The organism is Corallococcus terminator (assembly GCF_049194865.1).
GTDB classification, from domain to species: Bacteria; Myxococcota; Myxococcia; order Myxococcales; family Myxococcaceae; genus Myxococcus; species Myxococcus terminator_A.
Map to the genome: position 1 here is coordinate 1 of NZ_JBLZWL010000001.1, position 57,671 is coordinate 57,671.

General features: G+C 69.5%; 48 protein-coding genes. 17 read left to right on the forward strand and 31 right to left on the reverse strand.

Annotated features, from left to right (window positions below; genetic code table 11):
- Window positions 1-364 (forward strand): aldehyde dehydrogenase family protein (locus ACN469_RS00005; protein WP_498762892.1); only part of this gene is annotated, 364 nt, incomplete at its 5' end.
- Between the two features lie 37 nt (window positions 365-401).
- Here ACN469_RS00005 and ACN469_RS00010 read toward each other — a convergent pair.
- Both ACN469_RS00010 and ACN469_RS00015 read right to left on the reverse strand, forming a co-directional pair.
- The gene (locus ACN469_RS00010) at window positions 402-2,024 is read right to left on the reverse strand and encodes an ABC-F family ATP-binding cassette domain-containing protein (protein WP_498762894.1); all 1,623 of its coding nucleotides are present in this window, start codon (window positions 2,022-2,024) and stop codon (window positions 402-404) included.
- A gap of 241 nt (window positions 2,025-2,265) precedes the next feature.
- Window positions 2,266-3,321 carry a zinc-binding dehydrogenase gene (locus ACN469_RS00015; RefSeq protein WP_498762896.1) on the reverse strand — a complete coding sequence of 352 codons (1,056 nt, stop codon included), beginning with the start codon at window positions 3,319-3,321 and terminating at the stop codon, window positions 2,266-2,268.
- 338 nt (window positions 3,322-3,659) lie between these two features.
- Here ACN469_RS00015 and ACN469_RS00020 point away from each other — a divergent pair, with 338 nt between their 5' ends.
- Together ACN469_RS00020 and ACN469_RS00025 are read left to right on the forward strand one after the other, a co-directional pair.
- Window positions 3,660-4,286 carry a phenylalanine--tRNA ligase beta subunit-related protein gene (locus tag ACN469_RS00020; protein ID WP_498762898.1) on the forward strand — a complete coding sequence of 209 codons (627 nt, stop codon included), beginning with the start codon at window positions 3,660-3,662 and terminating at the stop codon, window positions 4,284-4,286.
- A complete protein-coding gene (locus tag ACN469_RS00025) occupies window positions 4,232-5,389 on the forward strand; it encodes a phosphotransferase (protein ID WP_498762900.1) in 1,158 nt (385 codons plus the stop codon). The genes ACN469_RS00020 and ACN469_RS00025 overlap by 55 nt, the downstream gene beginning before the upstream one ends.
- Before the next feature lie 25 nt (window positions 5,390-5,414).
- On the opposite strand, the gene ACN469_RS00030 is transcribed toward ACN469_RS00025, so the two are convergent.
- The gene (locus ACN469_RS00030; RefSeq protein WP_498762902.1) at window positions 5,415-7,760 is read right to left on the reverse strand and encodes a M12 family metallopeptidase; all 2,346 of its coding nucleotides are present in this window, start codon (window positions 7,758-7,760) and stop codon (window positions 5,415-5,417) included.
- Window positions 7,761-8,070: 310 nt separating this feature from the next.
- Between ACN469_RS00030 and ACN469_RS00035 the strand changes: the two genes are divergently transcribed.
- Complete coding sequence (locus tag ACN469_RS00035) at window positions 8,071-8,619, forward strand: hypothetical protein (protein WP_498762904.1); 549 nt, start codon at window positions 8,071-8,073, stop codon at window positions 8,617-8,619.
- 36 nt (window positions 8,620-8,655) lie between these two features.
- On the opposite strand, the gene ACN469_RS00040 is transcribed toward ACN469_RS00035, so the two are convergent.
- The 5 genes from ACN469_RS00040 to ACN469_RS00060 form a co-directional block, all read right to left on the reverse strand.
- Window positions 8,656-9,141, reverse strand: coding sequence for a gluconokinase (locus ACN469_RS00040; RefSeq protein WP_498762906.1), 486 nt, complete (start codon window positions 9,139-9,141; stop codon window positions 8,656-8,658).
- A gap of 284 nt (window positions 9,142-9,425) precedes the next feature.
- Window positions 9,426-10,514, reverse strand: a complete 1,089-nt coding sequence (locus ACN469_RS00045) for a hypothetical protein (RefSeq protein WP_498762907.1) — start codon at window positions 10,512-10,514, stop codon at window positions 9,426-9,428.
- A 2-nt stretch (window positions 10,515-10,516) separates the two neighbouring features.
- Window positions 10,517-11,599 (reverse strand): DUF2169 family type VI secretion system accessory protein, encoded by a 1,083-nt coding sequence (locus ACN469_RS00050; RefSeq protein WP_498762909.1) that lies wholly within the window; start codon window positions 11,597-11,599, stop codon window positions 10,517-10,519.
- Window positions 11,600-11,601: 2 nt separating this feature from the next.
- Window positions 11,602-12,099, reverse strand: a complete 498-nt coding sequence (locus ACN469_RS00055; RefSeq protein WP_498762911.1) for a hypothetical protein — start codon at window positions 12,097-12,099, stop codon at window positions 11,602-11,604.
- A gap of 446 nt (window positions 12,100-12,545) precedes the next feature.
- Complete coding sequence (locus tag ACN469_RS00060) at window positions 12,546-13,346, reverse strand: DUF4150 domain-containing protein (protein WP_498762913.1); 801 nt, start codon at window positions 13,344-13,346, stop codon at window positions 12,546-12,548.
- A gap of 155 nt (window positions 13,347-13,501) precedes the next feature.
- Here ACN469_RS00060 and ACN469_RS00065 point away from each other — a divergent pair, with 155 nt between their 5' ends.
- Complete coding sequence (locus tag ACN469_RS00065) at window positions 13,502-14,806, forward strand: TIGR02270 family protein (protein ID WP_498762915.1); 1,305 nt, start codon at window positions 13,502-13,504, stop codon at window positions 14,804-14,806.
- Here the strand turns inward: ACN469_RS00065 and ACN469_RS00070 are convergent.
- On the reverse strand, window positions 14,769-15,317 hold the full coding sequence (locus ACN469_RS00070) for a hypothetical protein (protein ID WP_498762917.1): 549 nt from the start codon (window positions 15,315-15,317) through the stop codon (window positions 14,769-14,771). The two genes, ACN469_RS00065 and ACN469_RS00070, sit on opposite strands and share 38 nt — an antisense overlap.
- Window positions 15,318-15,437: 120 nt before the next feature.
- Here ACN469_RS00070 and ACN469_RS00075 point away from each other — a divergent pair, with 120 nt between their 5' ends.
- Window positions 15,438-16,502, forward strand: coding sequence for a DNA ligase (locus ACN469_RS00075; protein ID WP_498762919.1), 1,065 nt, complete (start codon window positions 15,438-15,440; stop codon window positions 16,500-16,502).
- 234 nt (window positions 16,503-16,736) lie between these two features.
- The gene (locus ACN469_RS00080) at window positions 16,737-17,174 is read left to right on the forward strand and encodes a PilZ domain-containing protein (RefSeq protein ID WP_498762921.1); all 438 of its coding nucleotides are present in this window, start codon (window positions 16,737-16,739) and stop codon (window positions 17,172-17,174) included.
- On the opposite strand, the gene ACN469_RS00085 is transcribed toward ACN469_RS00080, so the two are convergent.
- Entirely contained in the window at window positions 17,161-19,200 is a 2,040-nt protein-coding gene (locus ACN469_RS00085; RefSeq protein ID WP_498762923.1) for a neutral/alkaline ceramidase, read from the reverse strand. The two genes, ACN469_RS00080 and ACN469_RS00085, sit on opposite strands and share 14 nt — an antisense overlap.
- Window positions 19,201-19,705: 505 nt before the next feature.
- Here ACN469_RS00085 and ACN469_RS00090 point away from each other — a divergent pair.
- The 5 genes from ACN469_RS00090 (at window position 19,706) to ACN469_RS00110 (ending at window position 25,823) form a co-directional block, all read left to right on the forward strand.
- The gene (locus tag ACN469_RS00090) at window positions 19,706-20,542 is read left to right on the forward strand and encodes a Hint domain-containing protein (RefSeq protein WP_498762925.1); all 837 of its coding nucleotides are present in this window, start codon (window positions 19,706-19,708) and stop codon (window positions 20,540-20,542) included.
- Between the two features lie 133 nt (window positions 20,543-20,675).
- Window positions 20,676-22,379 carry a M1 family aminopeptidase gene (locus ACN469_RS00095; RefSeq protein ID WP_498762927.1) on the forward strand — a complete coding sequence of 568 codons (1,704 nt, stop codon included), beginning with the start codon at window positions 20,676-20,678 and terminating at the stop codon, window positions 22,377-22,379.
- A 45-nt stretch (window positions 22,380-22,424) separates the two neighbouring features.
- On the forward strand, window positions 22,425-23,225 hold the full coding sequence (locus tag ACN469_RS00100) for a hypothetical protein (protein WP_498762929.1): 801 nt from the start codon (window positions 22,425-22,427) through the stop codon (window positions 23,223-23,225).
- Between the two features lie 203 nt (window positions 23,226-23,428).
- Complete coding sequence (locus ACN469_RS00105) at window positions 23,429-24,943, forward strand: M4 family metallopeptidase (protein WP_498763581.1); 1,515 nt, start codon at window positions 23,429-23,431, stop codon at window positions 24,941-24,943.
- A gap of 43 nt (window positions 24,944-24,986) precedes the next feature.
- Entirely contained in the window at window positions 24,987-25,823 is an 837-nt protein-coding gene (locus ACN469_RS00110; RefSeq protein WP_498762930.1) for a hypothetical protein, read from the forward strand.
- A 67-nt stretch (window positions 25,824-25,890) separates the two neighbouring features.
- On the opposite strand, the gene ACN469_RS00115 is transcribed toward ACN469_RS00110, so the two are convergent.
- From ACN469_RS00115 to ACN469_RS00130, 4 genes are all read right to left on the reverse strand, one after another.
- Window positions 25,891-26,640 (reverse strand): hypothetical protein, encoded by a 750-nt coding sequence (locus ACN469_RS00115; RefSeq protein WP_498762932.1) that lies wholly within the window; start codon window positions 26,638-26,640, stop codon window positions 25,891-25,893.
- Entirely contained in the window at window positions 26,637-27,065 is a 429-nt protein-coding gene (locus tag ACN469_RS00120; protein WP_498762933.1) for a hypothetical protein, read from the reverse strand. The genes ACN469_RS00115 and ACN469_RS00120 overlap by 4 nt, the downstream gene beginning before the upstream one ends.
- 66 nt (window positions 27,066-27,131) lie before the next feature.
- The gene (locus tag ACN469_RS00125; protein ID WP_498762935.1) at window positions 27,132-28,307 is read right to left on the reverse strand and encodes an FG-GAP repeat domain-containing protein; all 1,176 of its coding nucleotides are present in this window, start codon (window positions 28,305-28,307) and stop codon (window positions 27,132-27,134) included.
- Window positions 28,304-28,783, reverse strand: coding sequence for a hypothetical protein (locus ACN469_RS00130; protein WP_498762937.1), 480 nt, complete (start codon window positions 28,781-28,783; stop codon window positions 28,304-28,306). The genes ACN469_RS00125 and ACN469_RS00130 overlap by 4 nt, the downstream gene beginning before the upstream one ends.
- A gap of 119 nt (window positions 28,784-28,902) precedes the next feature.
- Here ACN469_RS00130 and ACN469_RS00135 point away from each other — a divergent pair, with 119 nt between their 5' ends.
- Both ACN469_RS00135 and ACN469_RS00140 read left to right on the forward strand, forming a co-directional pair.
- Window positions 28,903-30,897 carry a HEAT repeat domain-containing protein gene (locus ACN469_RS00135; protein ID WP_498762939.1) on the forward strand — a complete coding sequence of 665 codons (1,995 nt, stop codon included), beginning with the start codon at window positions 28,903-28,905 and terminating at the stop codon, window positions 30,895-30,897.
- Between the two features lie 131 nt (window positions 30,898-31,028).
- Entirely contained in the window at window positions 31,029-32,183 is a 1,155-nt protein-coding gene (locus ACN469_RS00140) for a hypothetical protein (protein ID WP_498762941.1), read from the forward strand.
- A gap of 70 nt (window positions 32,184-32,253) precedes the next feature.
- Here the strand turns inward: ACN469_RS00140 and ACN469_RS00145 are convergent, their stop codons facing one another.
- The 12 genes from ACN469_RS00145 to ACN469_RS00200 all read right to left on the reverse strand — a co-directional run bounded on the left by ACN469_RS00145 (window position 32,254) and on the right by ACN469_RS00200 (window position 46,229).
- The gene (locus ACN469_RS00145; protein ID WP_498762943.1) at window positions 32,254-34,290 is read right to left on the reverse strand and encodes an ATP-binding protein; all 2,037 of its coding nucleotides are present in this window, start codon (window positions 34,288-34,290) and stop codon (window positions 32,254-32,256) included.
- 270 nt (window positions 34,291-34,560) lie between these two features.
- A complete protein-coding gene (locus ACN469_RS00150) occupies window positions 34,561-35,220 on the reverse strand; it encodes an acyltransferase (RefSeq protein ID WP_498762945.1) in 660 nt (219 codons plus the stop codon).
- Window positions 35,221-35,285: 65 nt separating this feature from the next.
- Entirely contained in the window at window positions 35,286-37,034 is a 1,749-nt protein-coding gene (locus tag ACN469_RS00155; RefSeq protein ID WP_498762947.1) for a histone deacetylase family protein, read from the reverse strand.
- 205 nt (window positions 37,035-37,239) lie between these two features.
- Entirely contained in the window at window positions 37,240-37,668 is a 429-nt protein-coding gene (locus ACN469_RS00160) for a hypothetical protein (protein ID WP_498762948.1), read from the reverse strand.
- Window positions 37,669-37,711: 43 nt separating this feature from the next.
- A complete protein-coding gene (locus tag ACN469_RS00165) occupies window positions 37,712-38,416 on the reverse strand; it encodes a phosphatase PAP2 family protein (protein WP_498762950.1) in 705 nt (234 codons plus the stop codon).
- A 125-nt stretch (window positions 38,417-38,541) separates the two neighbouring features.
- Complete coding sequence (locus ACN469_RS00170) at window positions 38,542-38,994, reverse strand: ExbD/TolR family protein (protein WP_498762952.1); 453 nt, start codon at window positions 38,992-38,994, stop codon at window positions 38,542-38,544.
- 116 nt (window positions 38,995-39,110) lie between these two features.
- A complete protein-coding gene (locus ACN469_RS00175) occupies window positions 39,111-39,353 on the reverse strand; it encodes a hypothetical protein (protein WP_498762954.1) in 243 nt (80 codons plus the stop codon).
- 62 nt (window positions 39,354-39,415) lie between these two features.
- Entirely contained in the window at window positions 39,416-40,141 is a 726-nt protein-coding gene (locus tag ACN469_RS00180) for a hypothetical protein (RefSeq protein ID WP_498763582.1), read from the reverse strand.
- Window positions 40,141-42,342 carry a protein kinase domain-containing protein gene (locus ACN469_RS00185; RefSeq protein WP_498762956.1) on the reverse strand — a complete coding sequence of 734 codons (2,202 nt, stop codon included), beginning with the start codon at window positions 42,340-42,342 and terminating at the stop codon, window positions 40,141-40,143. Before ACN469_RS00185 ends, ACN469_RS00180 begins: the two co-directional genes overlap by 1 nt.
- Window positions 42,343-42,389: 47 nt before the next feature.
- Window positions 42,390-43,436, reverse strand: a complete 1,047-nt coding sequence (locus tag ACN469_RS00190) for a hypothetical protein (RefSeq protein ID WP_498762957.1) — start codon at window positions 43,434-43,436, stop codon at window positions 42,390-42,392.
- Between the two features lie 105 nt (window positions 43,437-43,541).
- Window positions 43,542-44,273, reverse strand: a complete 732-nt coding sequence (locus tag ACN469_RS00195; protein WP_498762959.1) for a Dickkopf N-terminal cysteine-rich domain-containing protein — start codon at window positions 44,271-44,273, stop codon at window positions 43,542-43,544.
- A gap of 213 nt (window positions 44,274-44,486) precedes the next feature.
- Window positions 44,487-46,229, reverse strand: a complete 1,743-nt coding sequence (locus ACN469_RS00200; RefSeq protein WP_498762960.1) for a sigma 54-interacting transcriptional regulator — start codon at window positions 46,227-46,229, stop codon at window positions 44,487-44,489.
- Window positions 46,230-46,362: 133 nt separating this feature from the next.
- On the opposite strand from ACN469_RS00200, the gene ACN469_RS00205 reads away from it, so the two are divergent.
- Window positions 46,363-47,775: an NAD-dependent succinate-semialdehyde dehydrogenase gene (locus tag ACN469_RS00205; RefSeq protein WP_498762962.1), complete on the forward strand. Its 1,413-nt coding sequence runs from the start codon at window positions 46,363-46,365 to the stop codon at window positions 47,773-47,775.
- A gap of 6 nt (window positions 47,776-47,781) precedes the next feature.
- Here ACN469_RS00205 and ACN469_RS00210 read toward each other — a convergent pair whose 3' ends face one another.
- Complete coding sequence (locus ACN469_RS00210) at window positions 47,782-48,726, reverse strand: hypothetical protein (RefSeq protein WP_498762964.1); 945 nt, start codon at window positions 48,724-48,726, stop codon at window positions 47,782-47,784.
- A 251-nt stretch (window positions 48,727-48,977) separates the two neighbouring features.
- Between ACN469_RS00210 and ACN469_RS00215 the strand changes: the two genes are divergently transcribed.
- Together ACN469_RS00215 and ACN469_RS00220 are read left to right on the forward strand one after the other, a co-directional pair.
- A complete protein-coding gene (locus ACN469_RS00215; protein WP_498762966.1) occupies window positions 48,978-51,932 on the forward strand; it encodes a sigma 54-interacting transcriptional regulator in 2,955 nt (984 codons plus the stop codon).
- Between the two features lie 528 nt (window positions 51,933-52,460).
- On the forward strand, window positions 52,461-53,435 hold the full coding sequence (locus ACN469_RS00220) for a COX15/CtaA family protein (RefSeq protein ID WP_498762968.1): 975 nt from the start codon (window positions 52,461-52,463) through the stop codon (window positions 53,433-53,435).
- Between the two features lie 2 nt (window positions 53,436-53,437).
- On the opposite strand, the gene ACN469_RS00225 is transcribed toward ACN469_RS00220, so the two are convergent.
- The 4 genes from ACN469_RS00225 to ACN469_RS00240 form a co-directional block, all read right to left on the reverse strand.
- A complete protein-coding gene (locus ACN469_RS00225; protein WP_498763584.1) occupies window positions 53,438-54,931 on the reverse strand; it encodes an ABC transporter permease/substrate-binding protein in 1,494 nt (497 codons plus the stop codon).
- A 38-nt stretch (window positions 54,932-54,969) separates the two neighbouring features.
- The gene (locus tag ACN469_RS00230) at window positions 54,970-55,722 is read right to left on the reverse strand and encodes an ATP-binding cassette domain-containing protein (protein ID WP_498762970.1); all 753 of its coding nucleotides are present in this window, start codon (window positions 55,720-55,722) and stop codon (window positions 54,970-54,972) included.
- A gap of 30 nt (window positions 55,723-55,752) precedes the next feature.
- Entirely contained in the window at window positions 55,753-56,733 is a 981-nt protein-coding gene (locus ACN469_RS00235) for a hypothetical protein (protein WP_498762972.1), read from the reverse strand.
- A 146-nt stretch (window positions 56,734-56,879) separates the two neighbouring features.
- Window positions 56,880-57,557, reverse strand: coding sequence for a DUF4142 domain-containing protein (locus ACN469_RS00240; protein WP_498762974.1), 678 nt, complete (start codon window positions 57,555-57,557; stop codon window positions 56,880-56,882).
- Window positions 57,558-57,671: the final 114 nt, after the last annotated feature.

Below are 57,671 nucleotides of genomic sequence, written 5' to 3' on the forward strand. Positions count from 1 at the left end.
GCCGGTGCTGCGCTACGAGTCGCTCGATGAGGTGGTGACGCACGTGCGCGCGGGCGGCAAGCCGCTGGCGCTCTACGTCTTCAGCCACGACGACGCGGTGGTGGAGCGGCTGCTCCAGGAGACGAGCGCGGGCGGCACGTGCATCAACACGGTGGTGTTGCACAACGTGAACCCGCACCTGCCCTTCGGCGGCGTGGGCGCGAGCGGACTGGGCGCGTACCACGGGGAGACAGGCTTCAAGACGTTCAGCCACGAGCGCGCGGTGCTTCGCCAGGGCCGTACGACGCTGGCGAACCTGTTCTTCCCGCCGTACACCGGCAAGGCACGGAAGCTGGCGCGACTGGCCAGCCGCCTGTTCGAGTAGCCGCGCATCCCGAAGGAGCGCGGCCTCTCGCCGTCGCTCAGATGCGCAGACCCGGCGCCTCGTGGCCGGTGCGGGCCACGTACTCGGTGTAGCCACCGCCGTACTGGTGGATGCCGTCCGGCGTCAGCTCCAGCACGCGGTTGGACAGCGCGCCCAGGAAGTGACGGTCGTGCGAGACGAACAGCATGGTCCCCTCGTAGCGGGCCAGCGCCGTAATCAGCATCTCCTTCGTCGCCATGTCCAGGTGGTTGGTGGGCTCGTCCAGCACCAGGAAGTTGGGCGGGTCGAAGAGCATCTTCGCCATGACGAGGCGCGCCTTCTCACCACCCGACAGCACGCGGCACTTCTTCTCCACCTCGTCACCCGAGAAGCCGAAGCACCCGGCCAGCGCGCGCAGCGAGCCCTGCCCCGCGCGGGGGAAGGCGTCCTCCAGCGACTCGAACACCGTGCGCTCACCGTTCAGCAGGTCCATGGCGTGCTGGGCGAAGTACCCCAGCTTCACGCTGCCACCCACCGTCACCGCGCCCGTGTCAGCAGTCGTCGAGCCCACCACCAGCTTCAGCAGCGTGGACTTGCCCGCGCCGTTGACGCCCATGACACACCAGCGCTCGCCACGGCGCACGAGGAAGTCCATGCCCTCGTAGATGGTCCTCTTGCCGTAGGCCTTGTGCACCGCCTTCAGGCTCACCACGTCGTCACCCGAGCGCGGCGCCGGCTGGAACTCGAACAGCACCGTCGTGCGGCGCTTGGGCGGCTCCACCTTCTCAATCTTCTCCAGCTTCTTCACGCGGCTCTGCACCTGCGCGGCGTGCGAGGCGCGGGCCTTGAAGCGCTCGATGAACTTCAGCTCCTTGGCGAGCATGGCCTGCTGGCGCTCGTACTGCGCCTGCTGCTGCTTCTCGTTCTGCGCGCGCTGCTGCTCGTAGAAGTCGTAGTTGCCCGCGTATGTCGTCAGCGAGCCACCGTCGATCTCCACCATCTTGGTGACGATGCGGTTCAAGAACTCGCGGTCGTGCGACGTCATCAGGAGCGCGCCCTCGTACCCCTTGAGGAAGCCCTCCAGCCAGATGAGGCTCTCCAGGTCCAGATGGTTGCTCGGCTCGTCGAGCAGCATCGCGTCCGGCCGCATGAGCAGGATGCGCGCCAGCGCCACGCGCATCTTCCAACCGCCGGACAGCGCGCCGACGTCGCCGTCCATCATCTCCTCGCTGAAGCCCAGGCCCGCGAGAATCTCCCGCGCGCGGCCCTCCAGCGCGTAGCCACCCAGCTCCTCGAAGCGCGCCTGCACCAGGCCGTAGCGCTCGACGAGCTTCTCCATGTCGTCGGCCTTGTCCGGGTCCGCCATGTCCGCTTCGAGCGACTTCATCTCCGCGGCCACCGAGCTCACCGGACCCGCGCCGTCCATGACCTCGGACACGGCGCTGCGGCCGGACATCTCGCCGACGTCCTGGTTGAAGTAGCCGATGGTGACGCCACGGTCGACGGCCACCTGGCCCTCGTCCGGGTGCTCCTGGTCGGTGATCATCCGGAACAGCGTCGTCTTGCCAGCCCCGTTGGGACCGACGAGGCCGACCTTCTCTCCTTTGTGGAGAGCGGCCGAAGCCTCGATGAAGAGAATCTGCTGACCGTGCTGCTTGCTGATGTTGTCGAGACGAATCATGTGCGTAGGGGGTGCCCGGAAGGCGGGCGCGGCGCCCTTATGCCATGGGGGACGCCGAAGGAGGATTGTTCCGAACCCTCGACCTCCCCTTCCCATGCCCGAAGGCTGCCCACCAGGGGGGCGGTCACCTCGGAGCTGGCAGGGGGACCTACATTGGTCGCCCCTCATTCCGCCGTGAGCGGATCCACACGAGGGCCGGACACCGTCCTGGGTGCCCGGCCGCCCGCTCTCCCGCCTTGCATCAGGGCGTGATGACGAGGCGAATGGGGTTGCCGTCCTTCTTCACCAGCCGCTCCACGCCCTTCGCCACGTCCTCCAGCGGCATCGTCGCCGTCACGGAGCGCGAGACATCCAGGCGCTTGGTGCTCACCAGCGTCACGAGCTGGTCCAGGTGCTTCTTCTCGTAGCCCAGGTGTCCCTGCAGCGTCTGGGAGCGCAGGCCGAAGTTGACCCCGGCGCCCAGCTGGATGGGCTCCGGTGACAAGCCCACCATCACCGCGCGCCCGTAGCGTCCGAGGCACAGCGCCGCCTGCGCCAGCACCGAGTTCGCGCCCACCAGGTCCACCGCCACATCCAGGCCCAGTCCGTGCGTGTGCTGGAGCACCTGCGCGCGCACGTCCGGTGAGCGCGGGTCCAGCGCCACGTCCGCGCCGAACTCCAGCGCGCGATTGCGGGCGGCCTCGTTCGTGTCGAACGCGATGATGGGCGTCGCCCCCATCATCCGGGCAATCTGCACCGCGTGGACGCCGAGCCCACCGATGCCCCACAGGCCCACCGATTGCGCGGGCCGCAACTTCGCGCTCTCCAGCAGGCCCGCGTACGGCGTGGCCACCGCGTCCGCGAGGATGGCCGCCTGTTCGAACGGCAGGTGGTCCGGAATCGACGACAACACGAAGTAGGGCACCACGACGTACTCGGCCCACGCGCCGTCGTAGTGGAAACCCATGATCTGGAAGTCGAGGCAGTCCGCCGGCTGGCCGTTGGAGCACTTCGCGCAGCGGCCACAGGGCTTGCCACCCGCCATCGCGACACGCTGCCCCACCTGCCAGCGCGGCACGCCCACGCCCACCTCGTCGATGACGCCCGAGGACTCATGTCCCGGCGTCACCATCGGCAGCGGGGAGCGCAGCGAGCCGTCGAGCAGATGCGCATCCGAGAGACAGATGCCGCACGCCTTCACTCGCACCCGCACCTCGCCCGGACGCGGCTGGGGGACGGGGACCTCGGTCACCGTCAACGTCCGCGCGGCCGTATCGAAGCGCGCCGCCCGCATCATCCGCTGGTTCGCGTCTGCCATCGATTGCTCCTCTTCGCACGCGTCGTGGGGCACGAGCGGGCGCCAAAGCTCGGAAGGCGCGACCGTACCACGCACGCCCGGGGCGCTCGTCGTGACGAAGCGCGCCTTTCACTCTGGCGCGAGGACAACACTCCCACCGCACCGACTCGGGCTCGGGTGGTCTGGAACGACTCGCACCGCGAAACTGGCGCGGCCCCCGTCAGCAGCTCCGAGCGGTTCGCCACCGCTCCCGTGCACCGTGTCCAGCACGGGCTCCGCATGTGGCCCAGGCGGCATCACCGCCGTTTGCGCGCACCACCGCCAGCACGGGCGCGCCGTGTGGCGTAGAGTGCCCGGCCGTGCTCACCGTCGAACCGCATCCGTCCCTGGACACCCTCGCCTTCACCACCACCTTCCCCGCACCGCTGGGCTCGCTGCCCTCGCCGGAGTGGCTGGTGGCGCTGCTGAAATCGGATGCCTCCGCGCCGTTCTCCAGCGACGACGCCGTGCGCGGCGCGGTGCGCGACATGCTCCGCCACGGCGGCTACAAGCCCACCGGCCGAGGCAAGCCCGCCTCCGAGTATCTGGTGCGTGCCGCGGGCGACGGCTCGCTCGGCACCATCAACACCGCGGTGGACCTGTGCAACGCGGTGTCCTTGCACAGCGGCCTGCCCATCAGCGTCGTCGACCTGGAGCGCGCCACTCCTCCCTTCCGCGTGGCCATCGCCCCCGAGGGCGCCCAGTACGTCTTCAATGCCTCCGGACAGAGCATCGACCTGGCGGGCCTGCTGTGCCTCTTCGACGCCGAGGGCCCCTGCTCCAATGCCGTGAAGGACGCGCAGCGCACCAAGACGAACGCCGACACGCGCCGCACCCTCACCATCCTCTGGGGCGCCAAGAGCCTGGGTGACCGCACCGCGCGCGCCTTCGCGTGGTACCGCGAGCTGTTGGAACGTTCGGGCGCCACCGTGGAGCGGCTCCCCTGAGCGCCCTGGACCTGGAGCAGCTGCTCGCCGACGGCGCTCGCTCGCTCTCCGCCGCCTGGGGCCGCCCCGTGCTCCTCGCGGAGCCCCAGGTCCTCCGCACCCAGTCCCGCTGCCACGTCGTGCGCGCCCGCGTGCGCGGCGGCGACGTGCCCACCGTCATCCTCAAGCACTTCCACGAAGACACCGTGCTCGGCCTGGACGAGTGGGCCGGCCTGGAGCTGCTCGGCCGCCACAACCTCACCACGGCCCCAGGCCTCATCGCCGGAGACATCCACTCCCACCTGCTCGTCCTTCAGGACCTGGGTACCGGCCCCAGCCTGGAGGACCTCTTCAACGCCGACGACGCGAGCGCCGCCACCGGAGGACTGCTCGCCGTGGCCCGCCTCACCGGCCAGCTCCACGCGCGCACCCGGGGCCTGCAAGGTGACTTCGACCTGCTCCGCCACTCGCTGAACCCGCGCCCGCTGCGCGTCCGCATCGACAACGCGCGCTATCTGATGGAGCACGCGGACCGACTGCGACGCTGGACGGAGGCCGTCGGCACGCCCTTCGTCACCGGCACGCAGGAGGACGTGGAGCAGCTCGCGCGAGAGCTGGCCGAGCCCGGCCCCTTCCTCGCGCTCACCCACGGGGATATGGCCCCGAGCAACACCCTCTTCACCCCCAGCGGTCCGCGCCTGCTCGACTTCGAGTACTGCGGCATGCGCCACGCGCTGTACGACGCGCTCATGTGGCTGCTCGTGGTGCCTTTGCCCGACGAGCTCGTCACCCGCGCGGACCTCACCTACCGCATCACCCTGGCCCCGGTCTGCGAGGCGGCCCAGACAGACGCCACCTATACGCACGCGCGCGCCCTGGTCGCCACGGCGCGCACGGTGAACATGTTCCAGTGGCTGTCGCCCAAGGCGCTGGAGAGAGACAGGGACTGGGCGCCCGGCTACACCGAGCGCGCCGCCCTGCTGCGCCACCTCGCGCGCTCCCGCGTCCTGCGCGAGCCCACGACGCTGGTCCCCGCCCTCTCCCGCACCCTCGCGGCGATGGAAGAGCGACTGGTGGAGCGCTGGGCGGGGACGCCGACCTTCACCTGGCCCGCGTTCCGGTAGGCGCCCCGCCGCCGCGCAAGAAGACCTAGAGTCCCCCGCCGAAGCGGTCTCCCATCTCCACCGAGTCCGTCTGCTCCGCCGGTGCCTGGGACCAGCGCTGCTCACCCGCGCGCGACAACCCCGCGACTCCCGCGCTGTACAGGACCTGCACCGCGCCCGAGTCCGTCGCGCTCCCTACGTCCTCGTAGGGCACGCCCACCGCAAGGTCCACGTAGCCATTCCCGTCGTAGTCGCCCGCCGACAGCCGGAAGCCGAACCCATCCTGGTGCTCCGCGCCTTCATCCACCAGGGAGCCCACCTGGGACCAGTGCTGCTCGCGCGCGCTGGACAGTCCCCCCGGCGCGCCGTGCAACACATGGACGATGCCCGCGCCCAGGACGTTTCCCACGCTCTCCGAGGCCACGCCGATGGCGAGGTCCACATGGCCGTCTCCATCGAAGTCCTCGGCCACCAGCGCGGCGCCCAGGCCGTCTGCCTCCTCTGCCACGTCCGAGATGCCCGCCGAGTCCTGACTCCAGGCGATGGCCCCCGTGGAATGAAGTCCCGAGGCTCCACCGCGCAGCACCGTCACCGCGCCGGCCCCCGCCATGAAGCCCACCATCTGTCCCGGCGCGCCGATGGCCAGCTCACTCCGGCCATCCCCGTTGAAGTCTCCCGCCGCCAGCGCGGAGCCGAAGCGCAGCTCCGTGCTCGCGACACCGGGCACCCCATCGCTGCCCGGAAGCCAGAGCTGGTTGCCCGTGCTCGTCAGACCATCGAGCGAACCGAAGAGGACGTTCACCGCGCCCACATTCTCCACGGTGTCCTCGTCCTCCGAGGGCACGCCCACGGCCAGCTCGTCGAAGCCATCGCCGTTGAAGTCACCCGTCGCCAGCGCGGAGCCGAAGCCGTCTCCCGTCTCCGTGACTTCGAGCACCTGCGCTGACGCCTGACTCCAGCTCTGCGCGCCCGTCCCGGTGAGTCCGGAGGAGGAGCCGTACAACACCGTCACCAATCCAGAGTCGAGCGCCGACGACCCATAGTCCTCCGAGGGCACGCCCACGGCCAGGTCGTCATATCCATCTCCATTGAAGTCCCCCACCGTCAGCGTGGTGCCAAAGCCATCGAACGCCTCGGCGCTGTCGGGGACGCCCGTGCTGTTCTGGTGAAGCACCTTGTCGGTGTTTGAATCCACACCCTGCGCCGACCCCAGGAAGATGTGGACCGAGCCCGCGTCGACAATCCCATTCACGTCGTCTCCGGGCACGCCCACCGCCACATCCGCGAAGCAATCTCCGTTGAAGTCTCCCACGGCCACCGCCGCGCCGAAGTGGTCACCGGGCCCCGTCTTGTCCTCCACGCCCGACACATCGCGATGCAGCCACAGCCCCGCCGCTCCCAACCCCGTGGCCGAACCCAGCACGATGGACACGGCCCCCTGGTCCAGTCCCGTGCCCACGTCCTCGTCCGGTGCGCCAACCACAAGGTCCGCGAAGCCATCTCCATTCACGTCGGAGTGGCGTCCGTAGCCATGCAGGCGCTTCACCGCGCAGGCATCCGCGAGCGTCGGGGACGTGCGGTTCGCGGTGAAGTACGAACCATCCAGCCGGGTGATGGTGGGCGAGTCATTCGCGGAGAACGCCTCCGGCGCGTAGTGCATCACGGAATCCAACCCATACGGTCCCAGGTTGCGGCCCGCCGCGCCCTCCTGCGCGAAGGTCTCGAAGGCATGGGCGTACCCCGCCTCGATGTTCTCGAAGTGGATGACGACGTTCCTGTCCCTGTCCGTGCGCGCCTGCTCATGCCAGAGCCCCAGCACGTGCCCTACCTCATGCAACGTGCTGCCGGTGGTGCAGCCCGGCGCGAGCGTCACGAACTGCTGCCCTCCGATGCGACCGACATGGGCCGAGCAGCCCGTGCCCGGTCGGAACGTGACGTAGTCCGCCTGCGTGGTGCGTGGCACGAAGCGGATGGGCGTGAGCATCTCCCACCGCGCCAGGGCCGCCGCGACACGTCCGGTGTTCGGCAACGCCGCATCCACCGTGTACGGCACCACGCCGCCCGGCCAGCGCGTCATCGCTCGCGTGGACACCGCGCCCAGCGCTTCCACCGACTGCGCGGAGAGTCCTCTCGCCGGAGCCTCGGGCGGCAGGAGGATGTCTCCTTGGAAGACGCGCTCACCCTCGATGCGCTCGTAGGCGAGCGCACGCAGCCCTCCGCCCACCAGGAAGTCCGCGCGATGCACTTCCCCCAGGCGGTCCGGGAAGGCTCGCTCCTGTCGAATCCCACCGCTCGAATCATCGGCGGCGTCACCGCCACAACCCGTCGCGCTCCCGGCCAGTACGCCCAGCGCCACACCCAGCCCCGCCCAGTCTCGTGAAACATGTTTCACTCCAGGAAGTCTCGACATCAGAATGTGTCCCCCAGAAGTCGGGCACGGCGTCTCCGCCAGATGCGGAGACGCTCACGTGCAATCCGATGTACATGTGCAGCTGGGATATCATTTAGACGACCGGTCTGACATGCCGCCGCGCCCCACCCCGTTCTCGTCACCGGGCGCAAGAGCACGGGCTGCTCCTGGGCGACCCCGGGGACCTCTCCATTGGACCAATGTCCCATGGCAAAGACAGACAGACCTGAGGAGGATGCACCGCATGCCGGCCGCTCTCCGGTCGGCTCAACCCCATACATTGGAGCACTCCATGCCGCAGCCCATCCGCTTGCTGACGACGGTTCTCTGCCTGGGTGTCACCCTCCTCCTCGGAGGGACCGCGCGGGCTCAAGGGGGTGTCGGGGCGGGCCACTGCGTCCTCGCCCTCGGCACGCTCAGCTACTCGCCCGCACTCACCCTTGCCACCCAGAACACCACCGTGACGGTGCGGGGTGTCGGCACCGGCTGTGTCGACGTCAACGTCGCCAGCGGAGAGGAAGTCCTCGAGGTCTCCTGGGTGGAGATCGACGGCTCCCTGACCGGCACCGGCAGCACGCTGCTCTCCAGCTACTACGGCACCGTCACCACCACCTTCCACTTCGGCGACGGGTCCTCGGAGACCAGCGTCGTCGAGGGGACCTGTATTCTCGGCGTCGTCGGCATCTGCCCCATCCTCGGCACCGTCATCAGTGGCGTGGACCAGGGCACCCTCGCCGAGTTCACCTTCAAGGTCCTCAACCTCAACATCCTCGGCCCCGTCCACTCCCTCAACTTCGTCGACCTCGCCACCACCATGATCAAACTCACGAAGAAACCCTGATGAGCGGTAGCGCGCTTCAAAGAGGCCCCTCGCGCCTCAGAGCTTCAGGCCCTCGCGGATGCGCGCCACCACCTCCGGCGGCGGTGGCGAGACATCCACCTCCAGCGCCTGCGTGGGCACCTCCAGCGTGGCGAGCTGGCTGTCCAGCAACGACGGCGGCATGAAGTGGCCGTGTCGCTTCGCGAGCCTGCTGGCCAGCACCGCGTGCGGCGCATTCAGGTACACCCACCGCGTCCGCGTCGGGTCCACCTCCAGCTGGTCGCGATAGGAGCGCTTGAGCGCGGACGAGGCCAACACCAGGTCCTCGCCTCGCGCCATCGCAGCCTGGAGCTCGCCGCGCAACAGGGCGAGCCAGGGCCCTCGGTCCTCGTCCGTCAGGGGCACCCCGGCCGCCATCTTCGCCACGTTGGAGCGGGGGTGCAGGTCATCCGCGTCCAGGAAGCGCCAGCCCAGGCTCTCCGCCAGGGCGCGCCCCACCGTCGTCTTCCCGGCGCCCGACACTCCCATGATGATGACGACCATCCCGTGCGGCCTCCTCGAACCGTGGACCTCCGGACAGGGTGCGACGCCCTCCGACGGAGCGCCACTCCCTTCCTCGGCAAATGCCCACCGCTCCACGTCCTCACGAGGGCGCCCACCACACCCTGTCCCTCGGACACGGCGCCAGACGGGTTGCTACACCGAGCAAGCAGGCTCGGCGCGCCCAGGCAGCGGGTCCGCTCGGGCCCGATGTCACATGGCGATGACCGGCAGAAGGGCTTGAGCTTCGCAACCCCGAGGCCTCTCCTCATCGGTTCTTTCGCGGGTCACTTCTGCCTGGCGAGCCGCCGCTGGCCAGGCGCCGAAAACGGAGAGGGCTCCGGTGATGGCCCCACGACACAGGCTCCTCGGAGTGACTCCTCGGAGCGACACTCGCAGATGGCGGTCGATCCTGGCGCATACCCCCTCGCGACCGCCACGCCCGCGAGGATGACCGACAAAGCGGCCGCTGCCGTACCCACATCCCCCATCGAGGTCGCGGGATACATCACGGGCAAACGCTCGCGGCGGGTCCGATAGATACGCGCATGCGAGAACGTCGTCTCCCAGGCCGCGTAGCGCTCTCCATTGTGATTCGAGATGACGAACGAGACCTCTGCTTCGCGAATACTCGCGTCATCGAGCGCCAGGCGAACCGCTTTTCCGAGCCCCTCACCCACGGAATACTGTTGGCCGCTCACGGTCTGCGGCTCGTGAGCCGAGCCAGACCCACGAAGCTCGGCGATCGGAACATAGGGACTCTCTCGGCCCGAGAGCGAGACACAGAGGAAAGCAGCCGCCTCTCCCGGAATGAGCCCCTGAGGGTTCCCGTCCTCATGAAGTCGGTGGACCTTTCTCAGTCGCTCGATATCCATATCGTTGAGGAGCGAATCAACCCCTCCAATGAAGGCGCGTGCAACGACGTTCCGTGCAAGGAGTTCGCGTGCGGCGGCGAGCGCTTCGAAGCTGGAGGCCGCGCCTCCGTCCAACACCCGCGAGCCTTGATGGAGAACCAATCCATGACGCGCCGCCAGCATTGAAACGAAGTCCTGACGCGGGAGGCCCTCGAGCCCGGGGTGTTGCCGGAATGGCTCTGGGGGACAGACGAACAACGCCACGGGCCGGGTTGAGGCACGTAGCGAGCCAACACACTCCTCAAGAGCTCTGCTCGCGAGATTCAGGAGCCACTCCCGAGGGGTGCGCCGGAGCGCACGTCCCGCCTTCACGCGAGCGGCCTTGAGCGGCTCTCCGGGCGGCGGAACGGGAATGGAATGCGAGACCCGGTTGATTCCAGCACGGATGGCCGCGCACGTGGAGAAGCTATCGAGCCCGACGGGGGTCACCGCACCGCAGCTCTCCAGGTAGAGCGTGCTCATGTTCATACCCGGTACGTCGGTCTGGACGGGTCGACACCTTGGGTGTTTCGACGGTCGATGTACAGCTTCCCGCTGTGCCGTGCACGGGTCCATGCCTCTCGCATGTGGCCGAGTACAATCTCCCGCAAGCGCGCAGGACCGCGAACGGTTTCATGACTCACGCGAGCCGTGAGGCGAACGCGACGGGAATCGGGTTCGAGTTGGACGGTGTCCAGCTTCAGCGCGGCGCGCTTCACGCCACGGTCATAGAGGAGGTGAACGGGGACATCGAGCGCGGGAAGGCGGAACGTCCAGAGCCCATCTGGAGTCAGGTTCAGGAGCCGAACGGACTCCCCGCCGACGAGGGTGCGACTCTGCTGGTCGACAGGCGCCACCTGATTGTGCTTCGAGTCAAAGTCCGTTGGAAGCAGTGGCCACCTCGTTTCGAGCCAGCGCTGGTCATATGTGCCTGCCAGTGAGCGGCGAGGTTCCCAAGAAGGAGCAATGGGAGACAAGCCCGCGGGTGGCGGCGCGTCGGAACGACGTCGGATGAGCGCTGTCTGATATTCGAGGTTCGGGAGCTCTCCAGGCAAGCCCTCGATGGACCTGGCGCCATCGAACCCCAGACCCATCGGGTTGCGATCGAACGCAGCCCCGGTTCGAGGACTCACCCCTCCGAACGCACGCTCCCAGAGCAATGGCATCTTCGTGAACGGGAGCGGGCGCGTCAGCGAGCCGGCCGCCCAGACACGATGACCGAGGGCCCAGAGTGCTTTCTGGACGTCCCCTACAAGGACCTCGACGGGAACACGCTCCGCTGGCCTGCCGCCGGGTGCGTAAACGGACCCGTTGATGATGATATCGACGAAGGGCTTGAAGAGCGCCAGTTCATGCGTGAACCGAATGCTCGATTGGCCCGGGACGCCGACATGGGAATCCGTGAGGCGGATGCCTGCCTGTTCGTCCGACAGATGGAGTGCCGCGCGGGAGGCCTCGAACGTCGCGGCGAGCACCACGAGAGTCGCCTCCTGCCCCTGCGCGCTGACGAGGACGAACTTCTCCGCGGCGAAAGGAGTGTGGTTGCTCAACAGCGTCTTGAAGGACATGGCTACACCCAGTGGCCATCCGCGTCGATCCCCATGGGCCAGTAGGTCATCGCGGTGAGGACCTGGACCCAATCGTCTTGGCCCGCCTGCATGACCCAACCGAACAGGAGGACCTGTGGAGGGACACGCTCGTCAGGCGGGACGGTCCGGTTGAGCGCAACACATTTTAGCCAGTACGTCCGCAATACCCAGACGAGCTGCGGGCAGGCGGCGGGCCCCGCGAAGAAGGTACTGTAGGCATCATTCAGCGCGGCATCAGGGTCAAGCCCCCGTTCCACGCGGACCTGAATCCTGCCCTCCCACAGGTCGAAGGCGATCAACATCGCAGCTTCGAGGAACTCCTCATATTCCTTGAAGAGCGCGCGATGGCCGACTGAAGCAGCCTCCAGGGTCAACATCGGCTCGCGCCAGGGAACGGGGTCCTTGACGGGGACATCCTGCGGCGCCATGAGAAGCCTATGGACGCCGCGCTGCAGATTGTGAGTCGTCCGCAATGCCATATCGTGCCTACGAGGTCCTTCCATTGACATCCAACCCTATCGGCGAAAACACCAAGGCCTCCATGAAGTCGCCCAACTCTGGATCCGCAGGCTCAATGTCATCAATCAGGAGACGGACGGGGGGGACAAATGTGGGGACATCATCACCATCATCATCTTCCTCTCCCCATCCCGCCGATGGTCGGCTGGACGACCCGCGCGCGGCTTCGTGCTCCTCATTCAGTACGGCACAGGCCAGGTAGTATTTCCGATAGACGGCGATGATGAGTGGGTATGACGTAGGACCCGCGGGCCAACGGAGCCGCACCTGGGTGTACGCACTCTCTGGGTCTGTTCCCGCGGATTGAATGAGCGAGTTCCACCACCGCACCGCTTCGTCGCGTGCCGGACGGAGCTCTTCGAGGTAATCGAGAAACAGGGAATCGTATGGATTCATCTACGCGCCCCTAAGTCCAACCGCGAATGTCGGACACCTTGACATGCTTGATGATGCCTCCTTGGGTGTTTGAGCATTTTCTGCAATGGGGTTTTACCGACGCCGTGCTTTTCGCCCACTGCTTGAACTGGACAGGGTCGTGACATCCCCCCATATACCATGCCGTCTTCTGGGGAGGCTGGTGGTCGGGAGTGAACCGCTCGTCCTTCTCGAAGTCCGGGATATGCCGCGCCGTGGATTTCCGAGCAGCATGGCCGGACTTGGATTCGGGACATTGCCAGCATGGACCGCCACGGCAAGCATCCTGCTGTTCTTCGTCAGGCTTGGTGTTTCCCGGATAGGAGTCCGGGGGGCAGGGCGTCACCGTGTTGACCCAAGCCAGCACCTTGAACGCGGTCACGGCGGACGCATCGACACACCCCGGAGGGGTCGATGCACTGTTCTGCCCCATCATGTCGCCATGACGGCAAACACCCTTGCCCTCAATCTTGACGGTGAAGGACCAGAGCGTGAAGTACCCCTTGCCCTTCGTCTTGTGCGTCACGACGTTGCCGCCCTGGGTCCCTGCCTCATCGCCCGTGCTCGTGGACACATAGGACGAGTCCTCGAGGGCGGTCGGCTGTCCTTCGACTTTCACCGTCTTGCTGCCATTCGCGAGGTCAGCGGAGGAGAGGACATTGACATACGGGACCGGAACCGGGCCCGCGGGAGGCGGAGGCGGCGTGAGGCACACATCCGCCGGGGCAATGCCCTTGCCACCGCTTCCCTTGTGGAAGAGGCCCATGTTCTCCGCGAAGACGAGCACCCCCATCTTGTCCTCCTAACTCGCAGCGGTTCCATTCCGCGCCAGCACTTCACTCCAGGTGAATCGTGACAGGCTTTCCTGGCATTGACCACTCAAGCATGGCGAAGGCCTCGGGATGCCCTGGCATTGTCATGCCTGCTGATTGGACTACGCTCCGGCGAATGCGCGACGTACTGACGGACGTGCTTGAGCAGCATCTGAGCGAGGCCGCCTTCCTTTGGAGTCAGCGGGAGCGCGGCCTCTTCGCCCCCAACCTCGTGCTGGTCGACGTAGCAGAGACAGAAGAGCGATTGCTGGCCCACATGGATGGGCTCGCGGTTGCTGGCCCACCCGCAGTCGAAAAGCTGCTCATTCCAGCCCTGGAGGAGATGGAGGCCGAGCAGGTCGCCGCCGCCACCTACACCCTGCTCAATATCCAGGAGCCCCCGGGAATCGACCTCGTGCGCACAGCCCTTGAAATGGCGGGCCCGGAGGTTCTCCCCGCCTTCTACAGGGCACTCGAGCTGTGGGACTCCGCCGCGCTGCGTTCATGGGTTCCCTTCCTGCTGAAGCAGGAGGACCCCGCACGGCTCGCACTGTCACTGGAGCTGCTCGCCTCCCACGAGGTCGATCCGGGCCCGCCACTTCCCGAGCTGCTCCGACACGAGGACTCCAGGGTCGTCGCGGCGGCGCTCCGAGTCGCCGCACGCCTTCACCACCCCGTGGACCGGCACCTGTTCCACACCTCCCTGAGTTCGACCGTACCCGCCCTCCGGGATGCCGCCCTCGAGACGGGCTTGAGGGGAGGACGCCGCTCCGCGTGGGCCGCTTGCCAGTCCGCGGTCGAAAGCACGGCTCCCGACTTGAGCTTCCCGGCGCTGCTGGTGGCTTTGGGCGGGGAAGCCAGGGATGTGGAACGACTGCGGCAGCTCCTTCATGAGCCGCGACACCGTCCGGCGACCTTGTGGGCACTGGGCTTCAGCGGCCGACGGTCCGCCGCCGAGACCTGCCTTGAATGGATGGAGGACCCGGCCGTGTCTCACCTCGCACTCGAGGCCTTCCGCTCCATCACGGGCCTTCCCCAGGAGGAGCGCTTCGCCGCGCCTCCAATCGAGGAGGACCCGCTGCCTCCGTTGGACGAAGACCTCGCTGCCGACCTCACGCACGGACCCGAAGACGACCTGCCCCGACCGGCGACAATGGAGGTACTCGCATGGTGGAAGATGGAACGGCAGCGCTTCGACCTGGAGCGACGATATCTGCACGGAGAGCCCTTCGGCATGGAGGCCCTGCGCGCGGCCTTGCTGACGGGGCCGATGCGTCGGCGCCACGTGCTGGCGCTGGAGCTGGAGCTGCGCAGCCGAGGAAGCCTGAACGTGCCGACACGCGCATGGACCGCTGTTCAGCGAAAGGCCGTGGCGAAACTCAGCGCTGCCGCTCCGTCCCTCTTCAGGAGTTCCTGGACGGCAGGGCTCCGTGAGCCGTGACGCGGACGACGTCTCCTGAGTCGAGCCTCGCTGCCTCCCACGAACTCCCGGAACGCTCGGAACCTCGTGCCTGGACAAAGGGGAACAGTTGAAACTGCCCGCAGACGGCCCGCGCGCTACTTGCGAGCTCCGCGAGCGCCTCGGCCAGCCGCCGCTCGGCATCCTCGCGACGCTGGGTCTCCTCCTCGCGCAGGAGCACCTCTTCCGCGAGCTGGTTTTCCAGCTCGAGTCGGCTGGCCTCCACTCGCTCGACCATGCGCTCAAGGCGGGCAATCAGCTCATGGGCTTCGGGCAGGGGAGCGCCACCGAAGTAGAAGCGCAGGCGCTCGTCTTCTATCTGGAGGTCCAGGCCGAGCACCTCGGAGCGATAGACGCCGTGCTGAGGAAGAATGGGCGTGTAGGCGCGACGTCCTGCCTCGAGCCGCCAGCCGTTGAGCCGCAGGCGGCCCCGGATGAGCGCCGCGCCGGAGGAGGCACCTGCTGCCGTGGGTCCGCGCCACGCTCCCGTCACCGCTTGCCCTCCCTCAATCTGCGTGCACCCCCAAGGCTCCGCGCGCCTTGGGGATGTCGGACCTCGGAGGTACTCTTCTCTTCTTCGCCGCGACGGACGCGGCACGGAGGGGACGGAACTTTGGCGGACATCGCGGACGGCGAGCAGGTGGAAGTCCAGGGCTCGGGTTCCAAGCCCTACATCCTCAAGAACACGGGAGGCGTCTACTCGTGCTCCTGCCCCGCGTGGCGCAACCAGTCCTTCGCCATCGAGCGGCGCACCTGCAAGCACCTGCGCCGCGTGCGCGGTGACGCCGCCGAGGACGCCCGCGTCGGTGGCTCCTCCCCGCCTCCCGCCAAGGCCACGCGCGTGAAGGCCACCTCGGAAGGAGCGGAGGGCGAGGCGGACGACGAGAAGGCTCCGCCGCTGCTCTTGGCCCACCCGTGGGAGAACGACGTGGACCTCACGGACTGGTGGATGAGCGAGAAGCTCGACGGCGTGCGCGCATACTGGGACGGCAAGCGCTTCTGGTCGCGCCTGGGCAACGAGTTCTTCGCGCCGGACTGGTTCACCGCGGGGCTGCCGGACTTCCCGTTGGACGGGGAGCTGTTTGGTGGGCGCAAGCGCTTCCAGCGCACGGTGAGCGTCGTGCGCCGGCAGGACAAGAGCAAGGACTGGAAGGAGCTGCTCTTCGTCGTGTTCGACGCACCGAGCTTCGACGCCGCGTTCGAGCAGCGACTGGAGCACTGTCGCAAGTGGCTGGACGACGCGAAGCCCACGTATGCGCAGTGGCACTCGCACGAGCGCTGTCAGGGGACTCCGCATCTGCGCTCGGAGCTGGAGCGCGTGGAGGGGCTGGGCGGCGAGGGGCTGATGCTGCGCAAGCCGGGCTCCCGCTACGAGGTCGGCCGCTCGCACACGCTGCTGAAGGTGAAGAGCTTCAAGGACGACGAGGCGGTCGTCATCGGCCACGTCGCGGGCGCGGGCCGGCACAAGGGACGGCTGGGCGCGCTGGAAGTCGAGCTGCGCAACGGCAAGCGCTTCAGCGTGGGCACCGGCCTGTCGGACGCCGAGCGCGAGGCGCCTCCCGCCATCGGCACCCTCATCACCTTCCGCTACCAGGAGCTGTCCAACGACGGCGTGCCGCGCTTCCCCTCTTACATCGGCGTGCGCATCGACGCGGCCCCGTTCAAGGCGAAGGGCTGAGAGACTGCGCGCCCCTGGGCTCAGCGGCGGTTGCCCGAGCCCAGGGAGCGCATGGGCGCCCGTGCGGGCCCGCCGACGCACCGTGTCTGTGCGCCAGCCGTCATCGCAAGCGCCTGGACCCCCGTGACGCGCCGGGAGCCGTCGGCACGTGGACTCCCGCACGGTCTATAGAGCAACGGGTGAGCCCTCCGCCCCCGCGGAGTCAGCACCACCTGGTGTCTGCTCGAGGCGACCATGCACTGCTCGCGCTGCCTGTCGAAGCACTCCGCGGATTCGCCGTGCACCCCCGCCCCCCGGGCACGCCACGGCACCTCACTGCTCAGTGAATCCCAGGCGCCCTGGTCCTGGGACGTGCGGATTCGCCACCCCGAGGGCGTGGACGTGCACGGCCTGGAGCTGGGCAAGGGCGGCCTCTTCTTGAGCTGCGCGGAGCCCTTCCCTCCCCTCTTCACCCGACTGGAGCTGACGCTGCGGCTGGCCGGCGAGGAGTTCGCCTGCCACGGCGAGGTGGTGCGGCACGTCGACAATGCGCACGCCCGCACGTGGGGCGTCTCAGCGGGCATCGGCGTGCAGCTCCTGCCTCCCTCTCCCCAGCTGCGCGACTTCCTCTCGCGTGCACGCACCTCGCGTCACGAGGAGGGCCCCACGCCCGAGCCGCTCACTTCACGGTGAAGGCGCGCGACGCGCCGTAGTAGGGCCGCACGCGGCCATCCCAGCCGGACTTCCACTCGCCTTCGTGAAGGATGCGATAGGTGCCCGGCGGGGCATCACGCGGGATGTGCCACTCCACGACGACGTGCGAGCACCCCAGCGTGGGCAGACAGTTCTCCCGCTCCCACCGGTAGCGCGTCTCCCAATCACTGTCGTCCGCCACGTCCACCCACGCGCCGATGGAGCCCTTGCGCTGCACGCGCAGGTACGTGTCCTCCAGGCGCAGGTCGTTCTTCGGATGCGCGCCCCAGAACGTGACGCGCACCGTGTCGCCGCGTGAGTAGGCCACGCGCGCGTCCGAGAGCACCTCACCGAACTTCACCCAGAGCAGCTTGTCGTCGAACACCACGCCGGGCTGGAGGCTCGTCTGGTGATTTCGCAGGTCTGGAGGCGTGGGGCCGGGCGACACCGGCTGGCCATCCCTCAGCGCGACGGCCAGCCCATCGAAGCCCTGTTGGAGCGCGGCGAGCGTCCAGGGCCCGAAGTGCGTGGACGCGCCTTCATAGGCCTGACGGGCGTACTCCTCGCGCGTGGTGACATAGCCCGCGTAGTCGTTGGCGAGCCCCGCGATGACCACCTCGGTGACACCCACGGGCGCCAGTCGCTCCAGCACCGTCTGACGCAGCCGACGTCCGGCCATCGTCGTCACCTCGAAGGGCACGGCCACCAGCGCGAGCGAGCCCACGGTGACGAGCTGGAGCGGCAGCACGTCGGGCGTCCACGGGTGCGGCAGCATGCTGCCCATCTCCAGGACGATGGGCTTCTCCGCCTGACACGGCGTGGTGGTGAGCGCGCAGGTGAACTGGCTCCAGAGGTCATGGATGACGGCGCACGTCGCCCCCTCCACGCCATAGCCAGGCCCATCCTCGGCGCCCGCGAGCATCGACACGCCGATGGCGGCGGGACAGGTGCGGCGCGGCGGGCCATCCGTGTACGCGGGCGCCACGTCCACCGCGTCCAGCTTCACGAAGGTGTGTCGGTGGTCCACGCCCCCGGTGAGCGGCGTCGCGGCGAGCGTCCACAGGCGCGCTGCGATGTCGTACTGGCGCCGGGCGGACAGCTCGGTGGACTCGAAGTCGTCGGCGCCGCCGCCATTCGTCCCGCCGAGCACGTTGGGCGTGACGTCCCCCGCGTTGGACTGGGCGAACGCGGCGACAAAGGTGTCGCCCGCGTCATGCGCCCGCTCGAAGAGGTACGAGGCGAGGCCCTTGTTGTCACCGCTGATGAGGTGGTTGTCATTCCCCATGGACGTGGCGTGGACGGCGAACCAGTTGATGAGCCCCACGTCACGTCCATCCGTCCGGGTCAGCCGCACCAGCGTCATCCGCGTGTCCACGTCGTGGGCGTAGCGGGCGCGCTCGGCGGAGGGGTTGAGCCGGTAGGCCTCCGGCGAGCGATTGCGGCTGGCGCCGAGCAGCTCTCCAGCGGACAGCCGCAGCGAGCCCTCTCCCAGCCTCGCGTGCGCGCGGGCGATGGAGGTGACGATGCCGGAGACGATGGCGTCGAAGCTCCTCGGCACGAAGCCGAACGTGCTCAGGTTGTAGAAGGTGTGGTGCGAGAAGCCGCCCGGCCCCGAGTGCGTGTGCGTGGCGCTGATGAGGACGTTCTCCTCGGAGTACACGTCGCCGAAGCGGGCGCGCAGCTTCTCCACCACCTGCGTCTTCACCGCCTGGAAGACCATGCCCAAATCCGCGCTGACGAAGGCGACGCGCCGCCCGTTGCACGGCGAGACGATGACGAAGGCGCGTGAGCGCAGGCGCTGGTGGATGCCCGCCGTCTGCTGCGAGAGCTGGCCGTAGCCCATCATCCCCACCTCGGCGGCGGGGCCGGTGATGTCCCCCATGCCCGCACCGATGAGGAAGCGCGGGTTGCCCGCACAGGAATCTCCGGCCACACCCCGCATCGGTGTCGCGGCGCTGGTGGCCTGGGCCCCCGTCCCCAGGACGAAGCACAGCGCCACGACGAACCGGACCTGATGTGCGCGCATGCCTTCCTCCAAGGCGCGGGGGCGCCGCTCCAGGGCGAGCCCCTCATAAAGGCTCTCCGGTTCCCTCGCACACCTGCCGTCATGGCCCGTCCGCCGCCACACACTCCGCTCCAGCCCCGCGACCTCTCACCAGACGTCCAGAATCAACACCGGGAGTGCGCCCTCCCTGGAACATCACGAACCCCAGGTCGAAGCCCGGTGTACGCAGCCGCCGCCCACTCGGGCCGTCAATTCCTGACGCGATGGGCTGTCGCCGTGCACCACGAAAACGAGCAGGACCTCTCATCCAACCCACTGAGTTCTCAGTAGTTTTAGAGCCGACACCCGCTCCAACCCACGCGACTCACGGCTGGAATTCTCCGTGTTCACAGCAAATCAATTACACCCAAAATTTCAGTCAGGGATTCCCACGATATGTCGATTTACACTTTACGGGGAGTGAACCCGGGTATATCCCCTTTCCTCGCAAAACAAAGCCCCTCCATCAGCCTTCAGGAGCAAGCCCATGAAGCGACTGTCGTATCTGGTTGTCCTTGCGTGCGCGGCGCTTTCCACGACGGCGTCGGCGCAGCTGTCCACGCGTTGCTTCACGGATGATCAACTCACCACGTTCACGCTGTCGCAGGGCCGCAACAACTGGGCGCACAACTGCGGCTACATCACCGCGGCGAAGCGCGACTTCCTGAACTCCGAAGGCGAGTACCAGGTGTTCTCCGGCGGCTGTTACTCGTTCGCCACGACGGGGCCCTCCGCGAGCTGCACCTTCTTCATCCCCGCGGACGTCAACGCGGCCTGCATCCCCGGCCTGGTCAAGCTCGGCACCTGCGTGACGGGCTGCTACACGGCGAAGGAGAAGGTCTCCTTTGGTGGTGAGTACTGGCCCATCTCGGACGCCTACGCCGCGGGCGTGCGCACGGTGACGGCGCTCACCAAGGACGCTTCGCTCGTCGCGCCGACGACGGGAGAGCAGACCATCCGCGCCTTCGTGGCGGGAGACACCGTGGAGGACGTGTTCGCGATTGAGACGGTGGACGGCCGCCGCGTCGAGGTGACGTCCGAGCATCCCATGGTCACCGCCACCGGTGAGATGGTGAAGGCCAAGACGCTCCAGAAGGGCGACCTGCTGCTCGGCACCACGGGCGCGAAGGTGGAGATTCGCGACGTCACCGTGTTCCGGTACGAGGGGAAGACCTGGAACGTGCAGCCCGTCAGCCACGAGAAGATTGAGAACGTGCTCGACGTGGAGGGCCTCTTGACGGGCTCGGTGCGCTTCCAGAACGAGTGGGCGGACGACCACTACCGCCTGTCGCTGCGTGACGAGGCCAGCGTCGACGGCCTGTAGGTCTGAGCAGCACCCTGCTTGAAGCCGACGCGAGAGCCCCTCGGGGGACATGGGCTCTCGCGTCGTCCCACCGCGCTCGTCACTTCACGACAAGGACGCCATGCGAAGCATCCCAGGATGGTTTGCGAACCAGGTGGCACGCAGTCTCGCGGTGGTGGCACTGAGCGCGCTCACGGGGTGTGGCCCGACAGAGGGCGCGGCCCCGCCAGAAGAGGCCCTCGTCGGCACGCGGGAGAACTCCTTCGAGTTCGAGCCGCTGGTGCCCGAGGGCGACTTCACGGTCAACGTGACGCGCTACGAATACGAGTTCGCGACACAGACAGGCGCGGCGAAGTCCACGCTGCTCCTGAACGTCTATCCTCCCGGCGGCGACTGCTTCGTGGTGAGGGCGCCCGAGGGACTCACCGACGTCCGCTGGAATGGGAGCGTCCCGCTGCGAGCCGAGTCCGTCGAGGACGGCATCCGCGTCTGCGGGCCGGGAATCTTCGCGGGCCAGGTGAAGCTGGAGGCGCGCTTCACCGTGCCCCTCCAGACGTACGACTTCACGCAGGTCGGCTTCTCCCGTCGTCAGGACAAGGCGGGCAACACGTTCTCCTACCTGCTCAACTGGGTGGAGGCGTGTGACAGGTTCGGCCCCTGCGACGACCGCACGGACCTGCTCGCGCAATACGTCTTCACCGTGAAGCACGCGAACGGTGAGCGCGTGTTGTGCCCGGGCCAGCGCACGCGGCAGGACGACACCACGACGAAGTGCACGCTGACGGGGCTCACCCGGGCGCCCACGTACTCGTCCTTCGCCGTGGCCTCCAACCCCGCCTGGGTCTCCAAGACCTTCACGGAGGTGTCGGGCAAGTTCAAGCTGGTGTTCTACGAGGTGCCCGGCGGCAAGCTGGCGTCCTCGCTCAACGGCGGGGACGTGACGGCGTACCTGCACTGGATTATCGACGAGCTGGGGCCGCTGCCCTATGGCACGGAGCTGCGGGTCGCGGGCGCGCCCACCGACTGGCTCGGCGTGGAGCACCCCGCCAACCTCATCCTCCGCGAGGACCTGCCGGACCTGCGGCGCGACTACGCGAACATGACCATGCACACGCTGATGCACGAGGTCGTGCACCAGTGGGCGGGCAATCGCACCACGCTGTCGCGGCCCTTCGACTTCGTGTGGAAGGAGGCCATCGCGGAGTACCTCACGTACCTGTACGAAGCGCGCGCGCGCCCGACGGGCGAGGCGGAGCAGACGCGCGCGTACTGGGACAGGCTGGCGCGCACCGCCGCGTACTACCCGCAGCCCCAGGATGCCCCGCCGCCCGTCTTCCTCTCGCTCGCGTCGGACGTCTACGGCACCGGGCCCATGATTCTGTTCCTCCAGCTGGAGCCGCTGCTCGGCCAGGACGCCGTGCTCCGAGGCATCAAGAGCTTCCTGTCCCAGCCTGGGGACAGGAGCGTGGAGGACCTGCGCGCCGCGCTGGAGCAGTCCTCCGGCAAGAACCTGGGCCCGTACTTCGACGCGTGGGTCCACGGCGCGGGAGACCCGGACTGGCCCTACTTCGAGGTGAGCACCGAGGAGGACGACGGTGAAGTCACCGTCACCGCCCTCCAGCGCACCTTCTCCGGAAAGCGCTACCCCGTCTCGGTGGACGTGCTGCTCGAGGGCGCCACGCAGCGCAAGCTCGTCACGCTCGACTACGGCCTGGAGCCCGATTCCGACACGCTCCAGGTGACGGTGCCCTTCCCCGAGCCCGTGCTGCAGGTGACGGTGGACCCCGAGAACCGGGTGGTCAACCGCAGGTTCCTCGGCCTCTCCGACGAGCCGCCTCCGCCGCGCTGGCTGTTCTAACCCCTCTCATCGAATCGCGTCGTCATCGACAAGGAGCCAGGCCCCATGAACGGACATCCTCCCGAGAGCGCCAAGCCAGAGCCTCCACGACGCTGGCGGATGATGGGACCCGGGCTCGCGCTGCTCGTCCTCGGAGGCACCGGCCTCTACGGGCTGCTCTCCAGGACCACCGCCGAGCCCACCGCGACGCCTCCCGGCACTCCGGTGCCCCAGGTGCGCGCCCCCTCTGCGTCGGCGCCGAAGCGACCGGGCACGCCCATCGCCGCGCCAGCCGCCACCGCGTCCGTCACCGAGCCAGTCAAGGACGAGGCCCGCGTCGCGAAGGAGCAGCGCGAGGCCGCGCGGCAGTCCGCTCGCGAGTACCGGGCCGGGCGCTTCAACGCGTTCTTCCGCAAGGAGGTCTTCGTGGAGGAGCTGACGCGCGAAGGCGGCGCGCGCATCGTCGCGCTGCGCAACGAGCTGGCGGACCCCACCGCGCTCCAGCAACTCCCGCCTGGCGCCCAGTTCCTGGAGGCCAAGCCCGAGCCCGTGCTGGAGCGCATGGCGATGATTGACCTGCTCTTCGAGCTGGCGCCCCAGGAGCCCACCGCCCGCGAGGCGATGACGTCGCTGGCGCTGACGCCCATCGACAGCGCACTGCCGGACTCGGTGAAGAAGGGGCTCGTCGGAGAGAAGTATGACTTGCTGTTCCGGCTCGCGCAGGTGGACCGGCAGCTCGCCGTCGACACGTACTCGAAGCTCGGCAACCCCCGGCTCAAGAACCTGCTGCGAGAGGCGCTGTTCGCCGGCCTGGCGGAGTCGGGGGCCAGCCCCGACGAAGTCCAGCGGATGACAGCCCACCTCTAATCCGCGGCTGTGAATGGGCCCAGGAGCCCCCTGTCCGCCGAGGGCGGAGGGGGCCTCGTGTGTCCCGCAGTGCCAGCGAGGAGGGCTCGCCCGTCCATCGGTCGCGCCCGCGCTGGAGCCGTGAAGCAACACCCACCCAAAGACAGGAGCGCGTCGTGACTCGGACTTGGAAACAGGGATTGATTGGAGCGTGCTGTGCCGTGATGGGCGTCGCGTGCGGCGACGTCCCGGCGGACCCGGCCGAGGCGCGGGACAGCACCCGGCAGGCGCGCCAGGACGCCCTCGCCGCGCTGGGCCGCGTGGAAGTGGTCGACGCGGGCAAGGACGGCACCCCCCGCTTCATCAGGGGCCGGCTGGGCACGGCCGACACGTCGCTCGTCTCGCTCAAGGCCGGTGATGCGCTGGCGCCCGCGCTGCGCGCCATCGCCCCGGTGTTCGGGCTGCGCGCGGAGGAGCTGACGGTGCGCTCCAGCCGCGTGGACGACCTGGGCTTCACGCACATCCGCTATGACCAGACGCGCCAGGGCACCCGCGTCGTGGGTGGCGAGCTGGTGGTGCACGTCGACAAGGCGGGCCTGGTGTACGCGGCCAATGGCTCGGCCCGAGGCGCCGGTGAGCCCGCGACGCTCGCGCGGCTCCCCATCGACGACGTGAAGCGCGCGGCGCTGGAGGGACTCGACACGCTCGTCGTCGAGGGCGAGCCCCGCTTCGTCTACTTCCTGGGCGCCGAGGGCACGCTGGCCTCCGCCTGGGAGGTGACGCGCGCGGGCACTCGCGAGGACGCGCCCGCCAGGGACCGCGTCTACGTGGATGCGGCGTCGGGCCGGGTGCTCGATGTGCAGCCGCTCATCCACTCCGCCATGAACCGGCGCATCCACTCGGCCAACAACCAGTGGACCACGCCCGGCACCCTGCGCCGCATCGAGCTCGGCGGGGCCACGGGCGACAACCATGTCGACGTGAACTACGACCACGTCGGCACGACGTACGCCTGCTACGAGACGATTTTCGGTCGCGACTCGTTCGATGACCGGGGCGCCACCATCACCAGCACCGTGCACTACGGCGCCTCGTACGTGAACGCCTACTGGGACGGCGTGCAAATCGTGTTCGGCGATGGTGACGGGGTGAACTCGGGACAGCTCGGCCTGGATTTGGACGTGGTGTCCCATGAAATCACCCACGCCGTGACGCAGTACGAGTCGGGGCTCGTGTACCGCAACGAGTCCGGCGCGCTCAACGAGAGCCTGTCGGATATCGCCGCCGCCATCTGCGAGAGCTGGGCTCGCGGCGGCGCCATCGACGCGGACGTCTGGAAGATTGGCGAGGACATCTGGACGCCGAACACCGGCGGGGATGCGCTGCGCTACATGGACAACCCCACGCGAGACGGCTCGTCCAAGGACTACTACCCCGAGCGCTACACGGGCACCGCGGACAACGGCGGTGTGCACTGGAACTCGGGCATCCAGAACCTGGTCTTCAAGCTGCTCGTGACGGGCGGCACGCACCCGCGCGGCAAGACGCCCATCAACGTGGCGGGCGTCGGCATGAACCGCGCGGCGCAGACCTTCTACTTCGCCGCGACGAACTACTACACGTCGACCACGACGATGTCCCAGGCCAAGGCCTACACCCTCCAGGCCGCGCAGGACCGCTACGACGCCTCCGTCGTCAACGCGGTGCGAGACGCCTGGAGCGCCGCGGGCGTGCCGTAGGCGACGTCAGCAGAGTCCACCTCAACCACCTCAAGGAGAACCCATGAAGAATGTCTTCATCGCCGTCGCTGTCTTCTCTGTCTGTTTCTCGAGCACCGCCCTGGCGCAGCTGTCCACGCGCTGCTTCCAGGATGACCAGCTCACCACGACTGAGCTCGCCAAGGGCCGCAATGCCTGGGCTCGTCGGTGCGGCCTCATCACCGCCACGCGCGAGGCGTACCTCAACGCGGAGAACGAGTACCAGGTGTTCACCAACGGCTGCAATGCGTACCCGGCCGTGCCCGCGGGCTCGTCCTGCACGTTCTTCGTCCCGGCCGAGGAGGCGGCCACGTGCATCGCCGGCCTGAACAAGCTGGGCACCTGCGTCGCCGGCTGCACCACCCCCAGCCAGAAGGTCGCCTTCGGTGGGCGGATGCTGCCGGTGCCGGAGGCCTACGCGTCCGGCATCACCACCGTGACGTCCCTGAGCCCGGACTCGGAGCCGGGATTCCTGCGCTACGGCGAGCAGACCATCCGCAGCTACGTCGCGGGTGACACGCAGGAGGACATCTTCGCCCTGGAGACCCAGGAGGGTCGCCGCCTGGAAGTGACGGCGGAGCACCCGATGGTCCTCGAGGACGGCACGATGGTGAAGGCCCGCACCCTGAAGGCCGGCGACACGCTGCTGGGCGCCGACGGCGCGAAGCTGCACCTCAACCGCGTCACCGTCTTCAACTTCAAGGGCCAGGTCTGGAACGTCCGGCCGGAGAGCAAGGTGAAGCTGGAGAACGTGATGAACGCGGAGGGCTTCCTCACCGGCTCCGTGCGCTTCCAGAACGAGTGGGCCCAGGACGACTACCGCCTGTCCCTGCGTGACGACGTGGACGTCGGCGGCCTGTAGTCCCGTGCGCTGAAGCCCTCGGGTTGGGACTCCGGCCGTGTGAAGCGCCGGAGTCCCAGCCTCTCCCTCAGGGAGCCACGTCCGGGGAGAGCTCCGGGATGGGGCACTCGGCGGGACGCAGGCACGGGGCGGAGAAGCCGCAGTCCTGGCTGCAGAGGAAGCGGTTCTCGATGCCGGTGCAGAGGCCGTCCCCACAGAAGCCGCAGTCATTCAGACAGCTGCTCCACGTCTCCGAGCCCGTGCAGAGATTGTCCCCGCAGTAGCCGCAGTCCGAGGGGCAGTAGATGACGTCCTCGCTCCCGTTGCAGGCGCCGTCTCCACACACCGAGCCGCAGTCGCTGGGGCACGTGGCGGTGGACTCGCCCGGTCCACACGTCCCGTTGCCACAGGGATTGGGGCAGCCACAGTCGACAGGGCACGAATACACCGTCTCGGCGTTGCACCAGCCGTCGCCGCAGTAGCAGTCGGAGGGACAGCTCCCCTCGTTCTCACCGACATCACAGGCGCCGTTCCCACACCAGGTGGGCGAGCCGCAGTCCCAGGAGCAGCTCCACGAGTCCTCACCCGGAGCGCAGTAGCCATCACCGCAGTAGCTCTCACACTCGTAATAGGGACACTGGGGCCGCAGCGGGTCCACCACCTCGCCCGGCCGGAGGTACTGCACCGGGCACTGGCAGGCGGGAAGCGGCTGGGAGGAGGCGCCGAGCGCTTCGCCCGGGTCCTCTGGAGTCACGGCATCGCAGGCCGTCCAGGTCAGGCAGGCCATCAGGACCACGGTGAGACGCGGGAGGAAGCGGCCGGTCGCCGCCGCGCTCATGTGGGGCCCGCCGCGTCACGCGGGGCGTGCTGGAGCCACGACGGCCACGCGGGCCCGGAGTCCTCCAGGTACGCCAGCATGGAGCCGCGCGGCGGTGACACGAGGCTCGCCACACACGAGCCGAGGTTGACGAGCCCCGTCACGCAGGGCGCGCTGGATGAGACGGGCACGAAGAACAGACAGCTGTTCGTGGAGCACGGGTACTGGAAACAGCCGTTGGCGAAGACCTGGTACTCGTTGTCCGCGTTGAGGATGGACTCCTTCGCGGCGGAGATGTACCCGCACTTGCGCGCCCACGCGTTGCGTCCCGCCACCTGCTGCGGCGTGAGGTTGTCGTCCCCGCCGCACCGGCCGCTGAGCTGCGCCCAGGCGGGGCTCGCGAAGCCGACGAAGACCAGACCGACGATGAGCCAGAGTTGCTTCATGCCAACCTCCACGGTGGGTGCATCCCAAGGTGCTGCGAAGAACCGACGTTGCGCCCGGACGCGCGCCTAGGGCTGACGGCGAACCGTGGAGCCCAGGAGGACCTCAACCGAGTCCGGCGTCGTCCACGCGAGGTCGGGGAAGCCATCCGCGTCCAGGTCCTCGGCGACCAGGGACGTGGGCGTCACGCCGGACGCCACGCGCAGCGGCGCACCGAGCTGACCGTCCGCCGCGCCGAGCAACAGGTAGACGCCGCCGGACATCCCCGCGTGGGCGATGTCGCTGCGCCCGTCCTGGTTGAAGTCGGCCACCACCACCTCGCCCGGCTCGTTGGCGAGGATGGACGCGGTGGAGGTGAAGCCGCCCCGGCCGTCACCGAGGTGCACGGAGAGGTAGCCGCTGTCCGACAGGCCATGGGTGACGACGAGGTCCAGCTTGCCGTCGCCATTCATGTCCACCGGCGCCAGTCGGAAGGGCTCGTCGTCCGCGGACCCGCTGAGCTTCAGCGGAGGCGCGGCGGTGAGCTTCGCGTCCCTCCTGCCGAGGAGGATGTCCACGGTGAAGCTGTTGGTGTTGAGCACCAGGACGTCGGGCAGCGCGTCGTCATTCACGTCCGCGACCATCAAGTCGCGGGGAAGCCCGGTGACGGAGTGGGGCACCGCCTCACCGAAGGAGCCATCCCCGCGGCCCTTGAGCGAGGTGATGTTCCAGAAGCCCGCCGAGCCCGCGTTCTTCGTTATCGCGTCGAGGTGCCCGTCCCCGTCGAGGTCCGCCACCCGCACCTGCTGCGAGTGATTGCCCAGCGAGTACGGGATTCCCTCCTGGAATGCGCCCTTCTCTCCACCCAGGCGCACTGTGAGGGCGTTGGAGAAGTGGCCAACGATGAGCAGGTCCTGCCGACCGTCGCCATTCACGTCGCTGACGGCCACGTCCATGGGCGTGGTCCCCGCGGCGAGGCACCGGGCCTGGGCGAAGCGCCCTCCCCCTTCACCCTGGAGGATGCAGACCTGCTCCTCCTGCGAGGCGACGAGGACCAGGTCCTTCTTCCCATCACCGTCCACGTCGGCGATGTGCAGCCCTCGCACCTTGGAGCCCCCCGCCGGGAGCGTCACGCTCGTCTCGGGGAAGCCGCGCCACTCGACCTCGGCCTCGACGTCCACGAAGGCCCGAGGAGAGATGGTGGGGGAGGAACATGCCAGGGCCGCGCAGCAGCAGCCCAGCAGGAGGTGGTGATGACGGCTCATGGTGCTTCCTGACGAGGGAGGGTGGGGACCGCGAACGGGTCCCCCCGGGATACGGAGCAGGAGGGGTCCGCTGGTTGGCAGTCGCCGGCAATCCTGCCGGGACACCCACAATCCACGGGACAGGTGTTCACCGTCTCCGCGGTGCAGACGCCGTCACCACACCAGCAGTCGCCCGGACACGTGGCCTCCGTCTCCGCGCCCACCTGACAGACGCCGTCACCGCAGCCCAGATGGCATGCGCCCATGCAGGAGTCCGTCAGCGAGGAGACCTGGGTGACAGGACACGTGCGGACCGCCTGGACGGTTTGAGCCTGGGTGCCGAGCACGGTGGACGACGGAGCTTCTTCCCGGGCGCCACAGGCCGCCAGCAACGCCAGCGCGAATCCCACCAGCCACCGCCACGCCCCTGGCCGTGAGGCCGTTCGAGCCTCGCGCACTCCGGGTATGAGATGACGAAAGCGGAGTCGATTCATCATGTCAGCTCCACGATAAGGGATTTCGCTATATCCTCAGCGCCCTGGCGTTCCCAGTCATTCAATGACAAGCGTGGGTTGGGACACATCCCCCTGTCAAGGAAGCGTCCCCAGGAGACTCCATGCGCCGCAAGCGACCGCACGTCGTCGGGTTGGCAGCGTTCCTCCTCCTCCTGGGGCTGGGCGCCGTGTGGTGGAAGCAAGCAGGGGAAGCATCTTCCGCTCCGGTGGAAAACGCGGCGTCGCCCGTGCGGGCCTCCGCGCCTCCGCCGCCCTCCGAGGCCCTCCCAGACGCGCGCGACGCGGCGGGAGGACGGGCCTGGGTGCCGGGCTCGCTCCACCGTCACGCGCTGAGCCTGGCGCTGACAGTGTCCTTTGGACAACAGAAGGCGCCCGCCGCGCCCACCAGCCCCGGCATGCGCTTCTCCGTCCAGGGTGAGTGGGACGTGGGCATCGTCTCCGCCGAGGCCGACGCCGTACTCGTCCGCCTCCACCTGCGCCCCACGAGCTTCGAGTTGCAGGTGGAAGGCCAGGGAGCGCTCGCACCCGAGCAGCGACAGGCGATGGTGGCGGCGCTGTCGCTGCCCTTCTTCGCGACGTTGGACCGGACGGGCGCGGTGTCGCTGACACACTTCGAGCAGGGCGTGGACGAGCTGGCGCGCGGGCTGCTGCGCTCCGTCGTGGCGTCCTCCCAGTTCGTGGTGAACGGCGCGCCCGGGACGACGTGGAGCACGGAGGAGCAGGACACCTCCGGCCAGTACGTCGCGCGGTACCAGCGCCAGGGCACCAGCCGCTTCGAGAAGCGCAAGCACGCCTATACCGCCGCGGCGACACCCCAGGGACTCCAGCCGGTGGGCGGCACGAACAGCCTGCGCCTGAGCGTCAGCGGCGGCTCCACCTTCGAGCTGGGCGAAGGCGTGTGGCTCCAGAGCCTCCAGACGCGAGAGCAGCTCACGGTGGAGCCGGGCGAGGGCCTGCCCACGGTAACGAACGCGACGGAGCTGACGCTGCGCCTGCTGGAGCGTCGACAGGACCCCTCTCTGCGGGACGCCTTCGCCGCGCGCTCGGGCTTGCTGAACACCGCGGCGCTGGCGACGTTCCAGGGACAGGCGACGGACCCGCTCGCGCACCATCGACAGGTGCTCGGCTCGCGGACGTTCGCGGACATCTACGCGGACCTGCTCGCGCTGCCCACCGACGAGAAGGCCCGGGATGACGCGAGGACGCGGGCCCTGGAGCAACTCCGCGCCCTGTTCCTGCTCCACCCCGAGGAGGCCGCGCGCATCCCCGCGCTGCTGCGCTCGAAGGACCTGTCCCCGCTCGCCGCCAGCGCGATGCTGGGCGCGCTGTCCGCGGCCAGCACGCCGGAGTCCTTGCGCGCGCTGGCGGCGGCCACCGTCGACGCCGCGCTGACGACGGACGTGCGCATGGACGCGGTCTCCGCGCTGGGCATGGCGGACAACCCCCTCCGCGAGGGCGTGGACACCCTGCGACAGCTGTCCCGGAGCGAGGACCCGCGCCTGCGGGGCACGGCGACGCTGGCGATGGGCAACGCGGCGCTCCAGATGAACGACACCGACGGGCGCGGCTCCGAGGCGCTGGTGCAGGAGCTGAAGAACGACTACCGCGCCGCGCGCGACGCGGAGCAGCGGGCCCTGCTGCTGCGCTCGCTGGGCAACACCCGCGCTCCGGGCGCGCTCGAGTCCATCGCGGACGCGCTGCGCTCCGACTCCGTGAAGGTCCGCGAGGCCGCCATGGTGGCGCTGCGGGGCATTCCCGGCCCGGAGGCGGACCGGATGGTGGTGGAGCGACTGGCCAATGACCCCGCCTCCGAGGTGCGCCGCGCCGCTGTCTTCGCCTGCGGCTTCCGTCCCCTGGAGCCGCTGCTCCTGCCCATGCTCGGACAGGCGCTGCGCGAGGACGTGTCCGACGGCGTGCGCTCCGACATCGTCCAACTCCTTGGCCAGCACCGGGGCAACACCCCCGGAGCCCTGGCCCTGCTGCGCTGGGCGAGCCAGCACGAGCGGAACCCCGATATCCGACGCATGGCCACCACGTACGTGGAAACCCCCACAACGCCTGTCACCTCTCAATCAGCACCCCTGCCCGTGCACTGACGTTGACGCAATGGACCGTGGAAAGTCAGACATACCAACGCCACCCGCGGCGTGTTTCGACGAATCAAATACATCCACGGACTTCACTCGGAGTAAATAGACGGCCTCCACCTATCCCCCGGGAGGCCCACATGAACAAGGCACTGTCGCGCGTCGTCGCGACGATGCTGGTCGTGGTTCCAGGACTCGTCGCCGCGCAGAACTATGTCGACCCGAATCCCTACGTCGTCCAGCCCTCGAAGTATCCCTTCGCCGTCTACGCCCCGGGCACGATGCTCAACAACACGGTGGCGTGGGAGTCGCAGGTAGCGCCGTTCGTCCCCGGCGCCAGCTACACGACGAACCAGGAGTACGCCATCCTCCAGGACGAGACGAACCGGACGGGAGGCCAGCTCCTGTTCGACACGTCCGACTACACCCACAACATCGACATCCAGCAGGCAGTGATTCCGGAGGCGTTCCAGCACCAGGTCCCTCCGCCGACGGAAATCATGCCGTGGACCAACCCGGCGCAGACGTTCAACAAGTCCTACGTGCGCACGGAGAAGTTCGGCAACAGCCTCTTCGGCGCGGGCTACCACCTCAACGCGGTGCTCACCGCCGAGACGGCGACCATCAACGCGGACAAGAAAGTCGTGGCGGTGGCGGAGGGCAAGCTGTTCGCCGCCGTGTTCTCCTCGGAGCACGACGTGGTGCGCGGGCGCGCGCAGGTGGTGGGACAGAACGGCGGCGACAACAGCGGCACGGCGGCGCTCTACGTGCTGGGCCAGGAGGTCTGGTCCACCAGCCTCTACGCCACGTACTCCCCGCCTCCCATCAACTGGAGCCGGACGTTCTTCTCCGCCTCGAAGACGTTCGTGGTGGGGCCCGTTCCCATCACCGTGAAGGCGTCGCTCTCCGGCGGCGTGAAGCTGGCGGTGCAGGGACTCATCGGCCCCACGGTGGCGCGGCTGTCGGCGATACCGGGCGGCTGGTCCAACGTCGCGGCCTCCGCGTCCGTGGACGTCATCATCATCGCCTTCGGCGTGGAGGGCAGCCTGGCCCTCATCAACGCCACCCTGCCCGCCTCGGGCGAGGTCTTCTGGCCCGTCTGCACGCTCGACTGGAAGCTGAAGACGGACCTGGACCTGAACACGCTCTCCGGGACCCTGAAGGCCTTCGCCCGCATCCGCATCCTCTTCTTCAAGAAGACCTGGTGGGTGACCATCGCCCAGTGGGCGGGAATCACTCACAAACGGACGCTGCTGGGTGTCGAGGGCTCACAGCCCCTGGGCATCTGTAGCTGACGCGCGTCACCAAGAGCCCCCTCGCGAGCGACTCACGCGCGCGCGAGGGGGACTCCGGCGCCGCCAGGCCTCAGAAGCCGTGACGGGAGACGGCGTCCAGCGGAGGCAAGGCGTGCAGGGCCACGCGGAAGGTGGTGCCCACGCCCACGGACGACTCCACGGAGATGTGGCCGCCCAGCGCGGTGACGATGGTGTCGCAGATGGACAGACCCAGGCCCGTGCCCAGGCCCGCGGACTTGGTGGTGAAGAACGGGTCGAAGATGCGGCGCAGGTGCTCCGGAGGGATGCCGCCGCCGGTGTCTCGCACCTCCACCAGGACGCGCTCGCCGTCGTCCGGCCGCGTGGTGATGCGAATCTCGTTCGTCTCCGACTGGCCTTCCTCAATCGCGTGCGCGGCGTTGATGACCAGGTTGAGGAACACCTGGAACAGCTTGCCCTCGTTGCCTCGCACGTGCGGCACCACGCCGTAGCTCTTTATCAGCCGCGCTCGGGGACGCACCTCGCTGGCCGCCATCTGCGCCACCGAGTCCAGCACCCGGTGCACGTCCACCGGCTCCTCGCGGTTGTCCTCCACGCGGGAGAAGACGCGGAGCTGGCGGACAATCTGCCGCATCCGCTCGGCGCCCTCGCGTGCGTCGTCCAGCACCTGGCGGCACTCCACCAGGTCATCGGGCGTCAGCGGTCGCGCGCGCGGCCCCACCGTGGCGTGCAGGAAGTCGAGGTTGGAGAGCACGTAGGCCAGCGGGTTGTTCAGCTCGTGGGCGATGCCCGCGGCGAGCAGGCCCATGGAGGCCATGCGGTCGGCGAGGATGAGCTGCGCCTGGGAGCGCTTGCGCTCGGTGAAGTCGCGCGCCATCGTCACCCACGCGGGCGTTCCGTCGAAGACGACGGCCAGCGTCACCAGGTCCGCCACCACCGTCTCACCGTCACGGCGCACCAGCGGCACCTCCACCGCGCGCGCGGACCGCTTCCCCTCCAGCGCCTGCCCCAGGTAGAGCTGCGCCGCGCTCCGGTCCTCCTCGCGCACCAGCTCCAGCACGTGCCGGCCCACCAGCTCCGACGCGTCCTGGTAGCCCAGGTACTGCACCAGCGCCGGGTTCACCGACAGCAGCACGCCGTCCCCCACGTGCACCATCACGGGGTCGGGGAAGGCCTCAATCAGGAGGTGCACGCCCGCTTCGGTGCGCCGCAGCGTCGTCTCCGTGCGCACGCGCAGCGCCTTGTCCGTGCGCTGCTCCAGCGCGAGCGACAGCGTGCCCGCGGCGCCCGACAGGAGGTTGACCTCGATGGGCCCCCAGGGCCGCGCCGCGCGGCAGTTGTCGAAGCCGATGACGCCGAAGAGCTGCCCGTGGACGTGCAGCGGCAGGAGCAGCACCGAGCGTACGCCTTGCGCCTCCAGCATCGGCTCCAGCACGGGCGTGAAGCTCCCGGGAAAGCCCTGCACCGGCTCGCCGCGCATCAGCGCGGAGGCCTGCTCGGGCAGCAGCGCCTCCAGGAGCGGCAGGCCGTGCATGTTCGGGTCCTCCAGGTTGGGAGGAATCCCCGGCAAGCACCACTCCGCGCGCTGTGAGGCGAGCGGCTCGCCTTGCGGACCGCGGTGCATCTCGAAGACGTAGACGCGGCTGGCGGCGGACACGCGGCCCAGCGGCTCCACCACGGAGGCATACAGGTCCACGGGGAGCTGGTGCGGCATCATCCGCCGCTGCACCTCCACCATCGTCTCCAGGTAGCGCTCGCGCGTGGCGACGGCCTCCTCGGCCCGACGGCGGGAGTCGATGTCGAGCAGCGTGCCCACGACTTCGCCGGGCAGGCCCGGTACGCCTCGCGCGGCGAGCACCACCCAGCGCGCGTCCTCGCCCACGGACAGGCGCAGCTCCTGGCGCGCGTCGGGCAGGCGTTGCGTGGCCACCGCCTCCAGCAGCGCTCGCGCGGCCTCGCGGTCCGGCGGGTGCACGGCCTCCACCAGCGGGTGGCCCTGGAACATCGCCCCGAGCGTCCCCGTCAGCTTCTCCCAGCCGGGGCCCAGGTAGGTGACGCGGCCGTGGGCGTCGAGCTGGAACACGACCTCGCTGAGCAGCCCCTCCAGCACCTGGAGGCGCCGCGCCATCGCGGCTCCGCTGTCCGAGGATGACGAGGGTGCGCGCGGGGAATGGCCGCCCGTGCTCGCCTCGGGAACCGGTACTGGAGCCTCGACATGCCCCACGTCCCGCCGCTCGTCTGCCACTTCGGCCTCCTGCGCCCTCGGCGGGGGTCCAGTTTCCAGGCAGCGCACATGGCTGCCGGAAGCCTGTCCAACACCCTGTGCCCCTCCCGGTGGCGACGTCTTCTCCAGCATAGAGCCGGCGAATGTCGGGAAGTCAATGAAGCCGGAGAAGGTTCACTCTTGGTCGCCCGGCTCCCACCCGCCCGGAGCCCCCGAGCGGTGGCGCTCCCGACGGTCGCCGAGCACACGGGCGGGCACCCCCCCGACGACGGCCCAGGCAGGCACGTCGCGAGTGACGACGGCGCCCATGCCCACCACGGCGTGGTCCCCCACCGTGACGCCGTCCGTCACGCCCGCGTTGGCACCTATCCACACATCCGCGCCCAGGGTGATGCCCTGGGAAGTCACGGGCTGGTCTCGCACGGGGCGGTCCGGGGCGAGGCCATGGTCGAAGGCATAGAGGGTGGCGCCGGTGGCGATGCGGGTGCCCTCGCCGATGCGGATGCCGCCCGCGCCGCCGTCCAGGCTCACGCGGGCGTTGAGACTCACCCGGGGCCCGAGGACGACGGGGCCATGGACGAAGGCCTCCGCGGCGATGCTACAGCCGGGGCCGAGGACGACGGCTCGGCCGGGCTCGGCGAAGATTCGGGCCTCTGGGGCGATGAAGCAGCCCTCGGCGATTTCGACGGTCTCCAGCTCGCGCAGGAGGTCCTGCACCTCGCGCTGCCAGGCGTCCGCCCACGCGCGGTGGCGGGGCTTGAGGGAGAAATAGAGCCACGGCATCCACGAGAGCCGGAGCTTGTGCTGCTCACGGCGGAGCGCGTCCAGGTCCACGGCCCCTGCCTACCATGAGCCCCGGGGGGTCGTGGTGGGTGCCGGGTGGACGAGCGCCTGGGGGCTCAACCGTGCCGGGGCTCCACGGTGAAGTGGCAGCGCTCGAACTCGGCGGCGATGACGTCGGTGTCGACGGGGACGGGCTCCAGGCGCAGGACGAGGTCGTCCGGCTCCCAGCGGTAGGGCTCGCCGTTGAGCGACACGCGGCCCTCGGCGACGGCGCGCGTGGCTTCGAGCAGGGGCAGGTGGGCGAGGTCTCGCATCATCGCCTCGAAGCGGCCCTGACGCGCGGGGTCCACGAAGCGGAAGCGGGCTCGGGCGACCACGGCGAGGTGGTACCACATGGGCCGTGAGGCGACGCCCGCGAGGCCGAGGCGTCTGGCCATCAGCACGAACATCTCCGTGGCCTCGCGCGCGAGGCCGAGGCCGGGGACGTCCTGGCCCGGGAGCTGGGGACGGCGCTCGCTGAAGCGCGCGCGGGGGTGACGCAGGCTCAGCCAGTTGACGAAGAAGAAGGGCTCGCCTGTGATGGTGCGTCGCTCCACCACGGCGTCGACGAGCAGGTGCTCTTGTCCGCCCGCGTGGCCGAGCACCTTGATGCGGTCTCCCACGCCGGTGGAGCCGACTTCCACGCGAGGTCGGCTGTAGCCCAGTCGCTCCACCTGCCACAGCAGGCCGTAGCGGAAGAGGGCGTACTCCAGGGACTGCGCCGTGTAGAAGCCGAGGACGCGGGGCTGCACCGCGCCGCCCAGGCCGAGCGAGCCCTCCAGGTCCTCCAGCGTCAGCGGCTCATCGAGCGGCTCGCCTTCCTGCGAGAGCAGCCGGGAGATGCGCTGGTAGCGGGCGCTGAGCGGGTCATAGCGGTCCTTGATGCGGCGCCCGCCCATGCCGGACAGCACGAGCACGGTGCCGGCGAAGACCTTCCATGATTCGGCGTGGTAGCCGCCGCCGGGGAGCCACACGCTCGGCACGCCGCGCAGCGCGCGCGCCAGGAGCTGGTCCCTGCGTCGCGCGCCTTGCACGGTGAGGCCCACGCGTCCGAAGCGGTCACCCGCGAGCACGTCGCAGCCGGCGATGACGAAGGCGAGGTCGGGCTTGGGCATGCGCGACAGCGTGGCCTCGAGCAGCGCGAGGTAACCGTCGTCGGTGACGCCCTCGGGCACGCGCGTCTCGTCGACACCTTCGGGCAGAGAACCCCAGTCGCTGCCGGACAGCGAGCCGATCCAGACCTTCGGATGTCCGGCGAGACACTCGGCGGTGCCGTCGGGTGGGTGGGCGTCGAGGTCGAGGACGACAGTCTGTCCTTCGTAGCCATCGGCGTGGAGGGAGGCGAGCGCGACGGCGATGTCATTGACGGCGCAGAAGCCACCGCCACGGCCGGGGGCGGCGTGGTGGAAGCCGCCGGACATGTTGACGACGGGGCCTCGGCGGCCGAAGGCGAGGCGCGCTGCGCCGAGGGTGCCACCGCAGACGAGCCGCACATTGGACAGGAGGGTGTCCACGGGCACTTCGGACGGGTCGACGGCGTAGATGCGCGCCAGGGTCTCCGGGAGGCTGAGTGACTCCAGGTAGGCTGCGTCGTGGATGCGGGACATCTCCGCGTAGCTCACGGGCCTGGGTCGGTACACGTCCGAGGGCCGGACGACGTGCTTCTCCAGCAGGTACCAGGTGGTGAAGTCCACGCCGCGAGGTTCGACGCCGACGGTGGACTCGATACCGGTGAGGGGGAGTCGGTAGTCCTCGTCGTAGAAGATGGGGACGTGCTCGCCGCGCAGCGAGGGGAACCACCGACCCAGCCAGCTCCACACGCTCATGCCGCGAACCTCGCGGGAGAGGGGAGCAGATGAGGTGGGGAGGGACGGGAGAGACGGCGCACGGGGTCACGACTTTCGCCCAGCAAGCGCCTCGTGGGGGCTTTTTCGTGAGGGCCGGGGTGGGGACGCGTTCGTGCCCGACGCTGGGGCTGGCGCCCTCTCGGTATCCCAGAGACCGAGCGGCCCTGTTGGGCGAGTCGTTGGCCTACTTCTGCACGGAGAGGATGAGCCACCGGCGGACATCCACGGCGTAGACGATGGGCGTGTCCGAGAGGCTGGGGCCTTGAAGGTCGCGACACGCCTCCGCGCGAACCGCGAAGCTGACGAAGACAACTCCCTCCGAACCAGGAACGGCGGTCACGTCGTAGGTCTCACGGCGCAAGGCGCAGAGTTCCGTGGGGGTCGCATCTCGCGGAGGCTTGGTTCCCAGGGGAAGAAAGTCCTCCATGGCGAAGGCGATGGCCGCCGCGATGGGCCCAGGGAGCACGTGTTGCCCTTCCGTGGGCAGGACGACGGGGAACGAGTACCGCGCTGCCTCCTCGGGGGAGACCTTCGCGGGTCGCGAGCTCGGACGAAATAGGGCGCACCCTGGAAGCAGGACCAGCCCTAGCGATACCAACAACATGCGTCCCATGATGCGGTCTCTACCAGGGAACGCCCACCGTCTCTACGCGCCGTCACTCCACCTCGCGCCGCGTCTCTTCACGCAAAGCCGGGCTGCGCCGACGCAGGCCACGCGCCATGAGCGCCATCAGCAGCGCCCACGCGAGCCCCGCCACCCAGCCGCCCAGCACATCCGTGGGGTAGTGCACCCCCAGGTACACCCGCGTCAGCCCCACCAGCAGCGGGAGCAGCAGCGCCACCATGAGGATGTATGCCTTCACGCGCCTGCTCTCCGCGAGCTGCGCCAGGAGCGCGCCCAGCGTGAGGTACACGATGGCCGACAACATCGCGTGTCCGCTCGGGAAGCTCGTCGTCATCACCTGCTTCAGGTGCGGCACCACCGAGGGCCGGGGCCGGGAGAAGAACTGCTTCAGCGCCCCGTTCAGCAGCGTCCCACCCACCGTTGCCACGAGCACCAGCAGCAACGTCCGGTAGCGCCGCACCAGCACCAGGAAGCCGCACACCGCCAGCGTCACCAGGAACAACACCGGCGCGCCACCCAGTGACGTCACGTCTTCCGCCGTGAGCCGCACCCACCACGGCCCCCTCGGCACCAACGGGTCTTCCGGACTTCGCAGCGCGCGCAGCACCCGCTCGTCGAAGTCCTGCGTCTCTCCCTCCGACACCTCGTCCGACAACGCGATGAACCCCAGACAGCACACGCCCAGCAACAGCAGCATCCCGAAGAGCCGCGTCACCGCCACGTTCTGTTGGGACATCCTCGCCCACAAGCCACGCCACATATCCGTGACACTATGCCTGGGCCCACGCACGGAGGCCCGCGTGACTTGCGGACTGTCACCTCGTGGGCTCCGGCCCCGTCACCGGAGCCCACGGACATCCATCAGGGCTCCAACGGGAACGGCGTGCCGGCGCCCGCCTCATCCTTGGGCTTCACCACCGCGAGAGACACCCGCTCCGCCCCAGAGCCCTTCGCCAGTTGCATCACCTTCTTCACGTCTCCGTACGTGAGCGACTGGTCCGCCTTGAGCAGCAGGCGCCGTCCAGGCTCCTGCCGCAGCACGGCCTTGAGCTTCGCCTGGAAGAGACGCTCGTCCGGATAGGCCTCGGACTCCACGAACAGCTTCTGGTCCGGCGTCACCGAGAGGACCAGCGGGTCAGGCTCGTCCCCCTTCTCGATGTGCTGCGCCTTCGGAAGCACCACGTCCTTGCCTCGCGTCATCTTGGGCGTCACCACCATGAAGATGATGAGGAGGACCAGCACCACATCGACCAGGGGCGTGACGTTGATGTCACTCTTCGTTCCACCCCGGCCACCACCAATGGACATGCCCATGCGCGACTGCTCCTTGCGTAGAAGGGACAGTCACAGAGGTACACGGGCCCGAAGACCCGTTGGTGGGCGGACGTCCCGCGTGGGGTCATCGTTCCGTCACGACACGGGACTCACCGCTACCTGCGAAGCCGGAGCCGGTCCTGCCCCGCGCTGCCCAGGGCCGCGCCGAACACGCAGAAGAAGTGCAGCACGATTCCAGGGAAGAAGAAGAACCAGTACCCCGCGCCGACGAAGCAGAACCACAGGATGGCTCGGAACAACTGCCCCTTGTAGAGCTGGCCCAGGCCCGGGAAGAAGAACGACAACACCCCGGCAATCAGGGGGTTGAAGCGGCGCTCACGGATGATGTCGGTGGTCATGTCGGCCTCCAGTCCTCCACTCTTAAAAGCGGGCTCCCCGAAACGAAAATCCCGCCCGTCCCTCAGGGCACCGGGCGAGCAGACGGTGCGGGTGCCAACACCATCCCATCCAGGACACCATACGCATAGGCCGCCGCGAAGGCATAGGCGCCCACCAGGTACGTCACGTTGAGCGTCCGCGCCGTCCCCGCGTCACTCGCGCTGTAGCGACCGTCCGCCCCTCGCATTGAAAGCGAGGCCCCTAGCGAGACTCCCGCAGCCGCGAGCCCCAACCCCTGCGTCACCGCCATCACCGCGCCCATTTTCGAGCGTCCGTGCTTGAAGTGCCCCACCCCCAACGGCGCCAGATACCAGGCACGCGTCGGCGTCGGCGAAGCAGGCACCTCGACCCGTTGCACGGGGTCGATGATGGGCGTCGGCGGAGGGAGCAGCCGTGGACGTCGCTCAGCGCTCAGCTCCGCGATGCGAGCCTTGTGCTGAACACGCGCGCGCTCCACGAAGGCGAGGAAGTCCGGCGGATACAGTAGCGGGTCCAGCACCGCGTCATCGTGCGCGGCCAGGCCTCGCACCGCCTCGTCCTCCGCGCGGGCGAGCTCTTCCTGCGCGTGGTAGGTGGCCGCGAGCAACAGGTGCGCTTCCGCCTCCAACGCGGCTCCGTCGAGCCGCAGCGGATAGAGCAGGGACTCCAGCTCGGCGCGAGCCTGGGACAGCTCGCCGGACTGGTAGGCACCGCGCGCGCCGTCGAGCGGGGAGGCCGCGAGCACCATCACCAACAAGGCCGCACCCATCACGGCGTCACGTCCAGCGACACTTCGAGACGACGACCGGCAACCACGTCCACCTCTCGCTGCAAGGGAGGCGCACCCGCGCGGCGCGCCGTCACCGTGTGTCGCCCATGCTCGACCGCCACCGGACCCGAGAGGGGCGCTACGCCCACCTCCCGTCCATCCACGAAGAGTCGCGCACCCACGGGAGCGAGGATGAGCACCTCCGCCTTGCGCAATGACAACACCACGTCGCGCGCCACCGTCTCACCGGGCGCGAGCGTGACCTCCTGGTCGACCTCGTCACACAGCGGGTTGACGAAGCGCAACCGGTAGGTCCCCGCTGGAAGCGAGAGTTCACGCACGCGAGGCGTGTAGCCTCGACTCTCGCCGTTCACGAACACCTCCGCCCACGGGCGCGCCGTCACCTTCAGCACGGCGGGACGCGCGGGGGCGGTGGTTCCCACGCCCGGGCTCGTCGTCGGCGCCGCGGATTGAGAGGCAGCGGAGGCGGTGACTCCCATGCCCGGACTCGTCGTCGGCACCGGGGACTGGGCGGCAGCTGAGACGGTGGCTCCCACGTGTGGGCTCGTCGTCCGCACTGGGGATTGGGCGGCATCGGAGGCGGTGGTTCCCACATTCGGGCGTGTCGTCGGCACCGGGGACTGGGAAACATCGGAGGCGGTGGTTCCCACCTTCGAGCGCGTCGTCGGCACCGGGGACTGGGAGACATCAGTGGGCTCGCCTCTCGCCGGATGGCCCTTCGGCACAGGCGATCCGACGGGCTTCGGCGAAGCCTCCTCCTTCGAACGTCCCCGTCCTCGTGAAGCATCCCGGATGTGGCGGTCTGTCTTCGGGGCCGAGGGAGCATGAGCCTGCTCGGCGTCGGTGTCGGAGCCAACAGCGGGCCCCATCTCCGAGGCCACCTGCCCTGACGGAGACTCCGCGCCACGCGACGGCGTCTCTCGTTCGACACCCTGGAGCGTCCCCACCTCGGCGGAACTCTCACCCGCCCGCTGTGCGGACTTCGCTCCCTCGACCGCCACGCCCACGCGCGAACGCACGTCGGCGCTCGCCACTTCCACTCCGGAGACCTCAGCCCCGCTCCGTCGAGCGAGCATCCATCCACCCCACCCCACCGCCGCGCAGAGCACGAGCCCCGCGCCCACGGTGCCAACCCCCAACCCTGAGCGCCTCGGCCGCTCTCGCAACAGCGCCACCACCTCGGCGGAGGTCGGCTCCAGCACCAGCGCGGCGTTGAGCACCTTCGCCGCCCGCGCGCCCTCGCCACGCGCCAGCAGTCCGCGCCCCTCCTCCAACAACCGCTCGAACCGAGCCCGACGCCACCGCGTAACACCCGCCACCGGGTTGCCCAAGAACTCCCGAGCCACCTCGGCGGGCGGTCCCACCCCACGCTGGAGCAACTCCTCCAGCGCCGCCGCGAGCACGGCCCCATCCCGAGGCCTGTCCCGGGCATCCTTCGCCAGACACCGCGCCACCAACAACGCCAGCGGCTCGGGCGTACCCGGCGCCACGTCCGTCAGCGGCGGCGCCTCCTTCGTCATCACCGACGCGGCCAGATGCGCCGCGCCCTTGCCCGCGTGCGGCGTCGTCCCCGAACACAGCTCGAACAGGATGACCCCCACCGCATACACATCCGAGGCGGGCGAGTACGCGCCCGTGTCGATGCGCTCGGGCGCCATGTATGGCAGCGAGCCCGTCACAGCCCCGGTGCTCGTGAGTCGCTCCTGGTCCTCCAGCGCGGCGAGGCCGAAGTCCGCCAGCTTCAGCGGCCCGCCCTCCGCCACCAGCACGTTGTCCGGCTTCACATCGCGGTGGACGATGCCGCACGCATGCGCAGCCGCAAGCGCCCGAGCGAGCTCCCAGCCCAGCACCATCACCGCCTCGGGCGGCACCGGTGACAGCCTCCCCGCCAGCGCGCGCAGGTCCTCGCCCCTCACCCACTCACAGACGAGAAACGGGCCATGCGCCCCGTCCTCGCCGTAGTCGTGAACCTCCAGGACGTTAGGGTGGTGGAGGGACGCCGCCAGCTCCGCTTCCCTGCGAAAGCGCTCCGCGCGACCCGCGCCGCCTCCCGGGTGCATCCGCTTCAGGGCCACAGGGCGCGACAGTCGCAGGTCCGTGGCCAGGAAGACCGTGGCCATTCCCCCACGCCCCAACTCGCGCTCGAGTCGGTAGCGGCCCGCAAGCACCTCACCCGTCATCACCCGCGCATTCTCCGGGAGCGCGCCCCCGCGAGCAACCCGTGGGATTACAGCGACAGCCGACAGGCCTTCGTGTCCCCCACCTGCTCGCAGGCCCCCACCGCGCCTCCAGGGCAATCCCGGTCCAGCCGGCAGGGCTGCCGACACCGCAAGGCCGCCCCCGACGACAGGCACACGCTACACGGCGAGCAGTCCATCGAGTTCTCGCAGACCGCCCCCACCGACGCCGGTGTGCCCGAGCACGCTCGCACGCACAGCCCGTCCGGTGAGCACTGGTAGCCCGGCTCGCAGAGGCCGCCACCAGCGTTCGGATTGCACTTCTCCTCGCACCGCATCCGCTCCCGGGGACACCCCGCGAAGGTGGGACAGTCGAGCGAGTCCGTGCACGCCTCTCCCAGCCGAGGCCCCACGACACACGCATCATTCGAGCACCGTCGCCCATCCCGACACGCGAAGTCCGACACGCACGTCAGCGTGCACTTCAAGTCCTCGCAGGCCGCGGCCGGGTCCGCGCACTCACACGCCCGCGAGCACGCTCCACCCACCGCCACCGTGCTCGAACACCCCGCGTCTGGCGTCCCGCATCCAGTGCCCGAGCAGCCCGCGTCCGGCACCGCGCACCCCGTGCCCGAACACCCCGCGTCCGGCACCTCGCACGCGGTCCCCGTGCAGCCCCCGTCCACGGGCGTCGTCACCGGCACACAGGCAGTCAGCGGCTCGGCTGCCTGGGGTACCGCGCCACAGCCGTACCCCGAGCGACCACAAGCCTCACCACACGCCCGCAGGCACTGCCCCAACTCCGTCGCGCACACCGTGCCTCGCGGGCAGTCCCGCGCCTCGGAGCACTCCAACAGGCAATACCCACCCGGAAAGCCGAGGCCACAGGACAGGCCCTCGCCACACTCCGAATCCGCGCCGCAGGACTCTCCTACCCGCTCCGCGTCCACGGGCTCGCAACCTCCCCGCACACAGACCTGTCCCTGGGAACAACCCTGGGACTCGTCGCAGCGGATGCGGATGTCGAGCGGACAGCCCGGCGCGACGAGCAACACGAGCACGGGCAACAACAACGAGAGCGGAAGAAGGCGGCGCATCACCAAGGCCCGGTCGACTCTACGCGGAGGGACGCTCGAAGCGCAGCCCCCCACATGGGAGGCCCCGTGCTCCCCGACTCGGGAACACAGGGCTACCTCCGCCCGCTACATGCAGGCGCCCATGACGCCAGGCGCGGCGAAGCACTGGCCGCTCTTGCAGTGCGCGTTCTCCGTGCACGGGAAGCCGAAGGCACCCGGGCTGCAGAACCCCAGGACGGCGCCCACGACGGGCTTCACGCAGCTCCACGACGAGGGGCAGTTCGAGTTGTCACGGCAAATCCCCTGCATGCAGAAGCGGCCCTTGTTGGCCAGGTAGCCGTCATTGCACACCGCGCCGCCCAGGCCCGTGGGGCAGGCCCCGTCCTCGGCGCACGGCGCGAAGCTGGCGCAGTACGGCTGCTGCGCACCGTCGTCATCCGCATCCAGGCAGACCGAGTAGTTGTCGCAGCCATCCTTGAAGTCGCTCGTCTCCGGGTTGCACGAAGGCGGATTGGCCGGGGGCGCCAGGCTGCACAGGCCCTCGATGCAGACCTGGTTGCTCAGGCACTGGCTGTTGGAGGTGCACGTCGGCACCTTCTTGCTCTTGCAATAGGAGGCCAGGGTGCCCGTGTCCTCGGCGTCGCAGTACTGGTCCGCCGCGCAGTTGGCGTTCGACTGACAGCCGAGCGCACACAGGCCGTTGAAGCAGAACTGCCCGGAGGGACAGGACTTGCTCGCGCTGCACAGCGCGCCGCTCTGCTCGCTGGGGTTCTCGTCAGGTCCGCCGTCATCGTCCTTCGTGCTGCCACAACCCACGACCGCCATCGCCAGGAACAGCCCCATCACGAAATGCTTCATCTGTGTCTCCCCGAGGTTCGGTTGCACCGTGGCGGCCCTCCGCCAGCGTGCGATGGGCAACCCCATCGCAACGTGCGTGCCGCGGCCTCGCGAGACACCGAAACGCCCCGATTCCACGGGGTTGCGTGACGCCCCTGGCCCGACGAGGGCCCGCCGCCAGGGGAAACGTGCCAGGACTGGCACGCGGAACAGGCCTCCCGGGGAGGCGGCCTGTCAGTCCCCCTCCCCCAGGTAGCGGAACAGCGAGCGCAGGCCGATGCCCAGCGCCGCCGCCGCGTCCTTCTTGCTGCCACCACAGCGGGCAATCGCCTCGCGCACGTAGCGCTGGACGAACGCCTCCCGCGCGTCCTCCAGGGGAATCATGGGCGTGGCGTCACCCCCCAGCTCCAGGTCCTCGGGGCCCAGCAATTCGTCCGTCGCCAGCACCGCCGCGCGACGCACGCGCGACGCCAGCTCCCGCACGTTGCCGGGGAAGGGATGCCCGCGCAGCGCCTCCGTGGCCTTCTGCGTGAAGCCTCGCGCCTTGCGCGACTCCTGGGTCAGCACCTGGTGGGCGATGAGCAGCACGTCGTCACCGCGCTCCCGCAGCGGTGGCACGTCCACTCGCACCTCCTCCAACCGGAAGCGCAGGTCCGCGCGGAAGGTGCCTCGTCGCACCGCCTCCTCCATCGCCACGTGCGTCGCCGACACCACGCGCACGTCCACCTTGCGCGGCTGATGTTCACCCAACCTCGTCACCTCGCGCTCCTGCACCACGCGCAAGAGCCGCGTCTGGAGCGACAGGGGCATGTCCCCAATCTCATCCAGGAAGAGGGTGCCGCCGTCGGCCGCCTCCACCAGCCCCGCCCGCTCCGCGCCCGCGCCAGTGAAGGCGCCGCGCGCATGGCCGAACAGCTCGCGCTCGATGAGGCTCTCCGGCAGCGCCGCGCAGTTGATGGCCACCAGTCGTCCACGCCGCCCGCTGCGCCGATGGAGCGCCCGCGCCACCAGCTCCTTGCCCGTCCCCGTCTCGCCTTCGATGAGGACGTTGAGCGGCGTGGGCCCCAGCCGCTCCACCTGCCGGTACAGCGCGCGCATCGCCGGGGACTCGCCGATGAGCCCCTCGAAGGTCGCCGCTTCGATGCGACGGGTGAGGCCCTCCACCGTCGCTCGCAGCTCCGTCAGCTCGCGCCGGGTCGACAGGAGCAGCGCTGTCAGCGAGGAGAGCGCCATGGCCTCCTCCAGGTCCACCGCCGAGAAGGCCGGAGCACCCAGACGTCGCCCCAGGTACACCACCGACAGCGGCACCGACTCCACCCGCAGCGGCACCACCAGCGCCGAGCCCAGCCGCAGGGCCTCCAGGCTCGGTGCCCCCGCCAGCGCCGCGTCCGCTTCCACGTCGGCCACCCGCACCGGCGAGCCCGACGTCAGCACCCGGTCCACCAGGCTGTCCACCACCGCCGCATCGGGCCTCGCTCCCGTGGCGCACAGCACGCGCCTTGGCCCTTCGCGTGAGTCCGCGGTGACGAGGAAGCCCACGTCCGCGCCCACCACCTCGGCGAGCCCTCGCATCGCCACCTCCAGCAACTCCAGCGGAGGACGCTGCACCAGCAGTCGCGAGGACAGCTCCGCCAGCACCGCCACCAGCCGGCCCTCCTGTCGCGGCGCCACCTCCGCCGCGTCACGGGGAACGGACTCCACCGCGTCGATGAGCTCCAGCTCCACCGTGCCCACGCGGAAGCGGTCCCCGGGCTCCAGCGGCGCCAGGTCCACGCGCTTGCCTCGGACCTTGAGGTCGCAGCCCTTGCCCGCGGGGGACACGCTCCAGCCTCGCGCGTCGCGGAACAGCAGCGCGTGACTCGGCTTCACGCCGGGCGCGCTGAGCACGGCGTCACAGGTGGCATCGGAGCCCACGGAGATGACGGGCTTGTCCAGCGGGATACGACGGCCGTCAGGGAGGGCGAGAAGCTGGGGCATGGCGGAGCGGACCGACTCTGTCGCATATCAGGAATGCGGAGCACGGGCGCGTGCGCGGCAGGACGCTCCCACCAGCGAGTCATTGTCCGGATACGCCCGGCTGCTATCACACGGCCACCGGAAGGAGCTTCCCATGGCCATCGCCACCATCGACCCGACGACGGGCAAGACGCTGCGCACGTTCAACGCCCTCACCCCGGCCGAGCTGGAGTTGAAGCTCCAGCTGTCGGCCGACACCTTTGACTCCTACCGTCGGACGTCCTTCGCCGAGCGCGCCCGGTGGATGCGCCGCGCCGCGGAATTGCTGGACGCGGAGGCGGAGCGCTACGGCCGCCTCATGACAGAGGAGATGGGCAAGCCGCTGGAGGCCGCGAAGGCCGAGGCTCGCAAGTGCTCCACCGCCTGCCGCTACTACGTGGCCAAGGCGGAGGGCCTGCTCAAGGACCGGCCCATCGAAGTGGGCGGAGACACCGCCTTCGTGCGCTACCAGCCGCTGGGCCCGGTGCTGGCCATCATGCCGTGGAACTTCCCCTTCTGGCAGGTGGTGCGCTTCGCCGCGCCCGCGCTGATGGCGGGCAACGTGGGCCTGCTCAAGCACGCGCACAACGTGCCCCAGTGCGCGCTCGCGCTGGAGGAGCTGTTCCTCCAGGCGGGCTTCCCGGCCGGCGCCTTCCAGACGCTGCTCATCGAGACGGCCGACGTGAATCGCGTCATCGAGGACCCGCGCGTCAAGGCCGTGACGCTCACCGGCAGCGAGGCCGCGGGCCGCTCGGTGGGCGCCTCCGCGGGCAAGTCGCTGAAGAAGGTGGTGCTGGAGCTGGGCGGCAGCGACCCGTTCATCGTCATGCCCAGCGCGGACCTGGACAAGGCCGTGGAGACGGCGGTGTCCGCGCGCCTCATCAACAACGGCCAGTCCTGCATCGCCGCCAAGCGCTTCATCGTCGCCGAGCCCATCGCCGCCGAGTTCGAACGCCGCTTCGTGGAGCGCATGAAGCGCGTCACCGTGGGCGACCCCATGGACCCGAAGACGGACCTGGGCCCGCTGGCCACCGAGAGCATCCTCAAGGGACTGCACGCGCAGGTGGAGGAGAGCGTGAAGGCCGGCGCGCGACTGCTGCTCGGCGGCAAGCCGCTGGAGCGTCCGGGGAACTTCTACCCGCCCACCGTGCTGGCGGACCCGCCCCCGAAGGCGCCCGCCTTCCATGACGAGCTGTTCGGCCCCGTGGCCACGCTACTGCGCGCGAAGGACGTCCCGCACGCCATCGAGCTGGCCAACGCGACGCCCTTCGGTCTGGGCGCCAGCGTGTGGACGAAGGACGCGGCGGAGCAGCGCCAGTTCATCGACGGCGTCGAGGCGGGCATGGTGTTCGTCAACTCGATGGTCGTCTCCGACGCGCGGCTGCCCTTCGGTGGCGTGAAGCACTCCGGCCACGGTCGCGAGCTGGCGGACCTGGGCATCCACGAGTTCCTCAACGCCAAGACGGTGCGCGTGGCCAGCACGTCCGGCGGCGAGCCGTTCCCGAAGGGCAGCGCCCTCAGCGAGTAGGCGTTTTCAGCGCGTGCGCACCCGGTCATCGGTCGGGCGGTGGACCTCCTCCAACGCCTGCGTCACGGCCTCCACCTCCGAGCCCAGCTGCTCCACGCTCTGCCGCAAACCCAGCCCGGCGAGGTCCTCGCCGGCCGCGTCCGCCGAGCGCACCCGCAGCACCTGCGCGTACAGCCCCTCCAGCGTGTAGTAGAGCCGCGTGTGCTCGGCCTCCAGCCGGTCCGCCGCCGTGGCCAGCTCCGCGCGCTGGGCCCGCTGCGCGTCCAACGCCAACAGCGCGCCTTGCAGCCGCTCACGCACCACCGCGTCCTTCTCCGCCGTCACGCGCGCCGCCAGGCCCTCTCGCTCTTGCTCCAACCGGCGCACATCCTCCGGCGTCACCAGCGCTCGGAGCTCCCGCTCCCGGCGCGCCAACGCGTGACACCCCTGGCGCAGCGCCTCCACCGTGCGCTCGGGCGCGTGCACCACCTCACGCAGCACCGCGGGCCCCTGCCCCAATTCGGCCAGCAGCTTCGCGCACAGCACGTCCACCCGCGCCACCCTCGGGTCCTCCGACGACGTGGCGTCAGCCTGTCCCGCGCCGCGCTCCCCGAGCCCGGACTTCGTCGACGCCTCCTCGGGTGAAGGGCTCTTCTTCAGGTACTTCGCCGCCACCAGGAAGAAGCCCAGCGCCACGAAGACGAGCCACCACAGCCGCCGGGGCTGCCCCAGCGCAATCAAGAGGCACGTTATCGCCGACGCCATGAAGGCCGCCGCCTTCCCCGGGTCCCTGGAGCGCTGGGAGGACCGCCGCGTCCGCACCGCGTTGCGCGCGGCCCGCCGGGCTTCCTTGCGCCACTGCTTCTCCCACTGCCGACGCACCTTGCGAGGCGGCAGGCGACCCGTCTTGCGGACCCATGCCTCCACGGCCGCGTCTTCTCGTGCCTGCCCCTCCGATAGGGCGCCTTCCAACCGACGAAGGCGCTCGTCCTGGAGCTGCGGGGAGGGGGGCGGAGGTGACTCGGGTACGCGGGGCACACGGTACGATAACGACTTCCCCCCGCGACGCGGGAGGGTGAGCGTTCTACCCACTGTCGTCTCCATGCGGACCGCGTCACCCCAACGTGACGCTCGGTTCAGCTTTGGAGTGCTCAATCGTTTGCATTCTCCCTGGAAAAGGCCCATGAGATTGTGTCCGCGGGGGGCACAAGGGGTTCGGTGTCGTGGAGAGCATCGAGGAAAAGGGGGAGCGTGGGGAGCTGGGACCCGAGGCCATCCGCGCCCTGCGTGGAGGGCACAGTCGCGCCGCTTTCGCCCGCATGCTCGGTGTCACCCCCCTCACCGTGTACCGCTGGGAGCTGCCGGAGTCGGCGCCCCAGGCGCGCAAGCCCCGTGGGCGGGTGGCCCAGGCGCTGCGCCAGTTGCTGGGGGCCGGCGGGCTCACCGGCGTCGCCCGACTCCCCTCCCTGTCCCGCCAGCCCCTGCGTCCTGAAGAGAGCGTCCGGCTCCAGCCCTGCCTCGAACGCCTGAAGCGGGCGGAGTGGCGCGCGGCGGAAGAAGAGCTGCTGGAGCTGGGGGCCTCGGGCGTGCTCAAGACGCCGGGAGCGCGGGCCCTGGCGGCGGTGGGCCTGTCCCACCTCCAGCGCTGGGGACGCGAGGACAGCCGGGGCGCCTTCGCCACGCTGCTGCCTCACCTGGGTGAAGCCGAGACGAGCCAGTTGCCGGAGTGGGTGGAGCTGCAGGTCCATGCGCTGGCGGCCAACCTCTACGCATCACCGGATGGCAAGCTGCTCGACATCGCCAAGTCCGACGCGCATGTCGCTCGCGCCGAGGCGCTGATGGCGGAGCGTCCGGACGCGGACGCGCGCTGCCTCTTGCGCATGGCGCAGACGACGGGCGCCTTCTACCTGGGCGAGGTCGAACGGGTGACGCGTTACTCCGGACGCGTGGCGGAAGCGCTCGCGGAGGTGACGGACCCGGCGCTGCGCCTGTTGGCCGAGGACGTGTGCGCGCACGAGGAGTCCATCCGGGGCGAGGCCACGCAGGCCACCCGGCGATTTCGCGAGGTGGCGCAGGGCTCGGCGCGGCTGGGTTATGCGTTCCTGGAGGCGCGCAACCTCGCCTTCCTCGCGCAGCGCCGCCTGGATGAGGCGTGCGAGCCGGAAGAGGCGTTGCTCCTGGTGCGCCGCGCTCGCGAGGCCGCGTATGGCGGACGCATGGCGCGGGGCTTCTCCTTCATCTTCGCCGCGCGCGCGGAGGCCGACGCGCTGCTGCGCCTGGCCCGCTTCGCGGAAGCCGAAGCGGTGCTGGACGAGGCCGACGCCGTCGTCGCGGAGCTGAGCTGGACGCCGCTGCACCTCGCGGTGACTCGCGCGCGGCTGTGGCTGACGACGAGCAAGTCCGCGGAGCTGCGGCGGCTGGCGGCGAAGCTGGCCGCGTATGACGGCAACATCCAGCGCGGGCTCACGGGGGCCTACGCCCTCTTCGTGGAGGCCATGGCGGACCTCTCCAGCGGCCCCGCCCAGCAGGCCGCCGCGGGCTTCGCCGCCGCCGGAGCCCGCGTCATGGAGCTGGGTGGCTGGCCCTACCTGCGCCGCGAGTGCCTGCTCTATGAGACGGCCGCGCGCGGCTACGCGGGCCAGCGCGAGGAGGGCCGCGCCGTGCTGCGCCGCACCCGCGCGTTCCTGGAGCGGATGCCGTCCGCGTGGCACTCGGCGCTGCTGCACCGCTTCGAGGGCCTGTTGCTGGTGCTGGAGGGCCGCACGCGCGAGGCCCGCGAGCTGCTGGAGGCGTCGCTGGGCACCTTCCGCCTCTCCGGCGACGTGTGCATGGCGGGCTACACGCGAAATCTCCTGGCGTGGTTGGCGAAGCACGAGGGCGACCCCGCCGCCGACGAGCTGCTGGCCGCCAGCGAGGCGGAGCTGCGCCGCCTGGGCGGGATGACCCCGCCCCCCAACTTCATCCCCGCCTCGGTGCGTCCCCCCAGCGAGCGCTCCCCTGTCTCGGACAGCACCTTCGTGAAGCGGCTGGGCGCGGAGGCGCTGGTGGTGCCCTTCGAGCGGCTGTCCGTGCGCGGCATGGGCGCGCCCCTCATCCAACGCGAGCTGCTGGGCGTGCTGGAGGGGCTGTTCCCCGGCTGCGCGCCGCGCCTGGAGGAGGTGGACTCCCAGGGCCGCATCACCCTGCTGGCGGGGCTGGACACGACGCCGAGCACGGACGAGGTGGAGTTCGGCGACGGCTGCGGGCGACGGCTGCGGCTGGGCGTCGCGGGCCCGCTGCCGGCGGATGGCCGCGCGCTGCTCACCGCGCTGTCACGGCTGGGCGGCTTCGCGTTGGAGGTGGCCACCCTGCGCGGCTTCGCGACGGTGGACGTGGAGGTGCCTGGCTCGAATGAGTCCGCGCCGGAGGCACCTGGCCGGGACGCGGAGCTGCCGGGCTTCATCGCCGCATCTCCCAGCATGAAGCGGCTGCGCGCGGAGCTGGCGCGCCTGTCCGCCAGTCGCTCCACCGTCATCGTCACCGGCGAGTCGGGCGCGGGAAAGGAAGTCGTCGCGCGCGCGCTGCACGTGCTGTCCACCCGCTCGCAGCGCCCCTACGTCGCGTTCAACTGCGCCGCCGTCCCCAAGGAGCTCTTCGAGGGACAGCTCTTCGGCTACCGGCGCGGCTCCTTCACCGGCGCGGCGTCGGACCACCCCGGCGTGCTGCGCGCGGCCCACGGCGGCACCCTCTTCCTGGACGAGATTGGCGAGCTGCCGCTGGACGTGCAGCCCAAGCTCCTGCGCGTGCTGGAGAACGGGGAGGTGTTCCCCCTGGGCGAGACGCGGCCGGTGGAAGTGGATGTGCGGGTGATCGCCGCCACGCACCGGGACCTGGGCCAGCTGGTGCGCGAGGGCCGCTTCCGCGAGGACCTCTACTACCGCTTGCAGGTGGTGCCGGTGCGGGTGCCCCCGCTGCGCGAGCGCCGCGAGGACGTGGTGGCCCTGGCCCGGCACTTCGTCCGGCAGCTCACGCCCGAGGGGCAGTCGCCGCCCGTGCTGGGACCGGATGCCCTGGCGACGCTGATGGCCCACTCCTGGCCCGGCAACGTGCGCGAGCTGCGCAACGTCATCGAGCGCTCCATGGCCTACGGGCCGCTGCCGACGGTGCTGGGGGCGGAGCAGATGCGCATCGCGGGCTGAGGGTTGAGGAACCATCCCCAACCCGCGATGCGCCCCGCCCTGTTTCCCCACACCCCTGTGGGAACCTGTCGAGGCTGAAGGAAGAGGTCACGCTCCGGGCCGGGGAGGGGGGGAACCCCGGCCCGGAGCGCAGTACTGCTTCCGAATCGATGCCTCTCAAAGAACACACCCATGGGCCAAAGAGGGGGGAAGCTTCGACCCTGGGTGCCGGGACCACTCGAGAGCGGTCACCAGTTCAAATCGTGTGTCGCCAGCCTCCGGAGAGGTCCGTCGCTCACTGAGCATTCGTTAAGCACCATACGTGCCAGCCCTTAGGCCGATGGATCTGCTCAATGGAAATCATCCGAACGGGTAGGTAAATGGAGCAGGTGTATCCAACGGCCCGAGTGGGACATCCGGCGGGCCCTATCCGGATATGGCCTGACGCCCTGCGAGCGAGGAGGCGAGCAGCGCGGCTGATGGCCCGGTTGAAACTGGATGAGGGGGCTCGGGCAGCGAGTGGGGTCGAAGTGAGTTAAGGGGACCGCGATGACTCACGCCGCCTCGTCACGTCGGTTCCAGGCCTTCAGCGTCGGAGTGCTGATCTTCACGCTGGGGGTGATTCTGTGGGGTGCCTTCGTCCGGGCGACGGGCTCCGGCGCGGGCTGCGGTGACCACTGGCCGCACTGCAACGGCGAGGTGGTGCCCCGCGAGCCCACGGTGCAGACGCTCATCGAGTACACCCACCGGCTGACGAGCGGGCTCGTCATGATTCTCGCCGTGGTCCTGTGCGTGTGGGCGCTTCGAGCACATGCGAAGGGGCACCCGGTGCGCAAGGCGGCGAGCTGGGCGCTGTTCTTCATGCTGACGGAGGCCCTCGTCGGCGCCGGCATCGTGTTGCTCAAGTACGTGGCGGACAACGCGTCCATGGGCCGCGCGGTGTGGATGGGCGTGCACCTGGTGAACACGTTCCTGTTGGTGGGCGCGCAGACGCTGGTCATCTGGTTCGCCCGGGGCCGTGCGCCGCTGACGTTCCGGGGCCAGGGGTGGGTGGGCGTGCTGGTGGGCACGAGCGTGGCAGGGATGCTGCTGCTCGGGGTGAGCGGCGCGGTGGCGGCGCTCGGTGACACGCTGTTCCCCTCGGAGACGCTGATGGACGGGCTGCGCGCGGACGTGTCGGACACGGCGCACGTCTTCATCCGTCGGCGCATCCTTCACCCGGTGCTCGCGGTGTCCATGGGCGCGCTGCTGGTGCTGATTGGCCGGTGGATGGCGCGGCTGCGGCCCTCGGTGGAAGTGAAGCGCGCGGCGTTCATCATCAGCATCCTCTACGCGGTGCAGCTCGCGACAGGCTTGGTCAACGTGGTGCTGCTGGCGCCGGTGTGGTTGCAGCTGGTGCACCTGCTGCTAGCGGACTTCGTGTGGATGGCCGTGGTGAGCCTGTGCGCGGCGGGGCTCTCGGCCGACGCGCCGAGGGCGGAGAGCGTGGCGGCGACGGTGCCGACGCACGCGTCGCCCGTGTAGCGTCAGCGCGACTCCGACTCCGCGCGCAGCCGCAGGCCCTTGGGGACGAGGACGCGGCCCAGGGCCTCGAACACTCCGCTGACGAGCAGGGCGAGCACCGCGGCGGGCACCGCGCCTTCGAGGATGAGTCGCGTGTCGTCCAGGCGGATGCCCGTGAGGATGGGCTGACCGTAGCCACCCGCGCCCACGAGCGCGCCGAGGGTGGCGGTGCCCACGTTGATGACGGCGGCCGTCTGGATGCCCGCGAGGATGGAGGGCGAGGCCATGGGCAGGTCGATGCGCCACAACCGCGCGCGCGGAGGCAGGCCGAGCGCGTCCGCGGACTCGCGCACCTCCAGGGGGATTCCGGTGAGGCCCGAGGCCGTGTTCCGGACGATGGGCAGGAGGCTGTAGAGGAACAGCGCGGCGATGGCGGGCCGCGAGCCGATGCCCAGGAGCGGAATCATCACCACGAGCAGCGCCAGCGAGGGGATGGTCTGGATGACGCCCGCGAGGCCAAGCACGCCCTGCCCGAGCCGGGGGCTGCGAGAGGCGAGCACGCCCAGTGGCACCGCGAGCGCCAGGGCGCCGAGGAGCGAGACGCCGACGAGGAACAGGTGCTCCCGGGTGCGAAGCCAGACGCGGGAGATGAGGCCCTCGCCGCGCACCACGGTGGAGACGCCCAGGGACTGCGAGAGGAAGTCGGAGGCCACCTGCGCCTCGGGGACACGCTCCAGTCGCGCGCGGGCGTTGAGCTTCACCATCTTCTCTTCCGAGAGCGTGCCGGAGAGTCGGAGGATGGCGGCCAGCGCCTCCGGGGCGCGTGACTCCATGTCGGTGCGATAGAGCAGCACGGCGTCGTACGCGGGGAAGTGGCGCGCGTCGTCCACGAGGACGCGCAGGCCGTAGGCGGCGATTTCGGCATCCGTGGAGTACAGGTCCGTCACCTGGACGGAGCCCGCCTCCATGCCGCGATAGGCGAGGTCGTGGTCCAGGCCGCGCACGTCGCGCTGAGGGAGGCGGTAGCTGTCGCGGAGCGCGGGCCAGCCATCGCCGCGCTCCATGAACTCGTTGCTGAAGCCGATGCGCAGCTCGGGGTGGGCGCGCAGGTCGGAGATGTTTCGGATGCCGAGTCGCTCGGCCTCGGCTTCCTTCATGCCCAGCGCATAGGTGTTGTTGAAGCCGAGCGGCGCGCTCATGCGCAGCCCCTCCTCGACCAGTGCGACGCGCAGGGCCGCGTCATCGGGCAGCTTGCGTGCGGAGAGCAGCTCCTGGCGCAGCGTGCCGGTGTACTCGGGATACACGTCCAGCTCGCCTCGGCGCAGCGCCTCCCAGAGGACGGCGGTGCCACCGAGCTCGCGCCGGTGCTGCACGCTCGCGCCGGTGCTCCGCGCGAGCTGCGACACCATCTCTCCGAGGATGACGGACTCGGTGAACTTCTTGGAGCCCACGCGCACGGACGGCTCACCTTGGGTCGTGCTCGCGCGCTCGCATGCCGTCAGCACCAGCCAGAGCATGAGGAGTGCCGTGAGCTTCATCGGTGCGAGCCACGTGCTCATGCCGAGGCCCCGCTTCCCGGAGCCAGCCGCTGGGCCTGGATGAACCGCGTGACGAACGGGTCCGCGGGACGGGTCTCCAGGTCCACGAGGCTGCCCTGCTGCACCACGCGCCCCTCCCGCATGAGCACGATGTCATCACCCAGGAAGCCCGCCTCCGCGAGGTCGTGCGTCACCAGCACCACCGTCTTGCGCAGCCGCGAGAAGATGGCGCGCAGGTCCGCTTGCAGTTCATGCCGCACCAGCGGGTCCAACGCCCCCAGCGGCTCGTCGAGCAGCAACACCTCCGGGTCCAGCATGAGCGCGCGCATCAACGCCACCCGCTGCCGCTGTCCTCCCGAGAGCTGCGCCGGATAGCGCGCGAGCGCCTCGGCCGGAAACCGCGTCAGCTCCACCAGCACATCCCTCCGCTCGCGAGTCTTCGCGGGGGACCAGCGCAGGTGCTCGGCCATGAGCGTGACGTTCTCCTCCCCCGTGAGATGCGGAAAGAGCCCGCCGCCCTGAAGCGCGTAGCCCACCCGATGACGCAGCGACAGCAGCGCCTTCGCGTCCGTGGGCAGCGGCTGGCCCCCGTAGCGCACCTGCCCCGTGTCCGGATGCAGCAGCCCGTTGAGCAAGCGCACCAGCGTGGACTTCCCGCAGCCGCTCGGCCCCAGCAGCACGGTGGTCCGCCCCGTGGGCATGGTGAGGTTCAGCGCGTGCAGCGCCTGCGTGGTGCCGAAGCGCTTGGAGACATCCTGCAAGGCGTACACGAGGCGGCCCCTTCGCGCGCGACAGTGGGTTCAGGGTACGGAGAAGGCACCATTGCAGACAGCGGGGAACGCGGGCTCGGCCGACGCGAGGAAGCTGCACGCGGCGAACAGTGCCCGGTCATCCCACTGCATGGCCCCAGCCCAGATGACGACCGGTCCGCGCGCGGACAGCGCGGTGAAGCGCTGACACCTCGCGGGGCGCTCCTCCAGGAGACACTCCACCTCCTCCACGGGACTTGCGCCCGGCAGCGCCGCCCTCAGCTCTGCCACGCTCTGGTCCCTCCAGCGCACCGTCACCTCCTCCCGCGCGGGCCGGTACACGCTCCACACCAACGACGCGTCGTCACAGCGGATGCGTCCATCGCGACTGGTGGACAGGGACGGCTGGCAACCTTCGGGCACCGCGAGCGTGCGCCAGGGCAGGCGCGGCGGCAGCAACAACGCCGCCGCGTCCAGCGACTCGCCCTCCGGATTGCCGCGCGCCGCGAGGAACTCGAAGAGCTCCAGACAGCGCGCCAGCGCGGGCTGGGCGTTGTCCTTCGCGACACAACCCAGCTCCCGTTGACGGCCCAGCAGCCCCGCCACGGAGACCAGATAACCACCCGCGCGACAGGCGCCCGGCCCCTCCAGGCCCGCGTCCCCCACCTCGCACACGGCGAAGCGAGCCGCCGGCCACGAGCGCCCCGCGAGCGGCAGCGCCCCCTCCGCCACCACGACGCCCTCCCCCAGCCGCTCCACCACGCGCGCCCTTGCGAGCGTGAGCACTCGCGCGGCGGGCACGTCCTTGCGCTCGGCGAGCCACACCGTCGCGTCACCACATTGATAGATGCGCGAGCTGGTGCTGTCGGGAATCGGCGTGCATCCCTCGAAGAGCGCCCGGGCTTCGGGCAGGAAGGGCCCCGCGGGGGTGGCTCCTTCGGGCGCGACGGGCGGCACATGCGGCGCGGACGTCGTGCACGCGCACAACGCCGTGAAACCCCAGGCCAGCATCCACTTCCAGGCATTCGCCATGTGCCGGGATAAGCATCCGTGCCCCGCGACGTCAACCTGGCAGATGCCCCCGAGCCCGGCGTCCCACACACTGCTCGAAGCACCGGCGCGGTGACCCCGGGTCGCCCCGAGTCACCGCGCCGATGCTTCACGAGAGCCCGCGCCTATCAGCGACGCAGGGTCTTCTCGAGCTCCTTGGCCATCGTCTCGTTGCTCGCGATGCCCTGACGCGTCTTGCTCAGGAACGCGCTGAAGGTGGCGTCGGTCTTGTACTTGTCCATGCCGTCCTTCGCCAGGTCCTGCCCCTTCTTGCCGTCATCCGCGACGCGCGTGAGGAAGCCCTTGTCGAACTCCTTGCCGTTCTTCTCGCGCAGCTTGTCCAGCTCCTTCTCGGCCTCGGTGATGGCCTTGTTCAGGCGCTCGTCGACGCCCTCCATCTTCTTGTCGTAGCCCTCCTGCATGCCGGGGGTGGCACCGGAGCCACCGGTACCAGGAGGCCCGGCCAGGTCGACCGTCGCGACCTCGATGGACTTGCTGTCGGCCCACGCCTTGAGGTCGGACAGGTGCTGCTTGTGGTCTGTCACCAGCTTCTGCGCGAACTGACGCACCTGCGGGTCCTGCGTCTTCTCCAGCGCCATGTTGCCCAGGGCAATCTGCTTGGCGTCGAAGAGGGCCAGCTTGCCGACGTACAGCTCCTTCTCGGCCGCCGCCTCACCGATGCGCTTGTCTTCCTTGTGGGTCTTCTTGGCCTCGTCTTCCGCGAGCGCCGTGCCCGTCATCGAGCCGAACACCAGCGCCGCCGCCAGGGCCGCCACACCACCACCACCAAGAATCCTTCGAGCCATGCCGTCCTCCTGGACAGGGAATGCCGGAAGCTGGTTCAGCCCCCGTGACTCGGCAATCGCCGCCCGCTCGCTCGCCCCCGCCGCGAGGAGCACCCTTTCGTGAGGTGCTCGATG

Excerpts from the sequence above, each read along its gene's own strand:
- ACN469_RS00045 (WP_498762907.1), bottom strand. The coding sequence starts at position 10,514 with ATGAGCACGCTCTACCTGGAGAGCTGCGGTGCGGTGACCCCCGTCGGG.
- ACN469_RS00155 (WP_498762947.1), bottom strand. The coding sequence starts at position 37,034 with ATGAGCGTGTGGAGCTGGCTGGGTCGGTGGTTCCCCTCGCTGCGCGGC.
- ACN469_RS00100 (WP_498762929.1), top strand. The coding sequence starts at position 22,425 with ATGAACGGACATCCTCCCGAGAGCGCCAAGCCAGAGCCTCCACGACGC.
- ACN469_RS00160 (WP_498762948.1), bottom strand. The coding sequence starts at position 37,668 with ATGGGACGCATGTTGTTGGTATCGCTAGGGCTGGTCCTGCTTCCAGGG.
- ACN469_RS00040 (WP_498762906.1), bottom strand. The coding sequence starts at position 9,141 with ATGGTCGTCATCATCATGGGAGTGTCGGGCGCCGGGAAGACGACGGTG.
- ACN469_RS00055 (WP_498762911.1), bottom strand. The coding sequence starts at position 12,099 with ATGGCATTGCGGACGACTCACAATCTGCAGCGCGGCGTCCATAGGCTT.
- ACN469_RS00125 (WP_498762935.1), bottom strand. The coding sequence starts at position 28,307 with ATGAGCCGTCATCACCACCTCCTGCTGGGCTGCTGCTGCGCGGCCCTG.
- ACN469_RS00050 (WP_498762909.1), bottom strand. The coding sequence starts at position 11,599 with ATGTCCTTCAAGACGCTGTTGAGCAACCACACTCCTTTCGCCGCGGAG.
- ACN469_RS00135 (WP_498762939.1), top strand. The coding sequence starts at position 28,903 with ATGCGCCGCAAGCGACCGCACGTCGTCGGGTTGGCAGCGTTCCTCCTC.
- ACN469_RS00205 (WP_498762962.1), top strand. The coding sequence starts at position 46,363 with ATGGCCATCGCCACCATCGACCCGACGACGGGCAAGACGCTGCGCACG.
- ACN469_RS00065 (WP_498762915.1), top strand. The coding sequence starts at position 13,502 with ATGCGCGACGTACTGACGGACGTGCTTGAGCAGCATCTGAGCGAGGCC.
- ACN469_RS00225 (WP_498763584.1), bottom strand. The coding sequence starts at position 54,931 with ATGCTCTGGCTGGTGCTGACGGCATGCGAGCGCGCGAGCACGACCCAA.
- ACN469_RS00145 (WP_498762943.1), bottom strand. The coding sequence starts at position 34,290 with ATGGCGCGGCGCCTCCAGGTGCTGGAGGGGCTGCTCAGCGAGGTCGTG.
- ACN469_RS00110 (WP_498762930.1), top strand. The coding sequence starts at position 24,987 with ATGAAGAATGTCTTCATCGCCGTCGCTGTCTTCTCTGTCTGTTTCTCG.
- ACN469_RS00235 (WP_498762972.1), bottom strand. The coding sequence starts at position 56,733 with ATGGCGAATGCCTGGAAGTGGATGCTGGCCTGGGGTTTCACGGCGTTG.
- ACN469_RS00085 (WP_498762923.1), bottom strand. The coding sequence starts at position 19,200 with ATGCGCGCACATCAGGTCCGGTTCGTCGTGGCGCTGTGCTTCGTCCTG.
- ACN469_RS00080 (WP_498762921.1), top strand. The coding sequence starts at position 16,737 with ATGCACTGCTCGCGCTGCCTGTCGAAGCACTCCGCGGATTCGCCGTGC.
- ACN469_RS00220 (WP_498762968.1), top strand. The coding sequence starts at position 52,461 with ATGACTCACGCCGCCTCGTCACGTCGGTTCCAGGCCTTCAGCGTCGGA.
- ACN469_RS00175 (WP_498762954.1), bottom strand. The coding sequence starts at position 39,353 with ATGACCACCGACATCATCCGTGAGCGCCGCTTCAACCCCCTGATTGCC.
- ACN469_RS00120 (WP_498762933.1), bottom strand. The coding sequence starts at position 27,065 with ATGAAGCAACTCTGGCTCATCGTCGGTCTGGTCTTCGTCGGCTTCGCG.
- ACN469_RS00010 (WP_498762894.1), bottom strand. The coding sequence starts at position 2,024 with ATGATTCGTCTCGACAACATCAGCAAGCAGCACGGTCAGCAGATTCTC.
- ACN469_RS00185 (WP_498762956.1), bottom strand. The coding sequence starts at position 42,342 with ATGACGGGTGAGGTGCTTGCGGGCCGCTACCGACTCGAGCGCGAGTTG.
- ACN469_RS00180 (WP_498763582.1), bottom strand. The coding sequence starts at position 40,141 with ATGGGTGCGGCCTTGTTGGTGATGGTGCTCGCGGCCTCCCCGCTCGAC.
- ACN469_RS00200 (WP_498762960.1), bottom strand. The coding sequence starts at position 46,229 with ATGCCCCAGCTTCTCGCCCTCCCTGACGGCCGTCGTATCCCGCTGGAC.
- ACN469_RS00015 (WP_498762896.1), bottom strand. The coding sequence starts at position 3,321 with ATGGCAGACGCGAACCAGCGGATGATGCGGGCGGCGCGCTTCGATACG.
- ACN469_RS00090 (WP_498762925.1), top strand. The coding sequence starts at position 19,706 with ATGAAGCGACTGTCGTATCTGGTTGTCCTTGCGTGCGCGGCGCTTTCC.
- ACN469_RS00140 (WP_498762941.1), top strand. The coding sequence starts at position 31,029 with ATGAACAAGGCACTGTCGCGCGTCGTCGCGACGATGCTGGTCGTGGTT.
- ACN469_RS00105 (WP_498763581.1), top strand. The coding sequence starts at position 23,429 with ATGGGCGTCGCGTGCGGCGACGTCCCGGCGGACCCGGCCGAGGCGCGG.
- ACN469_RS00060 (WP_498762913.1), bottom strand. The coding sequence starts at position 13,346 with ATGGGGGTGCTCGTCTTCGCGGAGAACATGGGCCTCTTCCACAAGGGA.
- ACN469_RS00170 (WP_498762952.1), bottom strand. The coding sequence starts at position 38,994 with ATGGGCATGTCCATTGGTGGTGGCCGGGGTGGAACGAAGAGTGACATC.
- ACN469_RS00195 (WP_498762959.1), bottom strand. The coding sequence starts at position 44,273 with ATGAAGCATTTCGTGATGGGGCTGTTCCTGGCGATGGCGGTCGTGGGT.
- ACN469_RS00240 (WP_498762974.1), bottom strand. The coding sequence starts at position 57,557 with ATGGCTCGAAGGATTCTTGGTGGTGGTGGTGTGGCGGCCCTGGCGGCG.
- ACN469_RS00115 (WP_498762932.1), bottom strand. The coding sequence starts at position 26,640 with ATGAGCGCGGCGGCGACCGGCCGCTTCCTCCCGCGTCTCACCGTGGTC.
- ACN469_RS00165 (WP_498762950.1), bottom strand. The coding sequence starts at position 38,416 with ATGTCCCAACAGAACGTGGCGGTGACGCGGCTCTTCGGGATGCTGCTG.
- ACN469_RS00130 (WP_498762937.1), bottom strand. The coding sequence starts at position 28,783 with ATGATGAATCGACTCCGCTTTCGTCATCTCATACCCGGAGTGCGCGAG.
- ACN469_RS00035 (WP_498762904.1), top strand. The coding sequence starts at position 8,071 with ATGCCGCAGCCCATCCGCTTGCTGACGACGGTTCTCTGCCTGGGTGTC.
- ACN469_RS00190 (WP_498762957.1), bottom strand. The coding sequence starts at position 43,436 with ATGCGCCGCCTTCTTCCGCTCTCGTTGTTGTTGCCCGTGCTCGTGTTG.